The sequence below is a fragment of the Trichocoleus sp. AS-A1 genome (assembly GCF_039962015.1).
GTDB lineage: Bacteria > Cyanobacteriota > Cyanobacteriia > Cyanobacteriales > FACHB-T130 > FACHB-T130.
In genome coordinates this window covers 115,344-173,014 of sequence record NZ_JAMPKG010000007.1, presented here as the reverse complement: position 1 = coordinate 173,014, position 57,671 = coordinate 115,344, and the positions used below count along the sequence as shown (strand labels likewise).

Genomic DNA, 57,671 nt, shown 5'->3' with positions numbered 1-57,671 from the left:
GCAGCACGTGATTGAGTTCTCTGAGCCAAGAATTTCTTTTTCAACATTGCACTCACCCTTCATTTTCAGTATTATTCAGTCTTATTCCAAGTTACAATAAGCACTGGCGATCGCCTTCGTGCAGGTGACTCACCCGATTGGGTGATTTTTAGCGATCGGTCATTAGTCAGTGGTAACGCAATAATGACGATGAACTAACCAGCTTTTTCTGCCTCTGGTGAGGTTGCTAAAGGTAATGTGAACCAGAAAGTTGCTCCAGTTCTGGGGGCGCTAATGGCACCAATTTGTCCCCCATGAGCGGTGATGATTTGCCGACAAAGATATAACCCTAGACCGATGCCAGCAGAACGGGCGCGGTTTCCTCGAACATAACGATCGAAAAGACGATCGCACGCTTCTGGAGTCATCCCGATCCCGTTATCAGCAACGGTGCAATGAATCATCTCTTCTTCTATGGTGGCTTCCAAGGTGATGCGAAGTCCGGGTGGGTTATGGTTCAGAGCATTAGTCAGCAGATTTTCAAAAACTCGTCTTAGCTGCAATGGATCGGCTGTCACGCCCGGTAAATCGTCGGGAACTCGATTTATCAGCGACGCTTGATGTTTTGATAGCAGCGGTTCTAAGTCTTCTGCGATCGCTTGAATCAATGTACTCAGTTCTACAAACTCATATTGGAGGACAACGCCGCGAACTTCGCTGGAATGCGCTTCGAGGAGGGAGTTGATTAAACCCAGTTGGCGATCGCTACTCTGGATCATCCGCTCTAAAATTGAGCGAGGAATGGGAATCGTGTCTCCTGGCTTATTCAACAAGTTATTCACTACCAAGGACATTCCCATAATCGGCGTGCGAAGATCGTGAGAAACTGCATGAAGAAACTCATCTTTGAGTTCGTTCAGCTCTTTGAGTTCCTCCATTTTTTGAATAAGTTGGGCAGTGCGCGTCTCAACTTGACGTTCCAAACTAGCATTGAGATCCTGTACTTGTTGATAGAGTTTTGCTTGCTGAATGGCGATCGTCACTTGAGTTGACAGCGATGAAAGCAAATCAATTTCCAATTGTTTCCAGTCACGCGGGGTTGTACATTGATCGACCATCAAGATTCCCCACGGCTCGTCGTTCAGAAGAATCGGTACAGCCAGATAAGCTTTGATGTGATAATTGGAAAAATCTTGAGAAATGGCTGAAGAAAGCTCTATTTGAGAAGTATCTTTGACAACGTGGATAGTTTTATTCTCAAACATCGCTCTGATTTGTTGCATATGTTCTTCATCTGTGGGACTCCATCCCAAAACAGGTCGCCAAGGGGGAGCGACCGATTCCGCAACCACCTCAAAATTGCTATAAATACGACTGATAAAAACCCGATCTGCTAACAGAAAATTTCGGACTTCTATCACAGTAGTATCTAGAATTTGCTGAATATCGAGTGATTGTCGAATCCGGAGTGCCATCGCGCCCGACAAGCGATCGCGCTCCGCCGAGAGTAACAGCGCCTCTTCTGCACGCTGGCGCTCGGTAATATCAATTCCTAACCCAAAGAAAAAGTCAAGTTCCCCATTTTCTTTCGCAACAGACTTTCCGTGCCATTCTACTAGCAGTTTTTCGCCTTGTTTGGTAAGAACGTAGTTGTGCCTTTGAGGCAGTTGCTGTAGTTGGATGACATGCTCAAAGACTTCAGAAACGATTGCGCGATCGCTTTGGGGAATAAAAGTTGAAAGATAATCAGTTCCTAAAACCTCCTCAAAGGTATAACCCAGAGCGTGAAGCATTGCGTCATTCATCATCCTGACGGTGCCATCCGGATTGATAGCCACAAAAAAAGCTGGAGAAGTTTGGACAATCGTGGTGTTAAAGTCTCTTTCTTGGCGTAGTTTCTCCTCTGCTTGCTTCCAATCGGTAATGTCTTGCGTCATCACCATTGCCGCAAAAATTTCTCCGCCCTCATTTTTGACGGGAAGTGCGTGCAAAAGATAGATCCGGGAAGCAGCGCGATCGCTATCAGACGAATTATTGTAAGGAACTTCAATAACAGTGGCTTTTCCTGCCAGCGCTGCCCGATAAGTCGGCTCTAACAATTCACAAGTTTCACGAGGTAATGTCTCCCAAAGCATCTTTCCTTCTAACAACTCTTTAGAAAGACCAATCGCAGCTAATCCTGCACCTTCAGCAATCGTGTAACGGAGGTCTTGATCGAATAAGAAAACTGCGCCGTTCGGAAAGTTTCTTGCAAGCGTGCGATATAATTCCTCACTTCGCGTCAGAGCCTCTTCCGCTCGTTTTCGTTCGGTGATATCTATCCCAATACTGATAATGTAATTAACTGAGCTATCGGCATCGACGAGAACCGTATTCGACCAAGCAATCGGTCTTCGGCTTCCATCTTTCGTTACCCAGTAGTTTTCATAAGTCTTAGGAAATTCCCCTGATTGAAGAGCTTTAAAGATAGTTTTGACGGGTTCCAATTCTTCCGTAATTATAAATAAATCCCAGAAATACTTGTCCTTGACTTCTTCAAATGAATATTGAGTTGTTTTCTCGCAAGCTCGATTAAAACGGATAATTCGTCCTTGGCAATCGAGAACTACCACTAAAGCCCCAGCCGTATCAAGGATTGCAGAAACAAAATTTCGCTCCTTCCTCAAATCCTTAATTAGTCCCCGTAATTGAGACGTCATTTCATTAAAAGTGGTCGCTAATACCCCCAATTCATTGCCTTGTCTAACTGTGACTTCCGTATCTAGATTTCCCCCACTAATTTGGGCTGCGGCTTTTGTTAAACGCTGCAAAGGTAATACAATTTGTCGGGAGAAGAACCAACCCAGCTCAATTGCCACTAGCATCGCCACGCTCAATGCTATCCCCATCACCAAAAGCATTTTTCGCACCGGAGCGTAGGCTTCAACGGTGGGTAGTTCTACCACCACCTTCCAGCGCCCAGTCCGGATGGTAGAAATGGCTCCCACAACCTCAACACCTCGCAAACCTTGATAAGTAGTCAGCCGTTTTGCACCATTTAATTTAGTTAATTTTTGGATGAATGGGTAGTGTGAGAGGTCTTTCAGATTAAAACTTTCAGGAGATTTTCCTTTTTCGGCAATTAAATAATTGCGATTATCGATCGCATAAGCATAACCCGTCTTACCTACTTTGGTGTGAGAGAGAACATTCCAGAGAAACTTTAAATTGATCCAAGCCATTAAAACGCCATTAATTTCATCTTGTTGATTGCGAATGGGCACAGCTAAGATGACCGTCTGCAAGTGAGTCTTAGGGTCAATTCTAACGGGGCTGACAAAATCTTCCTGTTGTCTAAAAGCTTGTAAAAATGATGTAGAAGCTTCTTCTTGATAGAAAATTGCTTTACCATAAGGCGAAGAGGAAGAAACAATATTACCCTTATCATTAAAAATTGCCACTGTTTCATAAGCACTATTGTGGCGGGTTAACGCTTCCAGAAATCTATCTTGAATCTCAGGCGAAAGATCGGTCAATCCTTGCACTCTCGCTAAATAGCTTAGTTTCCGCTGCAAGTCATCCAAGTAAGCATTGATTTCCCCAGCAGCCGCATGACTACGCTCTTGTTGGGCAATTTCTACTTGTTGCAATTGAGCTTGAAAGCTTAGATAGATTAAAATTCCAGAAGTGAGCAATAGTGTTGAAACGACTAGCAAGACCAGGCCGTATCTCAGCTGATTTGCAATTGAAGAAAGCCAAGATAAAGGTAAATTTATACCTGTATTAGCTTGATGCGAAGCACTGTTGCGATTTCTTTTGTTCATCGTGCCTCCTAGCTCAGAAAGTTGCACCCGCTGATTCGCAATTGTTTAAAACTCTTAGAGAAGCGATGTAAATTGCCTCTAGGGTGAAACATCTATTTTGCCAGTGACGATCTCTTGCTTAACAGAAGCGACGAAAGCTTCTTGCTCTGGAGTTAACGAGCCATAAAAAGGAGCTAAATCTTGGACTTCCTCTAGCAGCCCAAACTTATATTGCTTGCCTTCCCATCGCCCCTGTTGTACCAAGGTTGCTCCCTCCAGCATTAACATAGGCACCTGCTGGATAACGCTGGTAACAATCGTCTTTGGAGCCAGTTTGTGCTGATTTTCAATCTCATTGGTGGCATGTCTCCAGCTGATAACGTAAACACCCTTACTTTGGGCAGCTACTTTAATAACACCTATATTGGCTCTATCGGCATCAACGACTAAAACGTCAGTTCCCGCTGCTACTTGCTCTTGGGCAATTTTTCTAGCTTTGTCCGCATCTGACCAACTGTTAAGCCACTTGATAGAAACTGTACTGTCCAGTTTCGTTGCCCGGACACCCCGTTTAAATAAGATAGCCTCTTCTTCCATCACTGGATATGCTTGACCGCCAATAAAGGCAACTTTTTTAGTTTTGGTTTTGAGTCCGGCAACGACCCCAGTTAGATAACCCACTTCCCCACTCCGAAACGCCAAAGCACCCACGTTTTTATTGTTACCGGCATAACTGCTCATGAGGGCAAATTTAGTGCGGGGAAAATCTTTGGCAACTGTTTCGGCGGCGTCGCGATATTCATCACCATGACTGATGAGGAAATCAAAACTTTTTTGGGCATATTGACGAAAAAGTTTCTCACCATCAGCTTCAGGAACGCTAGCAGTATAAGCCACCTCAGCCCCAAGTTCTTTTTCAATCAATTTCAGCCCTTCGTAACCTGATTGATTCCAACCTTTGTCATTTATAGGGCCAGGAAAAAGCATTGCTACTTTAAAAGTCCCGGCTTTTCCAGCCTCAGGTGTAGGTGTAATCTTGCTTCCGGTTGCACCGCAGGCCACCAGAAACAAAGTTAAAACTAGGCAAATAGTTTTCTTGCTCATGGATAGTGGGTAGTGGGTTATGGGTGGTGGGTAGTTGGTAAGGATGACCACTTATTACCTACTACCTCTTGACTAAGGACTCAGGACTCCTAAGACACTAAAAGAATTTTGCTTCTAGATTCTATCTACTTTTATTTAATTGGTCTAGCTGGGGTCAGCAGGAAATATCCTCTCTAGAAAGCGTTCATTATATTTGCGATTTTTTTTAATTGATAAATATAAAACAAATTATTTTATGGGGAACAAGATGAGTATTATTGCAGCTATTGATAATATTTCCCCACAGGTTGTTGCCCCAATTTTATTTTAAGCTAACTTATACTAATACTATTTAACTTTTGTGATGCTAAACTTCAGATACTTCCAAGCTAAGCTCAAAGAAGTGCAACTCGCTATCAGCCTCTGCTGAACCTAAGAGAATCGATGGAAGTAATGTGGGTGTTGGTGTTTCAGCGGGCATAACGAATGGGTGAGTTTAAGTTTTCAACTTGCACCTAGTGTTACATTTATTCTTTTTTGTAATATTAATATCGATAAAATACCGGCTATATTCCAAGCATCATCTCCTCCTCTATGGTGAGTTCCTTCAAGGGGAAGATTCAGTAATTCTAATGCCATATCCATGCCAATTTCATTTGGCATGGCATGAATAATCCCAAAAAGAGTTTTGATATTTATATGTCGGGTTCCGAAAGGATAACTGATATGGCGAGATTGGCATTGTTTTTCAAATTGTCGTCGGTCGTAGTCGCCGTAGCTTGCCCAAACTCTATCTTTTGATAAATATTTTTTCTTTAAAATTGAACAGGCTGATTCAAAAGAAATTCCTAGATTAACTTGTGCTTGAGTTAATGTGGTTAGATTGGTGCAAAATTGACTAACTTGGGAACGTTCGGGTTTCACGAGGATACTTTCTTTTTCCAAGCGCTCTCCCGTAGCGATATCAATTGGACAAATCCCAATTTCGATGATTTCGTTTTCTTGTCCAGCGGGTGGATTTCCTTGCCAGCAAGTTGATTCAATATCAACCACAAGGATTTGGTCTAATTTCTTAGCCATTTTGGGGTGACTTCTTGTTTGGTGTGGACACCCCGTAGAGGTGCCTCTACGGGGTATTGGGAATTTGAAATAATTAGTCAGTTAATTCGGTGCGAAGTTGATTGACAACTCGGCTTAAGGCTACTGAATGGGAGGCTTTGAAAAGGATGCGATCGCCTTCTTGCACCATTTCTTTCAAACGCTCTACCACAGCCTGATGCGTCGAAAAGCACTCAGCAGGTAAAGGGGCAGCACCCAGAGCGATCGCTTCGGCTTCTTTGTCATCTACCAGCACCAGCAAAGCGTCTAGATTCAACCGCCGCGCCGCTTCTCCAACTGCAAAGTGGAATTGGGGCGATCGCTCTCCCAATTCCTTCATCGTCCCCAGAACCGCAATATGCCTTTTTCCTGGCGTTTGTGCCAACAATTGCAGTGCCGCCAGCATTGACTCTAGCCCAGCATTGTAGGTTTCATCCAAAATGGCAACATCGTTGGGCAAATCGTAGCGCTGCGCCCTCCCAGATGGGAGATTTACCGACAAACCGGCGGTTAACAATTTCCAGTCAACCTGGAGAACTTTAGCTACTGCCAAGGCTGCCAGAAAATTAGATGCATTATGACGCCCCGGTAGCGGTAACGGCAGATGCACCCCTTCGACGCACAATGTCTCGTTATCAATCAATTCCCCGCGTAAATCTCCCCCTTCCAAGCCGTAGGTAATGGTTTGCCCTTGCCAAACTGTTGCCGCAGTTTCCATTAACAAGCGGTTGTCGTGATTCAGAACAGCGATGCTATTGGAAGGCATTTCCGCGAGTAATTCGCATTTCGCTTGGGCGATCGCTTCCTCCGAACCCAACCGCCCGATATGCGCGGTTCCCACATTCGTAATTACCGCTACAGAAGGTTGTGCAATTTGTGTTAATAGGGCAATTTCACCCCTAGCACGCATTGCCATTTCAATAACAGCATAGTTATGCATTGGTGAAAGTTCTAATAGTGTTTTGGGAACACCAATTTCGTTGTTGTAGTTAGCCTGAGTTTTAAGAATGTCGCCCTTTGTTGACAAAACTGCTGCAATTAATTCTTTGGTAGTGGTTTTACCTACCGAGCCGGTTATACCGATTACAGGGATATCGAACTGCAAGCGCCACCAATGAGCGATCGTCTGATATGCTTTCAAGGTGTCTTCTAGGCACAAATGCGGAATAGATCCCGACAATGGGTGGTCAGTAATGGCTGCGATCGCTCCTTTTTCTAGAGCAGTTTCCACAAACTCATGCCCATCAAACTTGTCTCCCCGTAGTGCCACAAAAATTTCCCCCGGCTTCAGGCTACGGGTGTCAGTTGTAATTCCTGCAACATATCCTGCTAATTCGGCGTCAGATAGATTGATTGATTTCGCCCCTATGATTTGGGCTATTTGAGAGAGGAGGACGTGACAAGGCATGAGGCTTATGTTCAAACTTCAAGAAGATTCATCCTTATCATGCACTACGCAAAGCGTTAGAACAAAAGATGCATTTTGAGCAGTGATTTCTATCACATAATCCGCTATCTTGTCCCACTACTTTAGAGGTAGATGCGCGAAGTGAATAATTGATGCTCTGCGGCATCCGTATTTCTACTTCATCGAAACTTCACAATTTTGCCGCATATTTGCGGAACCATTTGAAGAATCAACCAAGATATGCTCTATTTGGGGTAATCTTTCTCCGATTATAGGAGTATAGAAAATAGCCCCCTTATCAGGGTGATATTTAGGGTGCATCGATTCAAGCGTCTACTACACGACAGTTGCAATAGAAATAAACCGAATCAACCGAACTGATATAAACTCAGCCCTAGCGTGCGTACGTAGGGGGGCATTGAAGTGACAACCTGGACAGACTGTTATCACCGACACACTAGCACTGAAGAGCAGCAGCTTTACGATCATTTGCTTTACTGGGTTCAACATGAATCACCCAGTCGGATGATCGAGCGATTTCGCCAGCTGTTCATGGATGGCGTGGGGTATTCAGAGCCAAAAATCTGGATGGCGCTGGAGAGAATTACGACTTCTAAGCAGGCTGAGCAGGAATTCCGGTTTATCCTTAATCGGTGCTGCCATATTCTGATCAATCGCTGGCAGATGCACCCCAATCTCCAAGCGTCCATCCCGGATTTGGTAGAAATATTCCAGACGCCTCCGGTCATGGGAACGGTTCGCTCTCGCGGAGCCAGACGTTTGCGGGAACTGGTAAGGATTTTCAACCAGACGGAGCAATATCTGACCCTGCGACGGCTAGCCCAGGTGATGAGTCAAGCCGCAGAGGCAACTGGCAATGACTCTAAGCCTTTGGGAAGCTTAATTCGCCGGTATCCCTACCTATATGAACATTGCCTATTGAGTGAAGACAGCTCTTACGAGCATCAGCAAACAGTTCGGCAAATTCAATCCCGAATTCAGCGGGGATTTGAAGTCGATTTGTCTCAGTACGTAACTTACCAAGTACGGCGTGCCCAAGTGTCGCGTCAGACTTGCCCCAGTCAACGCGAACGAATTATCCAGCCGGTGACGAATCCAACGTTATTGAGCGATCGCGAACTGGGTGTTGCTCTCAAACAATTTTACGGCAAAGTAGAAGGCTCCCACACCTACCGAGATTTATCACAGCGCTTCCTCACCCACACCAGCCAAACACCTTCCTACAGAGCTTTTAAATGGGATTTATACGAATATCTGACCGCTTCCATTGACCCAGAATTTGGTAAACGTCAGTTTAACGAGCGCTTGTATGCCCAGCTAAAAAACACTCTCCCGAATAGCGATTCCCAAAGACCTAGCGAATTCTTGATTGTCCGAACTTGTAGTCAATTGTTGAACTTTTTAGTGGTAGAAAGTCCGCAGCGACCGAATCACTATGTCTTCGTCGATCTGATTACGAATTTGGGGGCGACATTCACAACCGGCTTGCTTTTGAAAATAGTGCTGCTGTGCCGCAAGGTCAAGCCCTACTTGGAAAAGCGATTTTCAATTCTTTTTAACCACTACGAGTCTTATGCCAGAGATGGTGTGCCGTGGTTAATCAAATCTCTGGAAAATCTGAATGTAGCTTTAAGCCTACACTTTGGGGATGCTGATGTTTCCTGCTTGAGCCAAATATTATGAGCTAAATATTATCAGGAATTGCCGCTGCTTGCCCCAACGAAGGCAAGAGGCATTATTTTTTACTTTTCTAGTTTTTCCAATTACCACTACATTTCATCTGTCTATTGCCCCGAATTCAGCAGGGGTTCAGGAAAGCTGATGTGTAGCCTCACAAAAGTGAAATGGTAACAGTTAGCTCAAATACAATCCCTAACCCCCTAAGCCTCCTTCCCTTAGTGGAGGAATTGAGGGGGTTCGCGGGGGCGCAAGGAGGGTAGACAGACGAAGAAATCCGACTTCTGCTGCTGGTGAAAAACAGTTTTCCCCTGATTTGGTACGCCTGCTTAATGAAAAGTTAGGAACGGTTAGATTCGGAAAATAAATTTTATGCTAGAATCTTGCTCGTGAATCAGAATCGGATGTAAGCTTTGTTACTCGCGCAGCAAGTTTATCTCTACTGTGTGGGCAAATAGCTCTCCGAAACTGGAGCTTGAAAATATTGAATGGTGGAGATATTTCCGTGTCGATATATGTAGGAAACCTATCCTACGAAGTTACGCAAGACGATCTCACATCTGTCTTTACAGAGTACGGAACCGTTAAACGAGTTCAGCTGCCTACAGATCGAGAAACGGGGCGGATGCGTGGCTTTGGATTTGTAGAAATGGGAACGGATGCTGAAGAGGAAGCTGCAATTGAAGCCCTCGATGGAGCAGAGTGGATGGGTCGCACCCTGAAAGTAAATAAAGCCAAACCCCGTGAAGATAGGGGTGGGAGTCGCAGTCCAGGAAGCAGGAGCGGTCAAGGAGGAGGAGGAAATTTCTCTTCCCGGCGCTATTGAGCTAGTGGCTTAATCATGTCAACTTGAGATTGGAATAACAGCAAAGATCGATTGCCTGTAATTCTCTGCTTGATTTCGGTTAGGGACTAGCAGTGTTAGTTGGTCAAAATTGAGTAAAAATGCGCCCAGCATCTTACGACTACACCAGACCAGGTTAGTCGTAAGATGCTGGGTGGCGCATGGTACAATCAATGCTTAGGGTAGCTTAAGTGTGCTGCTCGCCCGTCGTTTGGCTGGAGTCATCTCAGGTACTCAGAGCGACTGAATAAGGTAGGGCTGCTCCTGGAAGTTCGAGACTGAGTACGTTGGTAGGCTAATCGCACTCGTCGGGAAAAACAATAAGCAAAAAGCTTTGTACAGAAGCGATATTGGGTCTGTACAACTCCAGTACGCAAAGGGTCTGGAGGTGAGTAGGGCACTAGAGACTCGGCAGCCAAGTCTTTACCCGAAACACACCGAAAACGGCAGTAGGGACATGGTCATAACCCTTGCCCCTGCTCCAATCGCAGGAGGAATGAACGAAAGCTGCGATCGCTCAAGCGAAGCCATCGATCGTGGATTAAGTTCACACCCGAAAAGCAACTTAATCACCTATACAGAGGAATCATCAAGAATGACCCAAGTGGTTTTAGGCGAAAATGAGGGAATAGAATCAGCTTTGCGCCGCTTCAAACGGCAAGTATCCAAGGCTGGAATCTTAGCAGATTTTAGATATCGGCGGCATTTTGAAACTCCCATAGAAAAGCGCAAGCGCAAGGCAACTGCTGCCCGCCGCAAAAAAAGACGTTTTGGGTAACAAAAGTGAGTTGCCCTGGCGTGCTACCACTACAGCATCAGCTAGGGCGCTTCTTTAGATTCTTTATTTGCCATAACACTACGGCTATTGTAAAGACTCATAGATTTCTCAACTCCTTGTTTGAGGCTCAACTCCACCGCCTCAACCACGAGTTGCATGACATCAGACAAAGCTTTACTTTCATCAGGGGAAAACCGACCCAAGACGTGGGAAACCGTGTCCTGTTCTACTTTGGTTTTGCCGATGCCAATCCGCAATCGAGGGAAATTTTGAGTACCGAGATGAGCGATCGCAGACTTCATCCCATTATGTCCCCCAGCCGAACCAGAAAGACGCAAGCGAATCTTTCCCAGCGGCAAATCCATATCGTCATAAATTACTAGGACAGACTCTGGCGGCAATTTATACCAATCCGTCACCGCGCGAATTGCCTGTCCGGAGAGATTCATATAGGTAAGGGGTTTGAGTAACCGCACCTTGTCTCCGTGTAATCCGCGTCCCTCCCCAAACTCCCCCTGGAACTTGCGATTTTCACTCTTGGAAATTTGCCAGGAACGCGCTAAGGCATCAATCACTTCAAACCCGATATTGTGTCGCGTCTTCTCGTACTTGGGTTCTGGATTCCCCAGACCAACGATTAGCTGGGGAATCACTAGAGTAGAGGTTGCCTTTCCGTTGTCAGTGGTCATTTTTTGATTGTCCATTATCAATTGTCGATGATTAGTAACCACTAACCTGGGTCAAGCGAATTAAGAAGCGATCGCTAACTTCGTCAGATTACTTGTTGAGCCTCTTCTTGGGGAACAGAAGCCATGAGTTTTTCTTGATCTCGCTTGCGCTTTTTCGCATAAAGCTGAATGGTCGCTGCCATCGTCACAATCAGCCCAACAACGAGCCAAGTGGTAATGTCTGTAGGCAGGCTATTCTTAAACACAGCCAACAAAACAATCACCACTAAAAGTAACGTCGGTGCTTCATTCAAAGCGCGTAACTGCTGACTATTCCAGGTGCATCGGTCTTCGGCTAACTGTTTGATGAGACGACCACAGTAATGATGGTAGCCAATCAGAACAGTCACCAGACCGAGTTTGACATGCAACCAACTCTCTCGCAGCACTTCAGTCTCAGTACTTACTAAACCAATTGCCATCGCTACCGTGACAATCATGCCCGGTGTAGTGATGATGTTGTAAAGGCGTTTTTCCATAATCTGATACTGATTCTTCAGAATCGTTTGGGCAGGTTCTGGCTGTTCCGACGCCTCTACGTGATAAATAAATAAACGTACTAGGTAGAACAAGCCTGCAAACCAAACCACAAAGCCGACAATGTGAAAAGCCTTAAACCAGAAATAAGCCATCAATCGTGTCCTCTACAGTCAAACTCTGTAAAATCAACAAGTTTTTGCAAGGGTAGCAGAGCAATTTTTCAAACTGAGTGCTGGAAGAGAGTTTCCAGATAGACCCGTGCTGCTTTGCGATAACTGTGCGAAGCTTCTGGGGTGCTGCCATTACCATTTTGCAGCAAGAACAGCGACAGCGCTGCGGCAAATACCCGGTCTTGATCCCAATCGGGATGAGTTTCCAGGTAATCTTTGAGAGATTCGTGTAGGTCTTCGGGAATTTCTGCCAAGATACTGATATTTGTGTTCATAGAATTCCTTTGCGTTGTCTATGGGTAAGGGCGCAACAGGCCCATGCCCTTACAAGGGTCAGTCTTGCAGTTGCCAATCACACTGACCGTCGCATCATTGTCTGCTGAGAGGGGGTAGGGTTGTCAATGCTGCGAAATATTACAGGCCGGGGTATGTCTAAAAAATATTCACGAGTTAATCAGCTTTGTAGGCGGATTTTTGTTACTTATCTTTACAAAAACTCGGTTGCTCTCGGCTGAGTTACTGTCTTTTAGAAAAATCCCCAATAGAACAGCAAAACCCGATCCGAGTGTTCAACCCTGTGGAAAAGGTCAGAGAACCTGTGGAAAAAGTTGAACGCCTTTGTGGAAAGGCTGGGGAATGGGTGGGGAAAAGTTGGGTGAAAGATAAGAATTGCAAAGTGCTAATCGAAGGACGGCTGATACTCAGTCGAGGGTTGAAATGTTGATACTTTAAAACGTTGGTCGGTTAAAATTTAACGTTTTAATCCGATCCAACATTTCAACCTTAAATGGCTATCCTACGGAATCAGGCGGCTGAAGGAGCTGGAACTGAGAGGGAATGTCCCAAAGCAGCGAAAACTTGGCGTTGCTCAAACAGGGTAACGAGGTCGCTGTTGATTTTGTTTTGGGCGGCTTCTGCTTTGAGGATTTTCAGGGCAGTTTCTACGGGCAAGCGGCGCTTATAGGGGCGATCGCTTGCTGTAAGAGCATCATAAATATCCGCAATTGTCAATATCTGAGACTGAATTGGAATCGCTTCCTGTTTCAAGCCTTGAGGGTAGCCACTCCCATCGAGTTTTTCGTGATGCCCTGCGGCGATCGCGGGAACATCTTTGAGGTGTTTCGTCCAGGGTATCCGGTTGAGAAACTCAAAAGTGTGCGTGACATGCGCTTGGATGATTAAACGCTCTTCGGTTGTCAGGTTGCCTTGGGGCACCATTAGCTGAGCAATCTCTGTCGGTGAGAGGAGAGGCTTGATCTGTCCATCCACATCTTGATAAGTGTAGCCAGACAGCTCTTGGAGGCGTTCTGGAAGCTCTTGGGCGAGAATGTGGGGTTCGTTCGCCTCTAGTAGGAGATGCCAATATTCATTGAGTTGGGCGATCGCATCCTCTAACTGACTATCTAATTGTTGTAGCTGCTGACAGTGGGAACAGACAGTTTCCGAATCTTTATGTTGATGGCTGGGATGCTCCACTAAATACTTAAATTTAGTCTGAGCGCATTCCATTTCCAGCGTTCGCTGCGCCACCGCAAAGCGGTTACGAATCACCTCTATCTGGGATGGGTAGAGTTTTTTCTGCTTCCCCAGAATGGCTTCGGGTGTACTGACTTTGCCAAAGTCATGTAAGAGTGCGGCGTAGCGAATTTCTTGGATTTGGCGTTCGTTAAAATAAATTGACCGCAGCGATCCCGTAGTAATTGTACTGGCTTCTTGCGAGAGACGCACCACTAAGTCGGCAACTCGTTCGGAATGCCCGGATGTTGTGGGATCTCGTGTTTCAATAATTTGGACAGAAGCTCTAACAAAGCCTTCAAATAGATTTTCAATACTTTCTTGCAGCTGATTGCGTTCGATCGAGATCGCCGCCTGAGAAGCAAGCGATCGCACAACGCGCTCTTCCCAAGCAGAATAAGGTTGGGTAACATTCAGCACATTTTCAGGCGTGACAATCGCATCACGATTAACCTTGCGATTAATTAGCTGAAGCACCCCAATAATTTCCCCTTCACCGTCTTGCATGGGTAGCACTAAGACGGAGCGAGTATGGTAAGGAATCGAGCTGTCAAAACTGCGATCCAACTGATAGGGAACTTCCAGGGGTAAATTATAAGCATCCGGCAAATTTAAGCTTTCACCTGTCAGCGCCACATACCCTGCCAGACTTTTCGGAGTCAATGGCATCAAAAACTCTTGAAAGGAATCGCTGCATTGAGAATCATTTTGCGCGACCTTAAACACTAACTTGGGAGTGTCACTACTTCGCTCTACTAAATAAACACTCCCCGCATCACTACAAGTAATTTCCCGACTCTTCGATAAAATCAGATTCAGTAATTCTTTTAAATTATGACTGCTCGAAAGCGCTGTCCCGATTGCCAAAAGTTGCTCAATGAGTTCTGCTGGCTCTTTGATTTCCGGAAGCCACACTTGGTTCTTCGCTGTGATTATCTGGCAAGGGGAGACAGTCATAAGTATGCACCGTTTGATTACACGTAAGCTTGATGGTAGCTGCTTGAATATAGGTTTCTAAAAAAGCAACTCAGGCACCGCAGAGCAGGAATACCGGGTTTATCTTTGCAGCCGGTAATGCTCCTCGCTCAACCAGGAGTATTTTAATCCTAGTTTTTGGAGCGAACCTCTCTATGACTATCATCTGCTATTTCTACGCACCTCTAAACAGAGATTTTAAAGAAAAGATAAAGTTAGCAAGATTTGCGACGAAATCAGAAGCATAGTTTGTCTTGAAAGTTACTGTCGAGTCTGTTGAAAAGGCTAAAAACCGTCTTTTTAGAGTGATTACTTATTTGCATACTTCATCTATTCTTCATAATTCTTCTTGAAAAATTTACACTGGTTGCTGAGTCCTAAATTCTAATTTCCAGGTAATTTGGCGTACCAGTCATCGGCATTTTTACTGATTCTTTTTAATGACTTTCGGGAGATGCGAGCTAAGTTAGCTAGAATCAAGCTCATCTTGCCTTAAAATAGGAGTTTGTGGCGGTGATGGGCAAGAAAGCCGCATCAGAAAAAATTGCCAAGACAAGTCTTTTTGACAGTGCAAAATTGTAATACTCATTACAATTTCCCTAGTAGTTGCTCATCTGATTAGGCATAGCAGTTCTAAATAACTCGGAAAGGTGAGATCCCAGACTTCTCTCCCGAAGTCTGGGATCTGATGGGCTGGCTCACCGCTCAAATCGGATTGCTCTAGTTCGCTAACGGCGCGGAAAATTGGGAAGCTAGCACCTACCATCGGCAAGCTTCCCCGATTCATTCCATTTGTCTCAAGATAAAAATGCCCACCCGACTTTTGGGATGCTAAAGCTCTCGACGGGTATCTCGCTTTGCCCTGAAAGTAATTAGATAAGAATTCTAATTTTGACTGGGTGGAGGCGTCCGATTCGTCAAGCGTTGAAAGGCGATTTGGATCGCTAAGGCAACTAGACCAACAGCCACTAAGGCAAAGATAGAGGTTGCCAGCGTGCTGACGCCCACCACGAGGGTGCGAACAGCGATCGCAATATTGATGGTCGTTACATTATCCGAGTGGATGGGCTTGGCAGCAAAGCTTTGAGCAATTGAATTGGTGAGGAAATAACAACCTGTTGCCATTGCTCCTGCGATCGACGCACCACTCAAACAGCGTAGAGGACTCGTGGGCGTTTGGACTGGGGCTGGTGGGTTATCTGTAGTGTTTGGATTATTCATAGGTTCATTGAGCGATTCGCAATTAGGGATCGGTGATGAATATTTAGCGCAATCAATGGGCAACAACCCGAATCCCAGCGGTGGTAAACGGTGCTACCCACAAATCTAAATTGGGTTCGGGGATTGACTTTCTTACGTGCTGCTGTACTTGTTGTGCTTTGGCTTCTGATTCCGAAAGAGCAAACACGGTTGGCCCCGATCCCGACATCATTGCCCCCAAGACCCCCGCTTCATAGAACGCTTCCCGCAGTCGCAGCACTTGGGGATACTCCGGCAATACGACTTTTTCTAAGTCATTGTGCAGTAATTGACCGATTTTCACCTGATCTTTCTTGAAGATGGCGTTAACCATCGATCCAGAATGTACCCGTTGTCTGCGAGCCTCTAAACTATCAGCGTCAGAAACGTAGGTACTGATATACTTCTGCCGGTAAGTTTGATAAGCCCAGGGTGTAGATACCGCAAGGTTGCGGTATTTGCCCAATACCACCCAGGGATGCTCCAAATTAGGGAGGGGAGAGAGTTGTTCGCCTCGCCCAGTTGCCAGCGCTGTCCCCCCCGCGATGCAAAACGGGACATCTGAGCCAATTTTTGCTGCCAGTTCTTGCAATTCCGACTGAGTGAGTCCTAGATGCCACAGCAAATCGATTCCCATTAAAACAGCAGCAGCATTGCTAGATCCCCCTGCTAACCCTGCCCCCACGGGGATTCGTTTGTTGATGTTAATCTCGACACCGCCGTACTGGGCAAAAGCTTGGGGAAATTCTGCCGCCATCAATTCTGCTGCGCGGTAGGCAAGGTTGGTTTTGTCTGACGGTACTAGGGGATGATCGCAGTGAACTTGGATGGATTCAGTGCTAAGCGATCGCAAATCAATTTGGTCGGTCAGACCAACACTTTGCAGCACCATCGCCAGTTCGTGATAACCATCCGGGCGATCGCTGATAATTTCCAGATACAGATTAATTTTGGCTGGGGAAATCAGGGTATAGGAACGCATTAGGGTTTTGTAGATATATGCCCACAGGCTCTCATACTGGGGCTACATAAACCAAGTTTGACGAGAGCAGGCTTAGTCAAACAAGCGATCTTTTCAGTCCGCGCACCATCCTGACAAGAGTTTGTGTAGCCGCAACTTTAGTCGTTAGGCTTGAGCAAATTACTCAAAGCAACCCACTGGGTAAGGCCCAAGTCTTCGGCGCGGGCTTGAGGGTTTACTTCTAATTGTTCCAGTATTTGGGTGAGGCGATCGCGCTCAACCACACTTTTCAAATTATTTCGCAACATTTTGCGCTTTTCGGCGAAGCCGAGTTTAACTAAATTCTCTAGGTGCTTAGGGTTCTGGGCGGGCGGTTCTATCAATCGCGGACGCAGCCGCACTACCGCTGAATCTACTTTGGGCGGCGGATAAAATGCTCCCGCTGGCACAATACAGATTAACTCGCACTCTGCTAAATACTGCACCCGCACGGTTAATGCCCCAAAATGTTTCGTGCCTGGTTTGGCATAAAGCCTTTGTGCGACTTCTTTTTGTACCAGCAGCACGATGGAATCAAACGGCTTAGCGGCTGGCTGGGCAATGGTACCTAACAACTTTTCCAGAATTGGGCCGGTAATGTTGTAAGGAATATTGGCAACAACTTTATTGGGATGTTGGAACGCTGGAAAAGGAGCAAGTTGAGCGTCTAAGTCGAATGAAAGGAAATCGCCTTGCAAAAGTAAAAAATGATCGACTTTACCTAATTGTTTAGCCAGCAGTTGACATAAATCGCGGTCAATTTCAACCGCAACAACAGATTGAGCTAAAGGTAATAAGCGACGAGTCAGGATGCCGGTGCCGGGGCCAATTTCTAAGACCCGTGAAGCGGAGCGATCGCCCTCAGGCGACTCGCTGCTGGATAACTCCGCTGCGGCGACAATTTGATTGAGCGCCTTGTCACTCCGCAGCCAGTGTTGAGCAAATTGTTTTCGAGGTTGAGGCGATCGCATGGAGGAAAGGATGCTGTTACAGTCTTCCTTCCAACCTACCACGCGGTCAAGTTGCTGCTTCCCCAAAGCTAAATAATGCCCTAAATCCAGAGCCAAGCCGCCTCAGTCGCCCCGGATCGACTTATTGCTTTTTCTTAAAAAAATCTGGATACCGGAAAAACTTCTGCCAGACTTGTATAGGTTTGCATCCTCCACAAGCAGGAGATTTGTCGGTGAAGTACGAAATTCGCTATAAACCAGCCTTTGCCTCTATTTTTGTCATCCTGAATCCAGGTGATAGCCTCACTGCTGAGGCGGGAGCTATGACCAGTATGGATGCCAAATTGTCGATAAAGACGGAATTTTCAGGGGGTTTAATCTCTGGATTGCTAAAGAAATTCTTTGGTGGGGAATCCCTTTTTGTGAATGTTTTTACCAACAATACACAGCAACCTCTGAATTTAGTCTTGACTCAATCCACCATTGGCGATATTGCTTGTATTGACTTGCGGGGCGGACGAGAAATTTGCTTTCAACCAGGTGCTTATATTGCCCATACTCCAGGCGTGAATATGGGAGTTCAGTGGGCAGGTTTTAAGAGCTGGATATCAGGAGAAGGGCTGTTTAAGCTGAAGTTAAGCGGTCAAGGTCAGGTATTTTTCGGTGCTTATGGCGGCATCATTCAAAAACGGATAACCGGGGAATTTGTGGTTGATAGCGGTCACTTAGTTGCCTACGAACCTGGCATCAAAATGAATGTTGGACTCGCAGGTGGCTTGCTTGGTTCTGTCACGTCGGGGGAAGGGTTAGTCAACCGGCTGACGGGGCAAGGAGAAATTTATTTACAATCTCGCAGTATTGGGGGTTTGGTCGGATATTTACGTCCTAAATTTCGTTAAGAAAAAGCCGATTGTAATAGCTTTTTCGCTTAATTGCTGAGTGCATAAATCAAGAGGATTTGAAGCGATGGATGTGGAAATTTTACATCAGCCGGATAGCGCGATCGCTCGCGTTACTCTCGGTGCCGGTGAAGAATTAGTCGCAGAAGCTGGCAGGATGATTGCCATGAGCGGTTATATCAATGCCAGTACGACTTTAAGGCAAGGAAAAGGCGGCGGAATTTTGGGCGGGCTGAAACGCATGGTTGCCGGTGAGTCGCTGTTTTTGAGCGTTTTTCGCTCTCCCACGGCTGGCGGTGAAGTATTTTTAGCTCCCAAATTGATGGGCGATATTTTACTTTATCAAATGACTGGATCTGGGCTGGTCGTCCAATCTGCTTCTTACCTTGCTAGCGAGTCAGATGTTGATATTGAATTAGGATTTCAAGGCTTGAAATCTTTGTTTTCTGGGGAATCAATTTTTTGGTTAAATGTCAGCGGTCATGGCTCTGTTCTGCTTTCTTCCTTTGGGGCAATTTATGAAATTCCTGTGAATGGCGAATATATCGTTGACACGGGACATATTGTGGCATTTGAGAAAAGCCTGAAGTTTGAAATTAGAAAAGCAACTTCCAGTTTAATTGGTTCGTTTTTGGGCGGAGAAGGATTCGTTTGTCGGTTTCAAGGACAAGGTCGAGTATTTTGCCAAACTCACAATCCAGGTGCCTTCGGGGTGCTAGTGGGTTCTCAGCTTCCGCCGCGATAAAGAGTGGGAATTTGTCATTGATAAATAGATTTTGAACGATTACCCATCCTTCAATTAGGAATTAGCAAAGGATAATTATGAATGAGATTGCCTACGAAATCGAGCATTCCCCAGCCTATGCTTCCCTACGCCTCGACTTACAAGCAAATCAAACTGTCTTGGTAGAATCGGGCGCAATGGCAGCAATGGATACTTGCATTAAAATGAAGTCCAAAGTCAAAGGTGGCTTAATGCAAGGTATCGGTCGGATGCTGGGCGGTGAATCTTTATTTTTGAGTGAATTTACCGCTGAAGGAAGGGCAGGACAACTCTATGTTTCGCCTGGAGTCCCTGGAGACATTCAGCATTACTACCTGAGTGGTAATGGATTGATGGTGCAATCTTCGGGTTTTGTTGCAGCTAACCCTAGTGTCGAAATTGATACTAAGTTTCAAGGTTTTAAGGGCTTCTTTAGTGGGGAGTCGTTATTTTTACTGAGAGCAACAGGTCAAGGAGATATCTGGTTTAGTTCTTATGGGGCAATTGTAGAAATTCCAGTTGCCGGTGATTATGTAGTAGATACTGGCTACATTGTGGCGTTTGAAGACTCGTTACAATACAATGTCGAAATGTTGGGAGGCTTGTCATTTAAAGGGCTGAGAACTGGAATTTTGGGCGGGGAAGGATTGGTTTGCCGCTTCCGGGGTAAAGGACGTTTATGGATTCAGTCGCGTGAGCTTTATGCACTGGTAAATTTCTTGAATCCGTTCCGTCCAGTGAAGAATAGTAACTAAGCTGAATCTTGCTGTAACTGCACGAAATAGAACTTTTAGACGGTCGCGTTATGTCGGTTCTTACTTAAGGGCAATATAGAGAGGAACCTCACCCCCAATCCCTCTCCGCGAACGGAGAGGGGAGAATATTGAACCCCTGTGGGTAAATGGGGTGGGGGTGAACTGTAAGGCATCTAAATAGAGAATTGCGATCGCGTGCAGGTAACTCACGATGCAATAGAAAGAAGGTCAATGCATTGCTATATCGGATGCAACTAGGCAATACAGTAACAATAGCGTTTTTGGAGCAAGCCTGAAGTGTCTGGAACTGCAACATCGAGCGATCGCAACCCACCTCCCAATAACCGCCAGTTACTGATTGTCTTAGGGCTATTTATTGGATTTATCGTCGGCGTTATTTGGCTGCTGGGGTTGTTTATTAATAGCTTGGTGTGGGTAATTCCTCCCAGCGTGGAGCGACAGTTGGGTGCCGTCATTGTCCCGGCTTATGAGCGCTTGGCGAAGCCCTCACCGGCTCAAGATACGCTAAATCAGCTGCTCGATAGGCTGGAGACAAAGTTACCTTCCGAGCAGCGCCAAGAGCGAGATTATCGGGTGCTATATGTTCCCGATAATACGGTGAATGCGCTGGCGCTACCGGGCGATCGCATTATCATCTACGCCGGTTTGCTGAAACAGACGGAATCGGAAAATGAGCTGATGATGGTGTTGGGGCATGAATTGGGGCATTTCGCCCACCGCGATCATTTACGGGCGTTGGTGCGACAACTACTGTTACCCATTGCGATCGCTACTGTCTTTGGGGATGCTGCTGGGTTATCATCGGCAGCGGCGACGGGTGTTCAAGCTGTTAGCAGTTCCCGATTCTCTCAATCTCAGGAATCTGAGGCGGATGAGTTTGGCTTAACATTGTTGCAACAAACTTACGGTCATGTTGCGGGTGCAACCGACTTTTTTGCTCGAATGAGTCGCAAAAGGGGTGCAGACTTTGATTTCTTGACCTCCCATCCTGCCCCTGGTAGGCGCGTTAAAGAATTGCAGCGCTTAATTGAGCAGCGGAATTATCCTGTACAAAAGCGATTGGCTTTACCGGAAACACTGGCGAACCTGGAAAAATAGCCAGCGCTCCCAGACCTAACCGTCCACCCCTTCCTACCTTTCTAAGGGGCGCAAGCTATCTTCAAAGCCCCTCTCCGAATCGGAGAGGGGTTAAGAGAGATGTTTTTCCCGTTCACACGACTTGATTCGTAATCATCCACACAGTGCTATCCGAGCGGACGTAGGGAACCGAAATTTTGCTGAATCCAGTAATGAAAGGTCTGTTGTATAACTGCCAATAACTGGGACTAATCTCATCAGCGATCGCCTTGAGCGCTTGCACTTCCTGCTTCAGTTCCTCCGCCAGTTCGTTAATTCGTTCAGCGCGATCCTGAGCGCGTTGTTTTCCTTCCTCTACCTGCTCTGCGAGAGGATGTTGTGTCCGCCCCTGCAATAACTCTTGCAATCCTTGCGATCGCCCGATCTCCTTCAATTTAGCTTCCAAGGCAGCGATCGCATCATCGATTCCCTTGACTTCAGCAGAGATTTGTGCTGTCTCTCTAGCATGACGACGATAAGCCTCAACAATCGCTTCTGGCGTGTTATAGCTTGGCAATACTGGATCGACTTTCAGGATGGCGCGTTCTTCTTTGAGCGCCTCAATCTGAGTGCGAATCGCTTCAATTTCTACTTGAATTGGCTCCATAATTACTTTCCTAACTTAGGTGAATAGTTCCGTAAAACTTCTGGCATTTTGTGAATCAATTTACAGGGTTACGATTACTCGACATTAATTCACCCGTTTGTTGACCTAACTTATGTTGAACCGAATTAGTCTTAAAAAGACAGCAAATTCGTTTTTAGCCATTGCCACAATTTTAAGTATGGAAACGGGATTGCTAAATGAGTCAATGCCTGCTTTAGCGGATATGACTACAAGTAACTGGAGCGAATGGATTGAAATCAATGAAACCAACAGTGTCAGCCGAGTGACGAATCGGAGAGACGATACCAGCCAGAACAACTGTCTGGATAATGCGCTTGAATTCCTGAAAAGTAGTAATGCCCAAGAGACAGGAGTTATCACAGAAGCAGCTTACGGACGATTTGGGAATCTGTCAGCTTATTTAATTTGTGCGCCTGAAGGGGATAAAGTTCTCGTTTTTGTTTCAGGACCTAGAAATCAATCTCGACAAATTCAGCAGTTACGCAAAAATCTGAGTGACCAATTTAGGAAATATTAGAGGTTTTCGCCCCGTGGGTGTCAATCGAGAGCGATCGCACTTGTGCCATAATTCCCTCATCCTTCCAAGCCGCCGCCATTGCCTCCACAACTGTCGGTGCCAACGCCGCCTCTGCTAAAGCTAATAAAGTGGGTCCCGCACCACTAATTACCATCCCAAAAGCACCAGAAGCCATTGCTGCCGAGCGTACAGCATCATATCCTCGAATCAACGCTGTCCGATAAGGCTGATGGATTCGGTCTTGCATCGCAACTCGCAACCAGTCACCCCTGCCGGTTTCCAACCCTCGCAACAATAAACCCAGATGAGCTGTATTAAAAATTGCATCGGCACGACTGTACTGAGTTGGTAAAACTCGCCGCGCTTCTTCAGTTGAAAGTTCAAAATCCGGAATCGCGACTACTGGCACAATCTCAGAATGCCAAGGAATCTCACAAATTGCCCATTCTTCTTTGCTTTCTCCGTGTCTGTGCGGTTCGTCACTCAAACCCGTCGCTGCTAGACGACACCCCCCCAACAGTGCTGGAACCACATTATCAGGATGTCCTTCCAGAGCGATCGCGATTCTTCCCACCTCATTTTCATCTAGAGGTGCCCCAGCCAGACAGTTCGCACCCACCAAACCTCCCACAATTGCCGTCGCCGAACTCCCCAGTCCTCTTGCCAGGGGCACACCCAGCTCGATCTCAATCTGCACAGGCGGTGGCGTTTTCCCGATATGCTCGTACAATTTCACAAATGACTGGTAAACCAGATTATCAGCACCCGTGTTGACTCGTGCAGCTTCTGTTCCCTCGACCGTAATGCTGAGTCGTGTTACAGCATCCGCTTCCAGGCGTGTGAACTTGAACTGGTTGTACAGCGTTAAAGCTGCGCCTATGCAATCAAAACCCGGCCCCAAGTTAGCAGTTGTGGCTGGAACGCTGACGGTAACGGTAGAAACAGGATGCATCTCAACGAATTGCGAAATAGACTATTATAGACTCTACCGTTTAACAGCCTGCTATCTATGAAGGAACATTTTTTTCCGGCATTACGCAGATGTTCAATGGCAGCATGACTGTAAAAGTAGTCCCCACTCCAACTTCACTATTTACAGCAATCTCTCCACTCTGTAAGTCTAAACATTTTTTGACAATCGTTAGCCCTAGCCCATGACCGGGAATATTACTCACATTTGCCGCTCGATGAAATGATTCAAACAATAGTTCTCGATCGGCTGGAGGAATGCCAATTCCGTTGTCTTTTACCTGAAAAACTGCCTCTCCATTCTCACACAAAAGTTCAAAGTAGATATTGCTGCCTTGGGGTGAATATTTGATAGCATTTACCAACAAATTGCTAAATATATGCCGTAGTAGTTTTTCATCCAAACAAGCATCATCACAGTCACCTTCATTGGTGAAAATAATTCTATGCTTTGAACCAGAGCTGAATTGCACATGTTCTACCAAATCTCGGCAAAAACATACTAAATCCAGGGGTTTTGGCTTGCATTCTAGTTTTCCTTCGTCTGCTTTTCCAAACTCTAAAACTTCATTTAACAAATTGTTCAGCGAATGAACTGATGTTTGAATAAGATAGAAATACTCACGCCTTCTAAGTTCTGTTAATTCGTGACTATAAGATTCCAGTAATTCAGCAGAAGATAAAATTGCGGTTAGCGGGTTACGGAATTCGTGGGCAACCATGAACCAAAAGCGAGATTTGAGTTCGCTTAATTGTTTTTCTTTTTCAAGAGCCACGCGAGTTGCTGCTTCGGCTAAATGTCTGCGAAGTGCGATTTCAATCGTAGTATGTAAATCTCTTTCATCAAAGGGTTTAATTATATAGCCAAATGGATCTGTGACTTTGGCTCTTTCCAGTGTTTGTTTGTCAGCGTAAGCAGTTAAATAAATTACTGGAATATCAAAGTTTTTATGAATTTCTTCAGTGGTCTCTATTCCATCCATTTGCCCTTTCAACATAATATCCATTAATACTAAATCGGGCTGAATTTCTGATACTTTTTGAATTGCCTCCTCTCCCGAAGCCACAGAAGCAACAACGTTATATCCTAAGCGTTGCAAGCTTTTTACGATATCCTTGGCAACAATTCTTTCATCTTCAACTACTAAGATTTTTGCCTTTGCCATTTTTTTTATTTATGTCTTCCTAATGTTGCCGATTTCTGAAAATGTGATAAAAAAGCTTGTCCCTCTACGACTATCAAGTTCGATAGTCCCGTCTAATTGTTCAGTGAGGGTGCAGACTAACTCCAACCCCAAGGATTCAGTATTCCGGAAGTCCAAGTCTTTCGGGAAACCGATTCCGTTGTCACTGACGTTCAAAATAAATTGATAATTGCCGTTTGAGTAAATATTAATACAAATTTCCTTATCGATACTGGGCGTTGGAAAAGCGTGTTTTAAGGAATTGGACATTAATTCATTGATAATTAGACCACAAGGAATCGCTGTATCAATGTTTAGGTTAATGTCATTAACGTTTGTTTTCAGCGTAATTGCCTGAGAGCTTGCTTTGTAGGAACGAAGTAAATTTCCTGCCAGGTCGCGAATATACTCAGCAAAGTCTATCCTAGATAGGTCTTTGGACTGATACAATTTTTCGTGAATCAGAGCCATCGAGCGAATGCGATTCTGACTGTCCTTGAACATTCCCAGAACCTGTTCCTCTTTGGTATAGGCAGATTGCAGCTTTAACAGACTAGAAATAATCTGTAAATTGTTTTTGACGCGGTGGTGAATTTCCTTCAGCAGCACCTCTTTTTCTTTAAGCGAAGCCTTGAGTTGCTCTTCTGCTCGTTTGCGTTCGGCGAGTTCAGCTTGTACTTGCTGATAAAGTTCAGACTGCTGAATTGCGATCGCTACTTGCGTTGACAATTGTTTGAGCAAATCAATCTCAAACTCCCGCCACCGCCTGGGTCCCGAACAGTGATAGGCGCACAGCAGACCCCACAAATGTTCTCCTTGCAGAATCGGAACCACGAGACTCGCTCGGATATCATACAAAGCCAGGATATCTATGTGACATTGGGTTAACCCGGTGGTATAAATATCTGCTGTGACTTGAATACGCCCTTGTTTGTAGGCTTGGGCATAATTCTTCCCAAAGCAATTGTCGTGAATTGTGCTACTTAGAGCAGGTTGCCAGCCCTCAGCAACCGATTCGACAACGACAGTGCCACTCATATCTGGATTAAAACGGTAGATAATCACGCGGTCAGTTTGGAGAAATTGCCGCACTTCAGCGACGGCGGTGTTCAGAATTTCGTCCAAATTGAGTGATTGATGAATGCGAAGGGCAATTGTGGTTAACAGGCGATTGCGCTCAAGCTGTTCCAAGAGTTCCGCTGGGCTTTCCTGTCCTTGAGGTTCTAGGGTTTCATTGGGCGGGGGGAGAGAGGATTCGGCTTCAAACTGCTCGATCGATTGCTGCAATTGCTCTACTGCTGTAGATATTTGTGTGAGATCGAGCGTTTGCAAAAAACTGGTTTGGGTAACAATACCTAACAGCTCCCTGGGATTCTCCGACACCACAACTCGCTGCACCTGGTGCTGCTGCATTTCCCAAAGGGCAACTAACACTGAATCTGAGGGGCTTAAAGACAACACGGATGCCCTCATTACCCTAAACGCCTGTATCTGCGATAAATCCAGGCTGAGAGCCTGAAGATCGATGATGTCCCGTTCGGTGACAATCCCTACTGGCTTCAGGAGGGTTGTTAGCGTAGCGGTAGGTCGCACGTTTTGAGTTTTGTTAGTGTAGCGATGCGTAGGAAGTTTTGAGTGTTGAACCTTTGCTTCGCTCAAGGGATCGGGTTGAAGTTTTGAGTTTTCAATAGAACTCGACTCGGAACTTTCTTCTGTAAGCACAACACAATTGACCTGGTGTTCTGCCATTAATTGAGCTAAGCTCAGCGCCGAAGCCGTCGCCGGTGCTTGAATAACTGGGGCAGTCATCACTTCTGTCAAAGGCTGCGATTTGATTAGCTCATCGAGGGGCAGTGCTTGGCGAATACTTTCTAGGGTGATAGTGCCCACCACTTGCCTTTGCGCGTCTATAACAGGTAGGTGGCGAATTTGATGCTGGCGCAGGATTGACAATGCTGTGAAAATATTCTCGCTGTCAGATTCAGTCAGAGCGATGCTCGGCTGCGTCATCACCGAGGCAATATTGACTTCTGCTAAATTGATTCCTGAGGCAATTACCTGGATAGCATCTGTGTGGGTAAACACTCCGATTAACTGCAACCCTTCTACTACAAAGACAGCGCTAGCTCGTGCTTCGCTCATTAGCACTGCTTCTGGGGGTATCTTCAAACTAGGAAGTACACAACTGCTTTTCGCTTTGCCCATCATGGCGATCGCGTCCATCAGTGGGGTGTCAGCCGATACAGTCAGAGGACGACGATCGATGACAGATTCTAAGCTAAGCAATCCCTTTGTTGGCATGGGTCAACCTGTGTATTATTGCGGTGTATTGCAGTGGGCGATCGCATACTTGCATTTGCAATTCCTCTATTGCCAAATAGATTTTGCGAAAAGCAGTTGCTCCTTTACTTAGGATTCCCGCCAGAACTGTATTAGGTATCACATTGCCGCCTCGCAACCGTATCTATTTGACACAAATTGCCTTCACACAAGTTGCCGCGCCTTGTGCGTTACAGTCAAAATTCACCAATCGCTACTACCGGCACCCTATTTGCGTGCAGAAAGGTAAATCTTTGATTCGTCTCTAGGCTTCGCGTGCTTTTGCCCTCATTCATCAAATTCATGACAGCAAGAAAACATCCCCGCAACCGTGAAATCCCATATGATTCGGATGTTTTACCAGGGCGATCGCTTTTTTACCACCTCCACCTTAGCTAGATCCTACCTAGCCAGAGAGTTAAGACAAAACCCTTCTTAGCATACCTTTTGTCAACCTCTTAAATCCTCTTGCTAAAGGAATATTTAAATGGATATTGATTTAACTAATATCTGCGCTGGCAGCATCTGACAAAAGGGTGAAATCCTAATAATTGGGAAGATATATAGTGTTTAGCTGGATTGGGGCTTAAAATCAGTTCTGCTACATCAAATCAATAAAACAAAGTAAAAAATGAACTTAATTAAGCGCATTCCAAATATCCTGTTGCACCCCAAAAGTGAGTGGCGAGCGATCGCAAAAGAAACAACCTCTAGCGCTAGATTGTATAACACCTATATTGCTCCTCTGGCAGCGATCGCTCCAATCGCCGCAGCTGTTGGTTGGGCAGTTATCGGCATCAATACCTCTAGTATCGTTACGTCTCGGTTGCCCTTAGTGCCAGCTATTTTATATGCAGGTGTTAGCTTTTTACTAACACTATTAAGCGTATTTTTCTTGTCGTTGATTATTAATGCTTTCGCTCCTCAATTTTCAGCCGAGAAAAATCAGCTACAAGCTCTTAAAGTTGCTGCTTATGCCAACACACCTGCCTGGTTAGCCGGTATCCTCCGTATCATCCCAAGTTTCACGATTTTCGCATTTCTTGCTGGGTTGTATAGCGTATATCTGCTATATCTGGGATTGCCGATTGTGATGAAATGCCCGAAAAATAAAGCAACTGCCTACACTGCGGTAACGCTTGCGGGTGCGGTTGTACTGTATGTATTTGTTATCGGGATTAGCAATCTATTTGTTAGATTTCCCAAACCAGCACTCTAAAAAATGTTGGAATCGGCAGGCACTGGGAAGCTGAAAAATATCAATATTAAACGGATTTATAGCGTGCAATATAAAGGCGGAACCTCACCCCCAGCCCCTCTCCGTGGACGGAGAGGGGGAAAGATTTAACCCCTCTTTGCAAGCAAAGAGAGACTGGGCTGGGGTAGCATTTTTGCTGTTATTGAGATGCACCCAATTGAAAAAGGGCACTCTTTTGGAGTGCCCCTATTATGAACTATGAACTGGCAACTTCTTAAAAATTGTCGAAGTTAGCGATCGCGTTTTTCATCTTCTCCAACACTTCTTCTACAGGAATGACCCCCACATCGCCAGCCGCGCGGGTGCGAATACTCAGGCTATTTGATTCCAGCTCTTTCGCCCCTACCACCGCCATGACAGGGATCTTGTCCTTTTCGGCATTGCGAATCATTTTGCCCATGCGATCGCCGCTGGTATCGACTTCCACGCGAATACCGAGCGATCGCATCTTCTGTGCCACTTCCTGAGCGAAAGGCAACTGGGCATCGCTCACCGTCAGCAATCGCGCTTGGACTGGCGCTAACCACAGCGGGAAATCCCCCGCATACTCTTCAATCAAGATCCCGATCAGCCGTTCCAAGGAGCCAAAAGGAGCGCGGTGAATCATCACCGGACGCTTCCGGGAACCATCCTCCGCCACATATTCCAAATCAAACCGTTCTGGCAGGTTGTAATCCACTTGGACAGTACCCAACTGCCACTCGCGATCTAGGGCATCGCTGAAGATAAAATCCAGTTTCGGGCCATAAAATGCGGCTTCGCCAATGCCTTCAAAGTAGTTCATGCCCAAGGTTTCCACGGCCCGGCGAATCGCACCTTGAGACTTCTCCCAAGCTTCATCGGAACCGATGTACTTATCTGAAGCCGGATCGCGAAAACTGAGTCGCGCTTTGAAGTTTTTCAGTTGCAGACTCTTGAACACCGACAGAATCAAATCCACCACTTTCAGGAATTCGCTGTCTAGCTGTTCTGGCGTCACAAATAAGTGAGAATCATCCACCGTGAAACCGCGCACCCGCGTTAAGCCGCCCAGTTCCCCAGATTGCTCGTAACGGTAGACGGTGCCAAATTCCGCCAGACGCATCGGCAGTTCCCGATAGGAACGCAACTCGCTCTTATAGATTTGGATGTGGAAGGGGCAATTCATCGGCTTCAGGACGAATCCCTGTTCTATCGCCGCCGCCTGCTCATCTTCCGCCATCAGCGGGAACATATCCTCTTTGTATTTCTGCCAATGTCCGGAAGTTTTGAATAAATCGACTCTGGCAATGTGAGGCGTCACCACCTGCTGGTATCCGCGTTTCAGCTGTTCCTGCTTCAGGAAGTCTTCTAAAACACTTCGCAACACCGTTCCTTTCGGCGTCCACAGAGGTAATCCCGGCCCCACCGGATCTGAGAAAATAAAGAGTCCCAGTTCTTTGCCGAGTTTGCGGTGATCTCGGCGTAGCGCTTCTTCCTTGCGGCGCTTATATTCAGCCAGCTGTTCTGGCGTTTCCCAAGCGGTGGCATAAATGCGCTGGAGTTGAGCTTTCGTTTCATCCCCCCGCCAATAAGCACCGGCAACACTTTCGAGTTCGATTGCCTTCGGATTTAACTCACTGGTATTTTCCAAATGAGGGCCAGCACACAAATCCCACCATTGATCCCCCAAGTGGTAGATGGTAATTGGTTCCTCAATGTCTTCTAATATTTCTAGCTTGTAAGGCTCATTAATTGTCTTGATCCGACCTTCAGCTTCCTCGCGACTGACTTCTTCCCGAATCACCGGCAATTTCCGATTGATGATTTTGACCATCTCTTTCTGGATGGACTTCAAATCTTTTTCGGTAAATGGCTCTGGATTATCAAAGTCATAGTAAAAGCCGTTCTCAATCCAAGGGCCGATAGTCACCTGCGCTTTGGGAAACAGCTTTTGCACCGCCATTGCCATAACGTGGGAAGCGGTGTGACGGATTTTCTTCAACGATTCAGATTCGCTGGTACGGGGCAAATACATTTTTTCTGGCTGTTCTTGAGACGCTGGAGATTCTGAGACGCTCATCGGCGGTTCCATAAGGACGAAGAAACGGGCAATTAATCGGGTGTTACTGCCTCTATCATACCGAGGTTGTTTTTCCCTGGCGATGTGGTTGTTGTTTAAGAGAATCTAAAAATATTATTACGAATTGTAAACTACGTTAAGATTAAATTTAGATAGTATTCGGTTTTTGATTCATGGCTGCTTCCAACTTGCCTGAAAATGAATTGCTGAAAACGGTATTACAACCGCTCTTAGAAGATTTTCAGTATTGGTTTGCGCGATCGCGCGCTCTCTTAGAAACTGAAGAAATTACTTTTTTAAGTGCCCAACAGCAATCCGACTTACTGGATCGAGTCAAGCTTGCTCACGCGGAAGTCAGCACCGCTCAGATGCTCTTTCAAGCGACTGATGCTCAAGTTGGCATTGAAACGTCAGTTCTGATGCCTTGGCACCAGTTGGTTACTGAGTGTTGGCAGGTGTCGATGCGCTTCCACGCTGAGCAATCCACTTCCACGAACAAGTAAATCTAAGGGCGAAACATTTTTACGGAAAATCCGGGGGCAAGCATTACCGTTTCGCCACGAATGCGAAAGCCCCTATTGACGAACATCCCATTAGACTGTGCGGCTTGGAGGAAAATCGTATGTTACACCTGCTTTATTTAATTGCCTTTACTGTTCTGGCGTTTCTTGCTATAGGGAATATGCTCCGCAACTTGTTAACCATCAGTAGTATGGATTCTCAACGGCGCTACCCACCAGGGATGCAGTCCCAATTTAGAGATTCTCGCTCTCCTTATGGGTCAATCCCACACCCGGAACTATTAGATGATGCCGGGAACCCGATTAATGAACCGCTTTTGGTGATGCGTTCCATGACCGTAGAAGACGCCCGCGAACAATTGGACGCCCTCTACAAATCTTCTCCCGGTATCAATGGGGAAACCTCTGAGGAAGCATGAAGTAGCGGGATTTTAAAAGGAAAATCAGATAATTTACTCAAAAAATTAGCAAGATTTTTTAGAGACTGGCAATCAGCTTGATAGAGCTGGGTGGGCATTCCCCACCCAGCTTCTAAATCAAGCTTCAATCACAACCCGCAAATTACCGCGTTTTTTGGCAACCCGACAGGCAGTGGTATTGCCGGAACGCTCAAATTCCAAATCCAGCAAAGTCTGCCCCACTCTCAAGTTCTGTAGCGCTAGACGATTAATCGACTCCGGCAAAGCAGGATCGATAATCCGCAAGCAGTTATTGGGAGCATCGGGGACTAAATTTACCATCATTTGAAGCAACTGGAAGATACTGCCGGTTGCCCAAGCTTGAGGAGAACAAGCGACGGGATATTTGACCGTAGTGTTATCTTCTGTGCGTTCGTAACCGCAGAAAAGTTCTGGCGGTCGTTGATAAGGTTGCTGTAAAGTCATATCCATTAAAGCTTTGGCAAGTTCCAGCGCTTGATCGATTAGACCGAGCGATCGCACCCCCATCGCAATCATGGCATTGTCGTGAGGCCACACAGAACCGACATGATAGCCCATCGGATTATAAGCCGGTGACAAACTACTGAGGGTGCGAATTCCCCAGCCGTTGAACATATCCGGTGCCCGTAGCCGTTCCGCCACGCTATAAGCTTTTTCTGGTGTCAAGATGCCCAAATACAGACAGTGACCGGGGTTAGAAGTAATACTATCAACCTGATTGCCGTCGCCATCCAAAGCCAAGGCGCAGAAATCTTCCTCTGGCATCCAAAAATCCCGATTGAAGCGATTCTTCAAATCTCTCGCCTCATCTTGCCACCTGTCGGCTAAATCAAGGCGCTTCTTCATGCGGGCAATTTCTGCCAGACGGATTTTGGCAGCATAGACATAAGCTTGCACTTCACAAAGAGCGATCGCGCCCATCGCCATCTGCCCCTTGCGATTCACAATACAGTCGCCAGAGTCTTTCCACCCCTGATTCGCCAGACCCCGCTTCGATTGGCGTTGGTAGATGAGATAACCCGTTTCCTTGCTGTTGCGGTCAATCCAATCCATTGCCGCCAAGGCATTCGGCCACAGTAGCTCTAGGGTTTCCCGATCGGCTGTCCAGGCAAAGTGTTCCGCATACAGCATTAACCACAGCGGTGTCGCATCTACGGTGCCGTAATAAGGTGTATGGGGAATTTCTTCACAACGCGCCATTTCACCCAAACGCAGCTCGTGCAAAATCTTCCCAGGCTGCTCATCGCGCCACTCATTATCCGTCTTCCCTTGGTATTCAGCCAAGATCGTAAGAGTTTCGCGGGCAATTGTAGGATCGAGCATCAGCGTTTGCGACGCCGCAATAATCGAGTCGCGCCCAAACAACGTCGAAAACCAAGGCACCCCAGCCGAGAGTACCTTCCCTTTGCCGAAAGACTGGCGCAGTAAATAAGTATCCTGCTCGGCTCGCTCGATCGCTCGATTAAACGTGTTTTTGTCTGAGCGAATCCCGGTTACGTGTTGACGCCACTCTTGCTGCTCCGATAACTCTGCGGCTCTAGCCTGTACCAGCGTGACTGGGGCAGATACCCTAGAAGTGGGACGGTTATTGGTACGCATTTGCAGCCGATAGCCCAGTTTTTGGGTTTCGTGAGGCTCCATCTCTAGCTGCCAAACTGCCGTATAACCACTGAGAGTGTCTGGCTGGCGATGAACAAACTCGATGTGCGATTCCATTACAGAGCCATCCAACCCTTGATAAGCGAGCGTCATTTCTTGCTTTTCGGGTTCTGCGGCTTGACTTTTAGGCACGGCTCGTAACAGCTGCCCCTTGTTTTTTCGACCGTACCCCCGGACTACAAATAAGTCCACAAAATCCGCATCAAAGCTGAGACTCAGTTGAAAGCGAATGGAACTGGTGCTGTAGTTGGAAACAGTTAATTCTTCAAACAGCGCTCCATTTAGGACAATTTCTCGGTTAATTCCGATGGTGTCGGCTCGAAGAGGTGCAAAGTCAAAAATTGCCCCGCCGTCAATTTGCTCATTTGGCTCTAATTTATCCCCTCCCTCTAATCGCTCTCCTCCGTCCATGCTGGGATTGGTACACAGAACTGAAAGGGCAAATCCTTTGTCAGCTGTGCTACTGAGCAAGACGGGGGAGCGTCCGTTAATTTGCAGTTCCAGGCGACTAAGGAACCGCGTATCGGCGCAGAAAAGCCCCATGCTGGCATTCATGTCATCGCCTAAACACCCGGCAATGTTGCCCAGGGTATCGGTGACTAAAAACAGGTCATTGTCTTTAATAGTAAGAGTCGGTTGGGGGCGATCGCCAAGAACGCAAGGCCACTCTGGAATGGGCAGCTCTTGTGCGGGAACAAAGGTTTTTCCGTCCAGTTCAAGAATATCCGGTGCCATGAATCAGGTTTCTGCTCAAGAATACAGGGTCTTTGTGAGGCTTTAATCAGGGTCACACGATCTAATTTAAAACCTTACCCATCGCTACTGATATTCAGTAGAGGAGCGAGGTTTCGACAAATGTGCCCTTTTTATACTTCTACAAATCTAATCAACGATCCGCTCTATCGTTCGGAGAGAACAAAATTTCCAATTTTTTTCCAACTCTCTTACTGCGGACGGATTTTTTCTTCGCTCAACCTGGTCAATCATGCCCTTTGCGGGGATGACGGCGTTAAATGGAAATTCAACAATACACCACACCCTGCATTCTATAGTACGCTCTATTTAAGGGATTATGTTGCACAATTCTCTGGCTTAAAAGTGTCTGTGATGAAGCAGCATCTCGTATAATAGATTGCTCTAGAAATTAAGGAGGTTCGCATCTGATGGGAGTAGAGGCACTGGAAATAGAAGCATTACAAATACTGGTGGATTCGCTTATCTCTTATAAAGGACGGCTGGTTGGAACTCCAGCCGCTCATACTTATAAAAAAGATAAAAATGAAATAAATATCCCCAAAAAAGTTAGTAGAGATACGCTGAATTATGACCAAGTTTTTATTCGTGATTTTGTTCCAGTAGCACTTTTATTTTTAGTTAAAGGTGAATTTTCCGTTCAACTTGATAACAAAAAAGAGGTTACAGTCAACGGCAAGGAAATTGTCAAAAATTTTCTAGAAGTAACGTTAGAACTACACCAACAAGAAAGATCCGAAACTTTTTTGAATACGGGTCGAGTTTTAATGCCAGCTAGCTTCAAAATTATTAAGAATAAGAAGGGCAAAGAACACTTAGACCCCGATTTTGGTCAGCACGCGATCGCTAGAGTCACGCCAGTTGATTCTAGCCTCTGGTGGATTATCCTGTTGCGGGCTTATTGGAAAGCGACGGGCGACACCTCTTTAGTCCATCAAGCCGACTTCCAAGAAGGAATCAGATTAATTCTGGAACTTTGTTTTAGCGATCGCTTCGATCGAGAACCTACTCTCTTAGTTCCCGATGGAGCTTTTATGATTGACCGTCGAATGGGCATCTATGGATACCCACTAGAAATCCAAGTCCTATTCTACGCTGCCTTGCGTGCTGCTGATGAGCTACTCGACCGCAAAAATCACAACAATAAAGATATTCTCTCAGCGATAGAGAAACGATTGGGTTCTCTGGCTAACCATATTCGGACTGAGTATTGGATGGATATGGATCGTTTAAATCAAACCTATCAGTACAATGTTGAGGAATATGGGGCAACCGCTATCAACAAATACAATATCTATGCCGCATCTATTCCTTATGCTAATTTAGACGAATGGCTGCCAGAAGACGGGGGTTATTTAGTTGGAAATATTGGCCCATCGCAGATGGATTTTCGATTCTTTTCGGTTGGTAACTTGATGGCAATCGTTTGTTCCTTAGTTACCAACGATCAGTCCGAAAAAATCATGAATCTCATCGAAAAACGAGATAAAGAGCTAATTGGACAAATGCCTTTCAAAATCTGTTATCCAGCCATAGAAGACGAAGATTGGAGAATTTTGACGGGTTGCGATCCTAAAAATAGTCCTTGGTCGTATCACAATGGGGGAAGTTGGCCTGTTTTGATGTGGATGTGGGCAGCCGCCGCTCGAAAATTGGGTCAAGATTCAAAAGAAGAAGAATATATGCAGTTTGCAAAAGCAGCAATTGAAAAAGCTGGAAAACGTTTGCAAAAAGAAGATTGGCCTGAATATTATGACGGGAAAAGCGGTCACTTAATTGGTCGAGAAGCCAGAAGGCATCAAACCTGGACTTGTGCCGGGTATTTATTAGCAAAAGAATTGATGACGCCCTCTGGTTTAGATCCCTTAGAATTAATCAAATTCAAGGAAAAAACTTATGCCAAAAATTAGTAATTTGCTAGTGTTTTACTCCTTCCGGATTCCCCATTAGCGTCATTTGATAAGCTCGTTCATACTCATCCACCATCGTCTTGACGCTAAAGCGATTCAAAACGTAGTCTCGGCACGTCTGGCGGTTTAAGGTTATCGCTTGTGGAATTGCGTCAATCATTTCTTGCAGAGAGTGACAAACAAATCCACTCTTGCCATGCGCGATGACTTCTGGCACCGAACCCATCGCCATTCCAATCACAGGCGTCCCCGTTGCCATCGATTCAATCATTACCAAGCCAAATGGTTCCCGCCAGGTAATCGGGAATAGCGTCACGGTGGCACCTCCTAGTAACTGCGCCTTTTCTTCGTGAGAAACTTCACCGAGATATTGGATTTGTTCGCCATCAATCAGCGGTTTTATCTGTTCATGAAAATAAACTTTGTCTACCGGGTCAACCTTACCTGCCATTTTTAAAGGATAGCCGCTGGCACGAGCAATTTTTATTGCTCCTTCCGGACCTTTTTCTGGGGAAATACGCCCCACAAAGGCTAGATAGGGCGGTTCAATTGGTTTTTCCTGAAAGGGATATACTGCTGGGTCGATGCCGTTGTAGACCGTATGGATGTAATTTAAACCGAGTCGGGGTTCTCTCTGAGCTTCACTGATACTGATATAAGGCTCCCATGCAAATTGCCGGAATATTTTCTCATTATCTGGCGTGAAAATGCCGTGTGTTGTGTGTACGGTCGGCGTCTTCACAAAAGGCGTATAGGGCAGAGCTGCATAGCCGACATGGGAGTGAATAATATCAAAGTGATGCGCCTGTTGATAGACCTGAGAGAGCATCATTAGCTCATAAACTCCAGGCTCTTTAATCTTTGAATCTAAGCGCAGCGCTTGGTTATGCACTGACTTCATCTGAGCTTTTGTAATCGAGTCTCCAGAGGCGAATAATGTTACCTGATGACCGCGCCGAACTAATTCATCAGTTAGTAAACTGACAATGAGTTCAATCCCGCCGTAGCGAAAAGGTGGCACTCGTTCCCATAGCGGTGCAATTTGGGCAATTCTCATAAGAAAAACTGGAAGATGACAATCTTCAAAATCTTAGCTTAGTTTGCTCTGTTTAGAAACTAGATGTTTTCACCGTTAGCGATATTTGTTGCGAATCACATTGCGGATACTCCAGTAAAAGTTACTCCACTCTTCTACGAAGGTTTTAAGCATGAGAAAAGCGAAACATATAATTCCTACTGTAATCGCAGCGGCTTTTAAAAGGCTTATCTGGGCACCCGCTATTTTAAATATTCCAGCACAGACTAGAGCAATGATTCCTCCAATTATTATGGATTTTACAGTTTTAAAAACAATAACGATAATCACCATAAATATAGATTCTAATCCTGAAAACAAGACATTTATCGCTTTAACTAACTCATTTCCATAACTTAAAAGTAACCAACTACTAATCCCTAAACCTGCACAAATTAGAATAATGTTAAGTATTATCATTATTTTGCCCTGATTAGTTCTTAACTAAAGATACTATGCTTCAACAAATCTGAGAATGAAGAAAACACTTAAAAGTTCCAGATTTTAACCAGCCTTTAGCTAAAAATACATAGAAATTGAGCATTTACTTCACCATATTTACAAAATCGTTGTTTTTCTCAATCTTAAACCAGAGGCATCGCTATCTTGGTAGCGATCGCCTCTAGGCGTCCTGACTTGAAAAATTGCTGCATCCTGTAGAGGCGGGGCCTTCCCGCCGCTGCTGAGGATTGCAAGAGGACATGGGAAAAAAGATTTGGCACCAAGATTTGCATATTTTAAGCCCATGACCTTTTCATTAGAAGATAGGACTGAAGGCAGAAGGAATCAATAAAAGTCAGAAGTGTGCAAATTTACTAGAGATTCTCACAAGCCATTTTTGCAGTGTATAGAGTCTTTTGAGATATCTTCAGTCGTACCTGTTAGTTTTCCAAGCGTTTCTTGTAAATTCTGATTGGACTGGCTAAAGCTCAAACTCAATGACAATTGAGCGAGCAGTCATTTATGCAGAAGTAGAAAGGGGCTGATGTGTTTGAGTATTCTGGGGACGCTGACTGGTGATAAGCATCTGCATCGTTGCCGGGGGTGCTAAGGTAACGCCACGACGGACAGGTTTAACCGGACGTTGATCGGTGAGAGCTAGTTGATAACGCGAAAGCATCTTTGCCAGTACCAGCTTCATTTCAAACAAGGCAAATGCCATCCCGATACAACGACGATTGCTACCACCAAAGGGCAAATATTCATAGGGAGAAAATTGCCGTTCCAAAAAGCGCTCAGGCTTGAAAGAATTTGCTTGGGGGTAAATATCCTCACGGTGATGAACCAGATAAATACAGGCAGCAAGCGGTGTACCGGCATCAAATTGATAGCCCATCAGTTGCACTGGCGATCGCGTAATTCGACCAAAAGTAAATATCGCCACTGGATAAATTCGCAACGTTTCCGAGCAAACAGCGTTGAGGTAGGGAAGTTTAGAAATGGCGCTGACATCTGAAACATCCCCAACACTATTCAGTTCCTGGAGAAGCTTGTCATGTACCTCTGGCTGACGGTGTATCCAATACAATGCCCAAGCGATCGCTGAAGCAGTGGTTTCGTGACCCGCCAACAGGAAGGTCATTAACTCATCGCGCAATTCTTCATCCGTCATTGGTTGCCCGTCCGTATCCCGCGCAGACATCAACAGCGTAAGAATATCTGTGCGATCTGGATCGAATTGCTCCCGGCGTTGCTGAATCTCATCGTAAATGAGTCGGTCAATTTGCTGCCGTCGGCGAAGAAATTTTCCCCAAGGACTCCAAGAACCCAAATCTCGTTGGAGTGATGGAAAAAAGAGGACGGCGGATGAGAGGGGAGAACTCACAGCATCCAGCATCGAAGTAAGGAGTCCCTTGAGTTCCTGGAAACGCTGACCCTCATTGATGCCAAAGACAGCGCCTAAGATGGTTTCCAGAGAAATCTCTTGCGCGGCGGCACGAATTAGGAAGGGTTTGCCAATCGTCAGCCGATTCATGACTTCCTCGGTAATGTCACAAATCAACTTGCCGTAAGCTCGCATTCGTTCCCCATGAAAGGGGGGAGTCAATAGCTGTCGCTGGCGCTGGTGGCGATCGCCATCTAGTAATATCAGAGATTGGTCGCCCAGCAAAGGTTGTAAAATCTTATTCCCACTACCGCTGTTAAATTGTCTGGGATCTGCCGTTAACAGCTCCTGAATTCCTTGCGGATTGCTAATGAGTACATACGGGGGAAAGCCACCCCAGCGAGCTGTGAAGCAGTCACCATAAGCTTTAACAGACGTTTCTAGGTACTGCACGGGCTGGGAAATCCATTGGAGTAGTTGCAGGAATTGCGGCGTCTGCGGCCCATCAGGCAGTGTCATAGCGTTTTTCCTTTTATTTTTTCCTTTTATCGATCGCAAAACTAAGCTAGCAGAGGCAGCGATGCGATCGCTGTAATCTGGAGCGAAAACCTTCCACTAGAAAACCTTCCACTACAGGATAATTTGGCGTCAGGGTTTAGAGGCTTTTCAGGAGTGCGATCCTCAGCCTTCAGTCGTAAAAGTGGATCGATCGCATTTTGTCTAAAATCTAGCCCGGTGATGATTTGGGGTCTTCGGCAAGTCAGTAGAGTTCAGAGGGTACTGTTTTCAACTATGCGATCGCTAAATGTATGCTCCAAGTCCTATTCCCTCCTGTATCTATCTATATTCTTGACCTGTTGGTGATTGGTCTACTCCTGCTGATGGTTACTTTGGGATCGGGCTGGATTAAACGATTACCCCTCTCCTATGCCATCATTTACCTGCTCGTGGGTATCGGATTAGGGCAATACGGGCTTAAGTTAATTCAGATACGACCAGACGCCGAATTTCTGGAACGACTAACGGAATTTGTGGTGATTGTCTCCGTCTTTAACTGCGGTCTAAAGATGAATCGCCCACTCAGATTAAGGTCGTGGAACACAACAGTGCGGTTGATTGGATTTCTGATGCCGATTTCAATTTTTGCGATCGCTGCGGTTGGTCATTGGTTTTTAAAAATGGATTGGGGACCAGCGATTTTACTCGGTGCCATTCTCGCGCCAACCGATCCAGTCTTGGCTTCAGAAGTTCAGATGGGAGATCTAAAAGATAAAGATGAGCTGCGCTTTGGTTTAACTTCGGAAGGGGGTTTAAACGATGCGCTAGCTTTTCCGTTTGTTTATTTCGGGATTCACTCCTTAAAAGATAGCAACTGGGACAACTGGTTTAAACAATGGGTAGCGGTTGATTTACTTTGGGCGATCGCAGCGGGCATCGTCATGGGAATTATCGCGGCAAAAATGGTTGTTTTGGTTGACCAGCAACTGCAACGTTTCCGCCAGGTCGATGAGTTGATGGAGGATTTTGTTGCTCTCAGTACGATTTTAATTACCTATGCTTTGACAGAAATTGTTAACGGCTACGGCTTTTTGGCAGTTTTTGTGGCTGGAGTTGTCGTTCAGCGGAGTTACCACGATCCCGAAAAGAAAATTTCGCAATTTGAATTCACCGAACAAGTTGAGAAACTACTGGAAGTCGCAACAATTTTGATCTTAGGAACGCTATTGCGGTATGAGCCGATTCGCCAGTTTGGTGGTCAGGGTCTCTTGGTAGCAGTCTTGTTGATTTTTTTGATTCGACCTCTTGGAGTTTGGATTAGCTTTCTCGGTCGTCGCTACCCCTCTGAAACCCGCTTTTTGTTTGGCTGGTTTGGCATTCGTGGCGTTGGTTCTTTATATTATCTTTCCTATGCTTTTGGCGAAGGTTTAAAAGATACTTTGGGCGAACAAATTGCCTGGATTACTTACATCGTCATCGTGATTTCTGTATTTTTGCATGGGATTAGTGCTACTCCTTTGATGAATTGGTACGAACACAATATCAAGAGAGAAGGGAGGAAAAAGAAACAAAAGGTTACTGCTGATTCTTGATAATTGAGTAAGGACACGGCAATTCCGTGTCCTTACTCAATTATTTCTAAATCCCATGACTTTTGCCAATTACCCAATGACGGCGAAAGAAACGCGAAAGCGTTGATTCTTCTAAGGACAAATAAATTGGACGACCGTGGGGACAGGTGCGAGGATGACGAGTTCGCTGCCATTGTTCTAAGAGAGTTTGCATCTGGAGCAAGCCGAGAGGAGTCCCGTTGCGGATGGCGGTGCGGCAGGCGATCGCTACTTGAGCGGTTTGCAAATCTCCACCCAAGCTGAGTTCCACTAGGGCGTCTGCACAATCTTCTCGTTCTCGTAAGGGTGCGGGTGCCGTGCGAATCGCCCAGAGTTGTTCGCCAAAAGGTTCTATATCTAGGTTGATCTGTTCGAGTTGCTGGATCTGAGCAGGAGAAAGATGATTCAAGATGACGGGGGGTTCTAGGGGGACGAGTTGCCAAGCTTGGCACAACTGCTCGTACAAAACCCGTTCGTGGGCAATGTGCTGCTCCACCAACCACACCCCAGCCGGATGCTCTGCCAGAATGTAGGTGTTGTGAACCTGGGCAACGGCTCGGAGTTCCATCAATCCGATCTCATCCGTTTTCTTTGCCTGACTATCGGTTGGGTGCGATTGCAGGGAACGATTGACGCTGTAGGCACTTTTCGCTTCTGCTGCTTTGATGAGGCGGCTGACTCGCTCTGGGGTTTTTTCCAAAATCGTCCCCACATTCAGACGCAAGGCTTGCTCAATCGCTGATGTCACCTGTTCTTGCCAGTAATTGAGCTGGTTTAAGTAAATTTCGGCTTTGGCGGGATGGCGGTTCCAGTCTATTTGACTGGCACAGATGAAAAGATGGAGAAAACAAATCGGGTAGCGATCGCGCGGGAGAGTCCGCATTAAAGCGCCCAGGATCGTTTGCTCTAGTTCCGGCGACTTTACGTGCCGTCCATTCATCGCCACTCGTACCCAATCGGGACGGCGGCGATGGCATCTGTCTGGCAAGCCGAGTACCACCGTCAGGGTTGAGTTTTGAGTGGAGTTGGATTCTCCGCCGCTTCCAGGCGCGTCTGTTCCTGCTTTTTCTGGAAGGGTTGGCACTTTCACTGTCAGATGCTGCAAATCACTCGGTCGGATTTCCCGGAGAATTTGAGGCAAAATCTGTTGCGCTGTCTTCCCAGGACTAATGGTGAACCATTGGCGGTCATTTTGCTGAACCTGCCAGGTGACATGAGGATGACAAAGGGCGATTTGCTGAATCGTCGCTTGCACTCCTCTGAGTTGTTGGGCGACGGAAGGCATTCCCTGACGCCGTGCCAACCAGTTGCCAAACAGATTAGAGACGGTGACAACCGTACCGGGAGCGATCGCTACAGTTTCCACCTGCACGAATTCCCCGACTGAGTTATAAACCACGCGCCAACCCTCACAACTTCCCGCAGAACGACTAAAAATTTCCAATTCTGCTAAAGCTGCCAAACTGTGCAACGCCTCTCCCCGAAATCCCAGACTGCTAATTTTCCACAAGTCTTCTAAGTCGCGGATTTTGCTAGTGCTGTGGGCAGTTGCAGCTTGTTTCAGGTCTACCAAATCCATGCCGCAGCCATTGTCTGCGACTCGTACCCGCCACTGTTCCGGCGATAGGCAAATGCTGATGCGCGTTGCACCAGCGTCAAGGGCATTTTCCGCTAATTCCCGCACCACAGCCGCCAAAGAGTCAATAACCTCTCCAGCTGCGATTAAATTTACTACCTCTGTCGGTAGAGTTTGAATACTAGACACCATGAGATCCAGTTTAGTTTAGGCGAGAGTTGCTGTTTATTTGCCGCAATTTTGCCGAAAATATTTGTCAATTGGGATAGGAATTCTAACACTTTACTCTGCCTAAAGAAGGATTATTTAAATGTTCTTTCTCCAGAAAGAGAAGTTAAATATCAAATTTTGATTAAATTTCCATTGAAGAGATCAATTACTTAGAGTTTTTTTATGAGTGACATTCAAAACAACATTGAAGGCGCTAAAGACAAAGCCGTAAGTGGCGTTGAAAGCGCTAGTGCCAAGGTTCAAGACACCATTTCTAAGGCAAAAGAAGCCCTTCCAGATATTACTCCCACCCCACCGGGAATGAAAACGCAGTCCAGCGTGAATGACCTGAAATCCCGTCTGGAATGGGGCGAGCCAGCTTTAACAATTCTCGATGTGCGCGAGCGCGGTGCCTTCAACGAAGGCCACATCATGGGAGCCATGTCCATGCCGATGGATGAATTAGTAGAGCGTGCGAAAACTAGCCTTCGTCCCGCCCGCGATATCTACGTCTATGGCGACAGCGACACCGAAACCTCTCGCGCAGCTTCCGAACTTCGCTCGGCTGGATTCCAGTCCGTGGCTGAACTCAAAGGCGGTTTTCCTGCATGGAAAGCGATCGCGGGTCCTACAGAAGGGGCTGCTGAATCCCAAAATCCTCCAGGAGCACCGGGATACAATCCTGTCTCTGCAACCAAGAGTCAGGTACAAAAGTAGATTTAGCGATTTGTCAGTCGTCAGTTCTCAGTAGTGGGTTGCAATCAACCATGACGATTGACGCTTATCCAATAGTGAGCCGCGTCCCACGGGTTAAACCTCACTAGCTCGATATCACCCAAATTTATCGGCTGTTGTGGCATGGGTGGTCTGATCCCTAAGGCAGCAATAACTTGATACCCGACGGCTCTTGCCAGTTTTGGCGGCACGGCGTTTCCAATTTGTCGAAACCCGTGCCATTTTGTTGTGTGGAAGCGGAACCAGTCCGGAAAAGAGTGCAGTCGCGCCGCCTCGCGGACTGAAATCACTCTGGGATAAGTTGGATGAATCGGACGGGGAGAGGTGTAGCGACCGCCTCCAGAACCCGTACCGGCGCGTAAGGTATGAGACAGCGTATCCCAATTCAACCGTCGAAAGCGACTCACCGATTCTAGCTGTCCGGGCACTGTTTTCTCGAACCGTTCAATCGAAGCTACCGTGTGTTGGGTTCGCAGAGAGCTAGTCAACAGATGAGGATTGACTAGCCGGGGATAGGCGAAATTATTCGGTTCGGGTGCAATCCCCATTAAGTGCTGTGCATAGATGCTGGCTAATGTCTCCATCTGCTCTAGTTGTCGCTGCTGTAGCAAGACTTCATCAGTTGTCAGGAGTTCGGGAAAATCATCTAGGTTGGGGAGATCGGCGATCGCATCCTTCACGGTCACTCGAAAGGATAAAGAGTGCAGGCTCAAAGGATTCTTCTTTTTGCCTCTTTTCTTTGGCAAGGAAGTCTTTGGCAAGGAAATATCGGGGAATAAAGTATCGGAGAATGAAGTATCGGGGAAGGTTGTCTTAACGCCTTTACCTGCGACAAAACCTGCGACAACAGGATAAGACAAAGGCACCTCCCCGGCACGAGTTCCTAATAAAAATAGCCTTTTCCGATTCTGCGGCACCCCAAAATCCGCCGCATTTAATACCTGCACGGGTTCGGTGATGTGGTACTCAACGGATTTAAACGCGCTCTTGAGCTGTTCGAGATAAATCGCGTGTTCTTTCTGAGCAATACCGGGTACGTTCTCCATCAGAAAGTAACGGGGTTGCAGTTCAATGACTAATCGACAGAAATGCAACACCAAATCGTTGCGCTCATCGTCGAGACGCCGCTTGCCCATTAAAGAGAACCCTTGGCAAGGGGGTCCCCCAATTGCTAAATCGATTTCACCATTCCAAGCGGGTGCGGGTGGGGAAACCCCGCTGCTACCCTTGTGCAATGCCCATCTCTGTAACGCTTTTCTAATCGCTTCAGCGGATAGCGTCCTGGCATCGGCACACAAAACCTGGGTATGGGGAAAGTTAAAGGCGTGAACGGCTGCGTGAACGGGGTCAACTTCAACTGCCACCGCTACATCAAACCCAGCCTGCTCAATCCCTAAAGAAAATCCACCCGCACCCGCAAATAAATCGACCGCAACCGGACGGCGATAGAAATGAACCATCCCCATACAGGTGTTCTGACTTGGTAGAGAATTTGTATTCTATCGTCAGTCTCTAAAGCGCAAAAATTTTTTTCCAGTCTCTTGACGGTATTGTATTACTTTTGTAGTATATAGAAGTATCTGATTTTGAAGCCATCTGCCAGTAGCCGTGGAAGCGAAACCGACGCTTTTAAGCGACGGGATTTTATCTCAAAGAGCAGACGGCACTTATATTTTTCTGCTCCGCGCCCAGATGAGTGAAGCATACACACCTAGGGTTCTGGTTGTCGTGGGTTCAAATCCCATTCTCTCCAATTGGAGATGTAGCTCAGTGGTAGAGCACCAGAAAAAGTGAAACGGCTTTGCCGACTTGCGCGGAGCTTATAATTTCCAATTCTTCAAGCGTTCGCCCCGTATCCAAACCGAGAAAGCTTACATACTTATTTCCAAAGTAACCAAGAGCTTTCTCAACTTGTACGGGGTGACTTATATCGAGGTGATTCCTGTGGAAACAGCCGAGCGCGACTTGCGTTTAGATATGTTAAATAGTCTGCTAACCACGCCTCACCGGGAGCTAGAGAAGGTGAGTGAAGTTCACAGGACGATGGTGGAAAGCGACCCCATCTTCTACGGACATTTAGCAGTCTGGTATCAGCGCAACGGGGATGTCCGCGACCACAAAGAGGTATTTGTGGGGAGTCTGCTAAGCAGTAGCTTAGGGGAACACCGCGATGCTGGTTATGTGCTTTTGCAAGAGTTTCCGCCATATCAAGTTGCGCGGATTGTAGACTTCTTGAAGCAACACCGGGGTAAGTTGCCGCGTTCTACTCGGACTGCGGTGCGGCGCTATCTGAAGGAACGGGAGAAAAATCCTGTATTCTTCGATCGGGCAGCGCTCCGGGCACGGAGTGCGATGAAGCACCTGTATGCTAGCTTGCATATTAAACCGAGCGATCGCGCGGATGCAGTGTTATTCAAGGACAACCCGCCAGAAGATAGTTTAGCCTTTGCGCTAAAGCTGATGGCGATCGCATCTTCACCCTTAGAGCAAGCGCAACTGATTGTAGAACACAAAATTCCCTACACAGTTGCCGTGGGAGCCATCAAACAAATGACCCCCACCGTGCTAGTCGCGCTGATTAACTCCATGACACCACAAGAGGTAATTAACAACCTCCAGTCGCTCCAAACGCGCGGTGCGATGGGAAACCCCCAGGTAAAAGCACTCATCGACGAGAAATTGGAGAAAGCGCAAGGAGATATCCGAGTAGCAGCTTTAAAAGCGCGTGTAGCAGCAGATGCGGCAGAATTAGACGCCGATACCGCTGCACGGTTAGAGCGGGTCATGGACGAACAGGTAAAAAAGCGTGGCAAAATTGCTAAACCGACTGCCTTATTAGTTGATAAATCTAGCTCGATGGAAAGCGCCATCGAAGTCGGAAAGCGCATCGCCGCTCTAATTTCCGGCATGGCGGCGGCAGATTTATTCGTCTACGCTTTCGACACCATGCCTTACCCCGTCAAAGCGACTGGGAACCAGTTGAGTGACTGGGAACGGGCATTCCAGCACATCAAAGCAAACGGTGCTACCAGCATCGGTTGCGGGTTGGAAGCAATGCGCCTGAGAAAGCAACTGGTTGAGCAAATCATCCTGGTGACGGACGGAGGAGAAAATAAAGCTCCCTACTTTGTGGAAACTTTCGACGCCTACAAGCGCGATCTCAAAGTAGAGCCAAGCGTCCTCATCGTCAAAGTAGGTTATTCCTACGATTGGTTAGAGCGCAAGTTACAGGAAAAACAGGCGCAGATAGATACTTTCACCTTTGCGGGTGATTACTACTCGTTGCCGAACTTGATGCCACTTTTATCTCGTCCTTCGCGTCTAGAGTTGCTGATGGAAATTCTGGAGACACCTTTGCCAGTCCGGGATGACAAGTAGGGGTAGGTTTTAAAAAACTTACCCTGACAAAAAAAAGTAGGGTGGGCAGTGCCCACCCTACGCTGGACTGCATAGGTTTCGCTATCGGTGAAATATATCAACGATAAATGTAGATTTGCCGCTAGTGGCAAATCCTTGCCAAAAATATATTCATCCCAAAAAGATGCCATGAGCGAAATACAGACAGCGTACAAAGTGGTAGCCCTTGCCGTATGGCAAATTGCTGGCGAAGAGCATCCCGATGATTTAGCAATATTAAAACGAATTTTTCGCGTTAAAGCAAAGGGAAAAAGAATTCAGACTTATTTCAAATTTTAATAAATTTGTCATGAGCATTTTTAAAGTAGAAATAGTCAAAATTAATAGCGCCAATCCTCACCCAAATGCAGACAGATTAGACATTTGCACGTTTGAAGGGATGGCGTATCAGGTTATTACCGCCAAGGGTAATTTCAAATATGGGGATTTGGCGTTCTACTTTCCGATTGATAGTATTATTTCCGAAAAGTTTGTAGATGAATTGAGGATTCGTCCTTATTACTCTAAAAAACTACGGGCAGTTACGGCTATACCAAGCAAACCCTACAACTCAGGTTAGCAAGGGTTGAGCTTGAATTGGGCGGAACCCTTCTTCCCAAGGCCAGCGGTATTCTTTGTCTTGCCAAATCATCTGGATAACAGGATAGTGGAGACCTCCGTTAAACCAAGAAGCCCAGCAGGTGTATTCTGTTTTTGCCTTGTTACTACAAAGTTTAAATTGGAGCTGATAACCGTCGGCAAGTACGCCATCCAAAGGAGTATCCAGAGGTGGGGCATTCCCCTCGGCAATTTCCTGAGCGTATTCGTTAATCAGTCCCCCTGAAACGCGATTAGGAAGCCCTACACATAAGATTTCTGGGTGTTGAAAGTTATACCAAAGTCCAATTGAGTATGTGAACTCTGGTTCGTCATCTTCTTCATTTGGATAAACGCCCATCAAGTGGCAATTATGTGGACTGTACAAAACATTATCGATTACAGATCCTTCGGGGGTATCTTCAATTGTTGTTATTGCCGACATCCAAACATCAGGGGCAATTTCTTTCCCTTGAGCATCGTTAAACAAGGCAGCGGCTTGAACAAATCCGTTATTAATCAAGGCATCCGCCAGGAATGATGTGGCTTTGACCCGTTCTCCAGCGACCAGATATGTTTGTAGGGTTTCTAGCGCTTTCTCTCTACTGAGTGTCATAGTGTCTATTTTTGAAATGGAGTCACGCTGACTTAGGATGGAGGATTGCAGATTGTAGAAGTGTCAGCTCAGGTATAAGTTTAGCTGACTTGTTTTTAGCTATTTCATCGCGGATGACAAATCTAACTTCTACGAGCAGATGCAGCTATCTTACAGAGAAATTGCTTGGTGGATACGCCTTTGCGCGATCGCTAGAGCCAAAACTGGATTGGTACAGAAGAGCGATCGCGTCTTGTCTCTGTTCAAAACTGCGATCGCTACCTCCTCGGCAAAGACGGTACTGAGTTGCATTAGCCAAATATCAAACTCATTGCACGGTAATGCAGTAGGGGCACACGCCTGTGCGCCCCTATGATTGGGAAAATAGAAACGATCGGGAATCTGCCACAACCATCCTGTAGTACCTTATAATACAAATATTCAATTTCCCTTTCTTCTTTCCCACTCAGGACTCAAGAGGCGATTCATCGCGTCTCTACACATTTAGCCCTCAATGCCGCTTTTTGTAAAAAGTCGCCGCACATCCCTAGATACTTTGCGTAAACGCTATGATGCAGCAACGATTCTCGACGTAACTTCTCGCAGTACCGAACCTTGGGTTCGCTTTAGCCCTTTTTATCCGCATGGTGGAATTCCCGTTCCTTTTTCCCCAGGACACTTCAGCTATACCGTTGAAGGAATTTGGCAAGGATTAAAAGTTTTTGAGTCTGCGGATGTAGATCCGGGCAAACTAGCGATCGCTAATATGAAAGGGATCAAGCGCACGACACAAACTTTCGGCAAGGTTCTAGGGCATCGTGCAGGCTTAACCGGAGACAAATTATTGTCCTATGTAGAAGCGCGTCGTGCCATCTACCTACCATCGTATAAATGGGTACTAGAGAACCGCCTTCAGAACCTACTTGCGGAACTCAAACAGCTAAGTGCAGACCAAACAGTATTGTTATTAGATTATGAAACAAACTGCGATTTAGACGATTTATCGAGTCCTTTATCCCACGCAGGATTGGTCAAGCGATATTTAGAAGATGACTGGTATTGTTAAGCTAAAAAGAGCGACTTAATGAATAATTCTCGCTTAGTTAAAATTAGCAAATATCTCAGCAAGCATCTTCGGCATACTCCTGAAGCCATTGGTCTTGAACTTGCACCTGGTGGCTGGGTTGCTGTCGATGAACTTCTAAAAGCGTGTGCAGATCGTTCTTTTATGCTTACTCGTGCTGAACTTGATGAAGTTGTTGCTAAAAATGACAAAAAACGCTTTTCTTTTGACTCAACAGGTACCTTAATTCGGGCGAATCAAGGACATAGTACAGAAGTTGATTTGCAGCTAGAAGCCGTTGTTCCTCCAGATGTATTATACCACGGTACAGGACAGGGTACAGTCGAATCAATTTTGAGTACAGGACTGTGTAAAATGTTGCGGCACCACGTTCATCTATCGAAGGATATTTCCACCGCAAAAACTGTCGGCGCACGACATGGTCGTCCAGTAGTTTTTGCTGTAGATGCGGCGGCGATGCACAAAGCAGGATATGAATTTTACTGTTCTGAAAATGGGGTTTGGTTGGTGGATCGCGTTCCAGCCGAATACTTGCAACAAATTTAATGGCAGCTTGGAAAAATAACTGAGCGCATTACTTTCTCATCATTCCATCACAAAGCAAGAAGAACTGAAACTATGGGATCGGGATATTTCGGAAACGACGAAAGCAATCCAGGCAACAAAAACCCGCAAGCTAAAGGCTTATTAGGTGCAGGTTGGCGACCCTTAACTCGGCAGATAGACTGGGGATTTCTTTGGCATTTAGTATTTAACGATTCCAAAGAGCTAAGCCAGAAAACTTTGGGTTTAGCCAGCGATATTGCTGATGCAATGGGTCGCAACGAATATACTTGGTGGGCAAATATTTTAAATGTATTTTCTGAAAGTACGCGATATGAAGTTGATGAATTCTGGAATTATATTACCCCAGATCCTCCAACTCCAGATTATCGCTTCCAAGACGTTTTAAGTGTTGATTCGCCTGTGATTCAATTTGTCAGTCGTAACAGCATTCCCATTGAACACGTCCTCAACCGGCTACAGGAAATAACGATTTTCAAAATTCTGGAATTATTGGGTCGTCCAGATATGATTACCCAGTATTATCTAGATCGATATTTTTATTTTCCGGTAGATCGATTTGTTAACTGGGAACGTCTCGATATTATTAACACGGTTTATGCCTATTGGCCTCAACAGCAAGCTTGGCTAGAAATTGAAAATTTAGATCGGGGACGGCGACGCTATACCCTAATGGCGAAGGAACTAGCGCCACTGATTAATAAAGCAACTTTTAATCTTGCAGTGATGCTGAGTGGCTACCAAAGTCGTGTAGGAAAAATTCACGGCGAATTTCCAATTCGGTCGTTTCCCGCTGACATTCAAAGTTTTACCGATACGGTACAGCAGGCAATTCTCGACCAAAGTCAGTTGGCGGTTCTCGTCCACGGAGATCCGGGTACGGGGAAAACTGCTTGGACGCAAGCTGTAGCACAAGAAATTCTCGCGCCTCTCGGATATGTGATTTTTATTCTGGATCACGATGCGGTTGAGAATTTTGTGCCGCCAAGTTACTTAGAGCGAATTTGTCTAATTATCAACGAAGCGGATAATTTAGCCAAAAATCGCGCTTCTGAAGCTGCTCAAAATAATAATAAGACGGAGCATATTTTGAGCTTACTGGATGGAACATTGTATCAAAGCGTAATTGATGATTCGGGAATTCATACGAAGCAAAAGTTAGTGGTTTTGATGACTTGCAATACAACTGAAAGATTAGATCCAGCCGTTTTACGCAAAGGAAGAGTTGATTTCACTTATGAATTTGCTCACCGATTTGTGTAAGGTTAGATAAATGAAGATACAAGGTTGTTATTTAACCACAAATAAACAAAGAAAGAAGAAGAGACATATATGTATTCTATTTAACTGGCGGCATAAGCTTTGCTGAACAACGGCAGACGGAAAAGGCAATAGTGTTATGTTAATTTAAACACCCATTTTGTAGGCTGGATTGAGGTAACGAAACTCAGCATCATCCTGGGAATATCGGTTTTCGCCGCTCAATCAAACCTACAGTTGCCCGCAGTCAGCCTTATCACTATTTACAAAAAAAATTAACTAAGCCAAACATCTTAATCAAGGCAATATCATGACAGATATTCGCAACCTCCTTAACCAAATTGCTGCACAGGAAGTGCAATTGCGCGATACTCAGTTTCTCGCACCATGCGTAGGTGGGGGGAAAGTACGCGCTTCTGTAGCGGGGATGGTTTATACCTTTAAACCGCAGCCACAAGACTTTGAAGGATGGGGCATTTTTCAGCCGATAAATGAGAAAAAGGCTGAAATGGTGGATGAAGCAAACTTGCCGCAGGTGGCGGAATATCTGCGACTGTTGAAGCCGTTGCGCCTGCGTCTGGCTTATGTGTTGCAAGGACAAACGTGGCTGGCGTACCCTGTCAACGAATCTGATATGCAGCAGCGCTTAGGTATTGCTAAGCCAGTGCCGGTGTATTTAGTGACCGAGGGGGCAGCATTTGAGCCGGCGATCGCGCGTTGGGATGGCAGCGCTTGGTGGTTTGATGAACTGGATCGACGTGCCGATCCTCTGGTGGCGGAACAACTCAGAGAACAATTGAGGAATGGGACGGAAACGGAAAACCTTCGCTTTGCGGGGATGACGCCAGAGATGCGTACCGTCTATGACTTGGCGTTACAGCAGACAGAAGAATATCAACGCCGAAGGCAGCAACAACTTGAAGAAGAACGCTTGCGCCAGCAGCGACGGGATACAAGACGCCAGCAGCAAGCACAGCGCCCATACAGACACTACCAAGAGGTACGGCAAGATCCGTATCGGCGGGCGATGTCAGGTGATGAAAGCCGCGTGCGCGATGCCTTGGGGATGGGTGGTGGCGAACTCGAAGATGTGCGCGATCGCGGTGATTTTTGGCAAGTCGAGTGGATGACTCGCAGCGGTGAACGTCACATCTCTGCAATTGACAAGCGCGATCTGACAGTAATAAGTTCTGGGATTTGCCTAAGCGGACGCGATCGCGATTTCGACTTGCAATCCCTCGTTGGCGTTATCGAAGCGCGAGATAACTGGGACTTTTGAATTAGTCATTAGTCATTAGCAATTAGCAAAAATGTCTATCTTCTTTCACGAACAACTCCACAGAACATCCGCACTGATGGCGAAGCTGAAAGACTTCCCGGTGACGGTGTGCGGTGCGGGAGCGCTGGGGGCGAATATTACCGAAAATCTGGCACGTTCTGGCTTCGGTAAGCTGGTGGTTATCGATCGCGATCGCATTGAGGAACGCAACCTCTCCACTCAGCCTTATTACCGCTCAGATGTTGGCGCTTACAAAGCTAAAATTCTCACCAATACCCTCTATCGTGCCTTGGGTGTTGCCGTTGATGGGCGTCCGAAAGAATTAACATCAGCAAACGCTGCCCAATTGCTCAGCGGTAGTACGCTTGTTATTGATACTTTTGATAACAGCATCAGCCGTCAAATTGTTAAAGATTGTTGCACAGCAGCAAATATTCCTTGTCTGCACGTTGGCTTAGCTTCCGATTATGCTGAAATTATCTGGAACGAAGTTTACCGCGTTCCTTCACCAGCAAACGATGATGTTTGCGAATACCCGCTAGCGCGGAATTTAGTAATGTTAGCTGTTGCTGTAGCGAGTGAAGTAATTATTAATTTTGTCGCCACTGGTAATCGGGAAAGTTTTACAGTGACGCTAGGAGATTTTGCCGTCAAAGCATTTGATAAGTTTTGAATTTTGAATTTTACAGTGCAGATATTTTACCGATGGTTAAGAAGTGAGAAAATAAGCCTGAAAAATAGCGTTAGTTAACCTCTATTAACCAGAGAAAGCGCAGCTTTTCTGATTCGGTGCGTTACTAATTTTTCAGCTCCTAGAGCAATCAGGAAACCCCCTCCAAGGCAAGCAGCTTTTGAGAGATTTCCACTCTCAAGAACGAATCCAGAAATTGCTGCTACCACTCCTAAAACAACATATAACTGGAGTAGCCAAAGGGGTTGAAGCTTAAGATCCTTCAGTAACAACTCATCATGCTTGTTGAGCATAGGACTTAGAAATATCTGAAGTTAGGAAAATACCTAACTATCTATTCAACCACCATAAAGCCTATTTTTGCTACTACCTCTGCATTAAAAATTGACTATCTGCTAGCAAAATGGCGGTATCGAGCTTCTACAAAATTATAAATACCGTAAGCGATTAAACCAAGCGCCACAGTTCCTAACAACCAAGGGCCAAAAGGTTGTTGTGCCAGTGTTGCTAGCGCCCCACCTAGTCCCTGAACTTGGTTAGCGTCAGACAGACGCCCCGCTTGAAGCAGAAATAAGCCAGTAATGGAAAAGACAACACCACGGGCAGCAATCCCAAATCTGCCCGCAAAGGTCGCCCATTTCTCCTCTTTTTCGCTCATCTGGTTGACTTTCCACTTTTTGCGGAATTTCGCTTTATAGGCTCTGTAAAATTGATAGAAGCCCATGCCGATGACAGCGGCTCCCACAATTCCAACTAGAAATTGACCGAAGGGCTGCGCTAACAAGCGTGCTGTCCAGTCCTGGGAGGAATTACTATTACCGCCGCCTCCCGAACCCATGATCAGCTTAATCGCACTCCAGGCTAAACCAGCATAGATTAAGCCGCTGCCAACCGCTCCCAGGCGCGATGCAAGACCTTTGGCATCGGTGCCTTTGTTTTCCGGATCGGCGATCGCTTCCACGAAACGCCACAACACGTAACCAAGCAAACCCAAAGCAACGATTGCCAGCAAGAATTTCCCAAAAGGCTGTGTCACAATCGTCACCAGCGCACCCTCTGTATCGGTGGTTCTGCCGCCTGCACCAAACGCTGCCTGCGCCGCTAGCACTCCCACCGTAGCGTAAACTACCCCTCTCGCCCCAAAGCCCAAACGTGCCAGTCTTTCCACCCATGTAGATGCATTATCTGGTGTCATCGGTTGGTTTGGTCTAGTCTGCATTTTTTTTTCTGCGTGGGAGCAGGTAAATTGTGGTTTGCTACCAATTTTGTAGCAATATTTACTCTTATCTACATCTACCAAAGTGCTTAAAATACTGCTGTAGAGGCGCAATTTCTTTGCCCCTACAGAGTGCTACCTTGCTGATGTGTAGCAAATCGAAGAAAAAAGGGGATTATGCGGGTTCTCCTAGTTGAAGATGAGCCAGATTTAGGGGCGGCAATTAAGCGAACTCTCAGTCAAGAAGCGTATGTGGTTGATTGGGTTTTGGATGGCACGCAAGCATGGGAATTTTTAGAAACCCAGTGGACGCAATATACGCTAGCTATTTTTGACTGGTTACTGCCAGGATTATCAGGGATTGAGTTATGTCAGCGACTGCGGGGGAAAAACAATCCTCTGCCGGTTTTGATGTTAACTGCTAAAGATCGCATGGAAGATAAGGTGGCTGGATTAGATGCTGGTGCAGATGACTATTTGGTGAAGCCGTTTGGGATGGCGGAACTGTTGGCACGATTACGCGCATTACAAAGGCGATCGCCTCAGCTTCATCCCCAACACCTACAAGTAGGAAACCTGACTTTAGATTATGGCACTCATACGGTTTGGTATCAGAATACTTTGGATGATAAACAAATCATTCCTCTGACTAGCAAGGAATTTCAATTGCTGGAATATTTGATGAAGCATCCTAACCAAATTCTTACCCGCGATCAGTTGCTAAATCAGCTTTGGGAATTTAGTGCAGAACCGATGAGTAATGTGGTAGCCGCGCAGATGCGATTGCTGCGGCGTAAATTAGCGGCTTTTGGATGCGATCGCTTTATCGAAACTGTTTACGGTATCGGCTATCGTTTGAATAGCTATTAGTCATGGTTCATTGGTTTTTAGCAAATAGATAATAACTAATAAGATTTCCCAATTACCAATTACCAATTACCAATTAACGTGAATGAAAACAAACTATTTCAACTAACTCGTTGGCGGCTGGCAGGTTGGTATGCAGGCGTCATGGGAGTGATTTTAAGCTTGTGTGGCGTTGCGGTTTATGAAGCGATCGCGCGTGCGAATTGGGTTGCCCTCGACCGAGAATTAGAATCTGTTGCCGGTACGCTTCACGACAGTATTGAGCCGATTTTGCAGCAACCGGGACGCCTGGAACCTGCTATCCAACAACTGTTGCCGGATATTTGTTTGCTTGGGGAAAAATGCGTTAGTCAGATAGAAAATCCGACTCGGCACACTTTGGGGGCAATTCACCAAGGCGACTACTACGTGCGGCTGCTAGAGAATTCGGGACGCCCAGTTGCCTTGGCAGGACTTCAGCCAGTGGGATTGCTAGCGGCAGATAAAGGCGATCGCGTTTCTACACCCCAATTGTGGCAAATCCTCCAGAATCGCCAAGGCACCCGCTTTCATCAAATTTCTCTATCGCTGCATACCGAAGACAATCGCCCTTGGGGATACCTTCAGGTGGGGCGAAGTCTCAAAGAACTGGACGATCATCTGACTGCCCTAAAATTTATTCTCTTACTGGGGTTGCCGATGGCAATGATTGTCGTTGCCGGTTCCAGTTGGTGGTTGGCTGGGCTAGCGATGCAACCGATTTATCAATCCTATGGGCAAATTCAACAATTCACAGCCGATGCTGCCCATGAGTTACGGACGCCCTTAGCGGCAATTCAAGCAACCGTTGAATCAACGCTGAGAATGAATCAACTAAGCGAACTAGAAGCGCGAGACACTCTAAAAACCATTGAACGGCAAAATTATCGCCTATCTGAATTGGTTCGGGATTTATTGCTACTCTCCCGTATGGATCGGCAAGCTTTGTCAATTAAATATCGTCCCGCCTGCCTCAACGATCTCGTCAGCGACGTTGCAGAAGAATTGTCAGCACTAACGCTCGCTGCCGATTTGACGCTTTCTATAGATATTCGCACGCCGGAACCTTTGCACGTCAACGGTGACGAAGAACAGCTGTATCGCCTAATTTTTAACTTGGTGGTGAATGCCATCCAATACACGCCCGCTGGGGGTCAGGTGGCGGTGATTTTAGAGAGCAGCACCCAAGCACTAATTTTTATAAAAGATACTGGCGTTGGCATTGCACTCCCAGAGCAGACGCGGATTTTTGACCGCTTTTATCGGATAAATAGCGATCGCGCTCGACACACTGGCGGTTCTGGATTGGGGTTATCAATCGCCAAAGCGATCGCCACTGCCCACAACGGTAGCATCGACGTTCAGAGCGAATTGGGCAAAGGCAGCACGTTTACAATCAGACTGCCCTTGCATCATTAAATACACTGCTGCATTTCTTGGCTAATTCGATTTTGACTTAAGTTAACCGTCATTGGACGTACTTTTGTTGGCGTTAACTTTAAGAATGAGGAAGGCGCGATCGCGTCTATCTAATTAAATGCTTTAAATTTCTTCCTAACGACCTATCAGGATTTCATCCTAATTTCATTTTTTTGTAAAACACTGAGAAATACCTACTGCTTTCTTGAACTAACTTACAGAGCAGGAGCGAGGATAGTCAAATAAATTGATGCCCCTATCTATGCAAATTAATTCTTTTAAAAATGGTTTTTTGGCTGTCACCCTGGTAGCGATCGCCTCCATGACTGGCGGATTTCTGACAGCTTGTTCTAGTGGCTCTCAAAACCAAGCCCAAGCCCCAACCGCCTCCCCATCAGATGCTGGCGGCATGGAACACATGGAACACAGGGGACACGGAAGCGGCATGAATCATAGCATGGCAATGGATTTAGGGCCAGCCGATGCTAACTACGAGCTGCGGTTTCTCGACGGGATGACCGTGCATCATCAAGGTGCAGTGATGATGGCAAAAGAAGCCCAACAAAAATCGAAACGTCCTGAAATTAAACAGCTAGCAGACAAGATTATCCAAGATCAAAACAAAGAAATTAATCAAATGAAACAGTGGCGGCAGGCATGGTATCCCCAAGCCAGCAAACAGCCGGTTGCTTACGGAGGTGTAGACAAATCCGTAGTTCCCATGTCAGAAAATCAACGCCAAAGCATGATGATGTCTGGGGATATGGGCGCTGCTGATGCTGAGTTCGATCTGCGCTTTCTTAATGGGATGATTGCTCACCATGAAGGTGCTTTAACAATGGCTGAAGATGCACTGAATAAGTCGAAGCGTCCCGAAATTAAACAATTGTCCCAACAAATTATCACTTCTCAAAAAGCAGAAATTGAGAAAATGCAGCAGTGGCGACAAGCTTGGTACAAAAAGTAATTGAGATTAATTGAAAGTAGGAACCGCCTACAAAATAGTACCGATAGACAGGACAGGGAAAACTAAAAACTCATATTGGGCAGGATTTTATTGGGCAGAATTTTACCCTTCCTGCGAACGGGGCTACCGCGATCGCGCAAGTCGGCAGATCTCCCCTCCCCAAACCCTTCTCCGATGCGGAGACGGGCTTTTTCCCTGACAGGGGAGGGGTTGGGGAGAAGTTAACAATCATAAGTATTGCGCGGTAAGTGAACGGGGAGGGTTGGGGAGAGGTTCCTGATTTCATCCTAATTTCATTCTTTTGTGCAAACTTAATATCTAGATGGTGGTTTAACGCTGTTGCGGTCAGTATTGCTGGCTATTTCGGCAGTAGGTAAGTGCCCTTGCTAGAGGGCTGGAATAAAACCTCGCTATCCCATCCAAACGCAAGGAACCCCTTAGTTATGCTTTTTTTTGCTTCCAAGCCATCTAAGGCACGCGATCGCTTATTTGGGACACTCCTGAGCCTAGTCCTACTGGCTGCACCAACCTCGGTTCTCGCCCATGCTGGACATGGGGACGAGTTTCATGGAGAAACCGAAGCCAGTCAGGGAACTCCACAGGGAATTCAAGTGGATGCCCAAACAGCAAAACGGATGGGAATCGAGGTAAAATCAGTCTCTCAACAACGGCTGGGTTTTGGCATTAAAACCACGGGTCAAATTGAAAC

The 57,671-nt window shown here is 46.2% G+C and carries 53 protein-coding genes (1 of these 53 only partly in view); 27 read left to right on the top strand and 26 right to left on the bottom strand.

Annotated features, from left to right (window positions below):
* Positions 1 to 194: 194 nt before the first annotated feature.
* The 4 genes from NC994_RS07845 to murF form a co-directional block, all read right to left on the bottom strand.
* Positions 195 to 3,782 carry a PAS domain S-box protein gene (locus tag NC994_RS07845; RefSeq protein ID WP_190432543.1) on the bottom strand — a complete coding sequence of 1,196 codons (3,588 nt, stop codon included), beginning with the start codon at positions 3,780 to 3,782 and terminating at the stop codon, positions 195 to 197.
* 78 nt (positions 3,783 to 3,860) lie between these two features.
* Complete coding sequence (locus NC994_RS07840; RefSeq protein ID WP_190411589.1) at positions 3,861 to 4,865, bottom strand: BMP family protein; 1,005 nt, start codon at positions 4,863 to 4,865, stop codon at positions 3,861 to 3,863.
* A 483-nt stretch (positions 4,866 to 5,348) separates the two neighbouring features.
* Positions 5,349 to 5,924, bottom strand: a complete 576-nt coding sequence (locus tag NC994_RS07835) for a 3'-5' exonuclease (protein ID WP_190432541.1) — start codon at positions 5,922 to 5,924, stop codon at positions 5,349 to 5,351.
* Positions 5,925 to 5,997: 73 nt separating this feature from the next.
* Positions 5,998 to 7,350: a UDP-N-acetylmuramoyl-tripeptide--D-alanyl-D-alanine ligase gene (gene murF, locus NC994_RS07830; protein WP_190432538.1), complete on the bottom strand. Its 1,353-nt coding sequence runs from the start codon at positions 7,348 to 7,350 to the stop codon at positions 5,998 to 6,000.
* Positions 7,351 to 7,773: 423 nt separating this feature from the next.
* On the opposite strand from murF, the gene NC994_RS07825 reads away from it, so the two are divergent.
* The 3 genes from NC994_RS07825 to rpsU all read left to right on the top strand — a co-directional run bounded on the left by NC994_RS07825 (position 7,774) and on the right by rpsU (position 10,670).
* Positions 7,774 to 9,054, top strand: coding sequence for a hypothetical protein (locus tag NC994_RS07825; protein ID WP_190429145.1), 1,281 nt, complete (start codon positions 7,774 to 7,776; stop codon positions 9,052 to 9,054).
* A gap of 499 nt (positions 9,055 to 9,553) precedes the next feature.
* Positions 9,554 to 9,874: an RNA-binding protein gene (locus NC994_RS07820; protein WP_190411592.1), complete on the top strand. Its 321-nt coding sequence runs from the start codon at positions 9,554 to 9,556 to the stop codon at positions 9,872 to 9,874.
* Positions 9,875 to 10,487: 613 nt separating this feature from the next.
* A complete protein-coding gene (rpsU, locus tag NC994_RS07815; protein ID WP_190411722.1) occupies positions 10,488 to 10,670 on the top strand; it encodes a 30S ribosomal protein S21 in 183 nt (60 codons plus the stop codon).
* Between the two features lie 41 nt (positions 10,671 to 10,711).
* Here the strand turns inward: rpsU and pth are convergent, their stop codons facing one another.
* The 8 genes from pth to rsmA all read right to left on the bottom strand — a co-directional run bounded on the left by pth (position 10,712) and on the right by rsmA (position 17,748).
* Positions 10,712 to 11,359 (bottom strand): aminoacyl-tRNA hydrolase, encoded by a 648-nt coding sequence (pth, locus tag NC994_RS07810; RefSeq protein WP_190411593.1) that lies wholly within the window; start codon positions 11,357 to 11,359, stop codon positions 10,712 to 10,714.
* Positions 11,360 to 11,442: 83 nt separating this feature from the next.
* Positions 11,443 to 12,030, bottom strand: a complete 588-nt coding sequence (hemJ, locus tag NC994_RS07805) for a protoporphyrinogen oxidase HemJ (protein ID WP_190432535.1) — start codon at positions 12,028 to 12,030, stop codon at positions 11,443 to 11,445.
* Between the two features lie 68 nt (positions 12,031 to 12,098).
* On the bottom strand, positions 12,099 to 12,323 hold the full coding sequence (locus tag NC994_RS07800) for a DUF2811 domain-containing protein (protein WP_190411595.1): 225 nt from the start codon (positions 12,321 to 12,323) through the stop codon (positions 12,099 to 12,101).
* A 529-nt stretch (positions 12,324 to 12,852) separates the two neighbouring features.
* Positions 12,853 to 14,520: an HD family phosphohydrolase gene (locus tag NC994_RS07795; RefSeq protein WP_190432533.1), complete on the bottom strand. Its 1,668-nt coding sequence runs from the start codon at positions 14,518 to 14,520 to the stop codon at positions 12,853 to 12,855.
* 628 nt (positions 14,521 to 15,148) lie between these two features.
* Entirely contained in the window at positions 15,149 to 15,325 is a 177-nt protein-coding gene (locus tag NC994_RS07790; RefSeq protein WP_190432525.1) for a hypothetical protein, read from the bottom strand.
* Positions 15,326 to 15,423: 98 nt separating this feature from the next.
* Positions 15,424 to 15,759 carry a DUF3082 domain-containing protein gene (locus NC994_RS07785; RefSeq protein ID WP_190411597.1) on the bottom strand — a complete coding sequence of 112 codons (336 nt, stop codon included), beginning with the start codon at positions 15,757 to 15,759 and terminating at the stop codon, positions 15,424 to 15,426.
* A gap of 52 nt (positions 15,760 to 15,811) precedes the next feature.
* Positions 15,812 to 16,759: a 4-(cytidine 5'-diphospho)-2-C-methyl-D-erythritol kinase gene (ispE, locus tag NC994_RS07780; RefSeq protein ID WP_190432523.1), complete on the bottom strand. Its 948-nt coding sequence runs from the start codon at positions 16,757 to 16,759 to the stop codon at positions 15,812 to 15,814.
* A gap of 137 nt (positions 16,760 to 16,896) precedes the next feature.
* Positions 16,897 to 17,748 carry a 16S rRNA (adenine(1518)-N(6)/adenine(1519)-N(6))-dimethyltransferase RsmA gene (gene rsmA, locus NC994_RS07775; RefSeq protein WP_190429159.1) on the bottom strand — a complete coding sequence of 284 codons (852 nt, stop codon included), beginning with the start codon at positions 17,746 to 17,748 and terminating at the stop codon, positions 16,897 to 16,899.
* 212 nt (positions 17,749 to 17,960) lie between these two features.
* Between rsmA and NC994_RS07770 the strand changes: the two genes are divergently transcribed.
* The 4 genes from NC994_RS07770 (at position 17,961) to NC994_RS07755 (ending at position 21,263) form a co-directional block, all read left to right on the top strand.
* The gene (locus NC994_RS07770; RefSeq protein ID WP_190432521.1) at positions 17,961 to 18,626 is read left to right on the top strand and encodes a TIGR00266 family protein; all 666 of its coding nucleotides are present in this window, start codon (positions 17,961 to 17,963) and stop codon (positions 18,624 to 18,626) included.
* Between the two features lie 67 nt (positions 18,627 to 18,693).
* Positions 18,694 to 19,371 (top strand): TIGR00266 family protein, encoded by a 678-nt coding sequence (locus NC994_RS07765; protein WP_190411600.1) that lies wholly within the window; start codon positions 18,694 to 18,696, stop codon positions 19,369 to 19,371.
* Between the two features lie 77 nt (positions 19,372 to 19,448).
* Positions 19,449 to 20,144 (top strand): TIGR00266 family protein, encoded by a 696-nt coding sequence (locus tag NC994_RS07760; RefSeq protein WP_190432519.1) that lies wholly within the window; start codon positions 19,449 to 19,451, stop codon positions 20,142 to 20,144.
* A gap of 297 nt (positions 20,145 to 20,441) precedes the next feature.
* The gene (locus NC994_RS07755; protein ID WP_190432516.1) at positions 20,442 to 21,263 is read left to right on the top strand and encodes a M48 family metalloprotease; all 822 of its coding nucleotides are present in this window, start codon (positions 20,442 to 20,444) and stop codon (positions 21,261 to 21,263) included.
* A gap of 112 nt (positions 21,264 to 21,375) precedes the next feature.
* On the opposite strand, the gene NC994_RS07750 is transcribed toward NC994_RS07755, so the two are convergent.
* Positions 21,376 to 21,888 carry a hypothetical protein gene (locus tag NC994_RS07750; RefSeq protein WP_190411603.1) on the bottom strand — a complete coding sequence of 171 codons (513 nt, stop codon included), beginning with the start codon at positions 21,886 to 21,888 and terminating at the stop codon, positions 21,376 to 21,378.
* 112 nt (positions 21,889 to 22,000) lie between these two features.
* On the opposite strand from NC994_RS07750, the gene NC994_RS07745 reads away from it, so the two are divergent.
* Positions 22,001 to 22,426 (top strand): hypothetical protein, encoded by a 426-nt coding sequence (locus NC994_RS07745; protein WP_190432513.1) that lies wholly within the window; start codon positions 22,001 to 22,003, stop codon positions 22,424 to 22,426.
* Here the strand turns inward: NC994_RS07745 and thrB are convergent.
* Genes thrB through NC994_RS07730 form a run of 3 tightly spaced genes read right to left on the bottom strand, consistent with a single transcriptional unit; the run spans position 22,413 to position 26,880 of the window.
* Positions 22,413 to 23,378 carry a homoserine kinase gene (thrB, locus tag NC994_RS07740; protein WP_190432511.1) on the bottom strand — a complete coding sequence of 322 codons (966 nt, stop codon included), beginning with the start codon at positions 23,376 to 23,378 and terminating at the stop codon, positions 22,413 to 22,415. The two genes, NC994_RS07745 and thrB, sit on opposite strands and share 14 nt — an antisense overlap.
* Positions 23,379 to 23,433: 55 nt before the next feature.
* A complete protein-coding gene (locus tag NC994_RS07735) occupies positions 23,434 to 24,561 on the bottom strand; it encodes an ATP-binding protein (RefSeq protein ID WP_190432509.1) in 1,128 nt (375 codons plus the stop codon).
* Between the two features lie 9 nt (positions 24,562 to 24,570).
* Positions 24,571 to 26,880: a CBS domain-containing protein gene (locus NC994_RS07730; RefSeq protein WP_190432507.1), complete on the bottom strand. Its 2,310-nt coding sequence runs from the start codon at positions 26,878 to 26,880 to the stop codon at positions 24,571 to 24,573.
* Between the two features lie 649 nt (positions 26,881 to 27,529).
* Between NC994_RS07730 and NC994_RS07725 the strand changes: the two genes are divergently transcribed.
* Positions 27,530 to 28,117, top strand: coding sequence for a Yip1 family protein (locus NC994_RS07725; protein ID WP_190411608.1), 588 nt, complete (start codon positions 27,530 to 27,532; stop codon positions 28,115 to 28,117).
* A 253-nt stretch (positions 28,118 to 28,370) separates the two neighbouring features.
* Here the strand turns inward: NC994_RS07725 and thrS are convergent, their stop codons facing one another.
* A complete protein-coding gene (gene thrS, locus NC994_RS07720) occupies positions 28,371 to 30,197 on the bottom strand; it encodes a threonine--tRNA ligase (RefSeq protein ID WP_190411609.1) in 1,827 nt (608 codons plus the stop codon).
* A 173-nt stretch (positions 30,198 to 30,370) separates the two neighbouring features.
* On the opposite strand from thrS, the gene NC994_RS07715 reads away from it, so the two are divergent.
* Together NC994_RS07715 and NC994_RS07710 are read left to right on the top strand one after the other, a co-directional pair.
* On the top strand, positions 30,371 to 30,700 hold the full coding sequence (locus NC994_RS07715) for a DUF2605 domain-containing protein (RefSeq protein ID WP_190411610.1): 330 nt from the start codon (positions 30,371 to 30,373) through the stop codon (positions 30,698 to 30,700).
* 119 nt (positions 30,701 to 30,819) lie between these two features.
* Positions 30,820 to 31,137: a DUF2973 domain-containing protein gene (locus NC994_RS07710; RefSeq protein ID WP_190432497.1), complete on the top strand. Its 318-nt coding sequence runs from the start codon at positions 30,820 to 30,822 to the stop codon at positions 31,135 to 31,137.
* A 117-nt stretch (positions 31,138 to 31,254) separates the two neighbouring features.
* Here the strand turns inward: NC994_RS07710 and NC994_RS07705 are convergent, their stop codons facing one another.
* Positions 31,255 to 33,552, bottom strand: coding sequence for an amylo-alpha-1,6-glucosidase (locus NC994_RS07705; RefSeq protein WP_190411612.1), 2,298 nt, complete (start codon positions 33,550 to 33,552; stop codon positions 31,255 to 31,257).
* Between the two features lie 428 nt (positions 33,553 to 33,980).
* Here NC994_RS07705 and NC994_RS07700 point away from each other — a divergent pair, with 428 nt between their 5' ends.
* Positions 33,981 to 35,480, top strand: coding sequence for a glycoside hydrolase 100 family protein (locus NC994_RS07700; protein WP_190432495.1), 1,500 nt, complete (start codon positions 33,981 to 33,983; stop codon positions 35,478 to 35,480).
* A gap of 7 nt (positions 35,481 to 35,487) precedes the next feature.
* Here the strand turns inward: NC994_RS07700 and NC994_RS07695 are convergent, their stop codons facing one another.
* From NC994_RS07695 to NC994_RS07680, 4 genes are all read right to left on the bottom strand, one after another.
* Positions 35,488 to 36,537 carry a glycosyltransferase family 4 protein gene (locus tag NC994_RS07695; RefSeq protein ID WP_190432493.1) on the bottom strand — a complete coding sequence of 350 codons (1,050 nt, stop codon included), beginning with the start codon at positions 36,535 to 36,537 and terminating at the stop codon, positions 35,488 to 35,490.
* A 75-nt stretch (positions 36,538 to 36,612) separates the two neighbouring features.
* Positions 36,613 to 36,975 (bottom strand): hypothetical protein, encoded by a 363-nt coding sequence (locus tag NC994_RS07690; RefSeq protein ID WP_190411615.1) that lies wholly within the window; start codon positions 36,973 to 36,975, stop codon positions 36,613 to 36,615.
* A gap of 164 nt (positions 36,976 to 37,139) precedes the next feature.
* Positions 37,140 to 37,277, bottom strand: coding sequence for a hypothetical protein (locus NC994_RS07685; RefSeq protein ID WP_190432491.1), 138 nt, complete (start codon positions 37,275 to 37,277; stop codon positions 37,140 to 37,142).
* A gap of 239 nt (positions 37,278 to 37,516) precedes the next feature.
* Positions 37,517 to 38,899 carry a cytochrome P450 gene (locus NC994_RS07680; RefSeq protein WP_190432482.1) on the bottom strand — a complete coding sequence of 461 codons (1,383 nt, stop codon included), beginning with the start codon at positions 38,897 to 38,899 and terminating at the stop codon, positions 37,517 to 37,519.
* 290 nt (positions 38,900 to 39,189) lie between these two features.
* Between NC994_RS07680 and NC994_RS07675 the strand changes: the two genes are divergently transcribed.
* Positions 39,190 to 40,470 carry a sodium:proton antiporter gene (locus tag NC994_RS07675; RefSeq protein ID WP_190427775.1) on the top strand — a complete coding sequence of 427 codons (1,281 nt, stop codon included), beginning with the start codon at positions 39,190 to 39,192 and terminating at the stop codon, positions 40,468 to 40,470.
* 46 nt (positions 40,471 to 40,516) lie between these two features.
* Here the strand turns inward: NC994_RS07675 and mutL are convergent, their stop codons facing one another.
* The gene (gene mutL / locus NC994_RS07670; RefSeq protein ID WP_190432480.1) at positions 40,517 to 42,256 is read right to left on the bottom strand and encodes a DNA mismatch repair endonuclease MutL; all 1,740 of its coding nucleotides are present in this window, start codon (positions 42,254 to 42,256) and stop codon (positions 40,517 to 40,519) included.
* Positions 42,257 to 42,457: 201 nt separating this feature from the next.
* On the opposite strand from mutL, the gene NC994_RS07665 reads away from it, so the two are divergent.
* Entirely contained in the window at positions 42,458 to 42,991 is a 534-nt protein-coding gene (locus NC994_RS07665; protein WP_190411620.1) for a rhodanese-like domain-containing protein, read from the top strand.
* A 44-nt stretch (positions 42,992 to 43,035) separates the two neighbouring features.
* Here NC994_RS07665 and NC994_RS07660 read toward each other — a convergent pair whose 3' ends face one another.
* On the bottom strand, positions 43,036 to 44,469 hold the full coding sequence (locus NC994_RS07660) for a DNA cytosine methyltransferase (protein ID WP_199299443.1): 1,434 nt from the start codon (positions 44,467 to 44,469) through the stop codon (positions 43,036 to 43,038).
* Between the two features lie 484 nt (positions 44,470 to 44,953).
* On the opposite strand from NC994_RS07660, the gene NC994_RS07655 reads away from it, so the two are divergent.
* The 3 genes from NC994_RS07655 to NC994_RS07645 all read left to right on the top strand — a co-directional run bounded on the left by NC994_RS07655 (position 44,954) and on the right by NC994_RS07645 (position 46,985).
* Positions 44,954 to 46,387, top strand: coding sequence for a hypothetical protein (locus NC994_RS07655; RefSeq protein ID WP_190432608.1), 1,434 nt, complete (start codon positions 44,954 to 44,956; stop codon positions 46,385 to 46,387).
* 87 nt (positions 46,388 to 46,474) lie between these two features.
* Positions 46,475 to 46,705, top strand: a complete 231-nt coding sequence (locus NC994_RS07650; protein ID WP_190429772.1) for a hypothetical protein — start codon at positions 46,475 to 46,477, stop codon at positions 46,703 to 46,705.
* 10 nt (positions 46,706 to 46,715) lie between these two features.
* Positions 46,716 to 46,985: a hypothetical protein gene (locus NC994_RS07645; RefSeq protein ID WP_199299434.1), complete on the top strand. Its 270-nt coding sequence runs from the start codon at positions 46,716 to 46,718 to the stop codon at positions 46,983 to 46,985.
* Here the strand turns inward: NC994_RS07645 and NC994_RS07640 are convergent.
* On the bottom strand, positions 46,977 to 47,618 hold the full coding sequence (locus NC994_RS07640; protein ID WP_190432476.1) for a DUF4262 domain-containing protein: 642 nt from the start codon (positions 47,616 to 47,618) through the stop codon (positions 46,977 to 46,979). The genes NC994_RS07645 and NC994_RS07640 overlap by 9 nt on opposite strands.
* A gap of 139 nt (positions 47,619 to 47,757) precedes the next feature.
* Here NC994_RS07640 and NC994_RS07635 point away from each other — a divergent pair, with 139 nt between their 5' ends.
* From NC994_RS07635 to NC994_RS07610, 6 genes are all read left to right on the top strand, one after another.
* Positions 47,758 to 47,973 (top strand): hypothetical protein, encoded by a 216-nt coding sequence (locus tag NC994_RS07635; RefSeq protein WP_190432474.1) that lies wholly within the window; start codon positions 47,758 to 47,760, stop codon positions 47,971 to 47,973.
* A 138-nt stretch (positions 47,974 to 48,111) separates the two neighbouring features.
* Positions 48,112 to 48,663: a hypothetical protein gene (locus NC994_RS07630; RefSeq protein WP_190411623.1), complete on the top strand. Its 552-nt coding sequence runs from the start codon at positions 48,112 to 48,114 to the stop codon at positions 48,661 to 48,663.
* A gap of 18 nt (positions 48,664 to 48,681) precedes the next feature.
* Positions 48,682 to 49,227, top strand: a complete 546-nt coding sequence (locus NC994_RS07625) for an RNA 2'-phosphotransferase (protein ID WP_190432472.1) — start codon at positions 48,682 to 48,684, stop codon at positions 49,225 to 49,227.
* A 72-nt stretch (positions 49,228 to 49,299) separates the two neighbouring features.
* Complete coding sequence (locus NC994_RS07620) at positions 49,300 to 50,508, top strand: AAA family ATPase (protein WP_190432469.1); 1,209 nt, start codon at positions 49,300 to 49,302, stop codon at positions 50,506 to 50,508.
* Between the two features lie 307 nt (positions 50,509 to 50,815).
* Entirely contained in the window at positions 50,816 to 51,784 is a 969-nt protein-coding gene (locus tag NC994_RS07615; protein ID WP_190432467.1) for a hypothetical protein, read from the top strand.
* 31 nt (positions 51,785 to 51,815) lie between these two features.
* Complete coding sequence (locus NC994_RS07610; protein ID WP_190432465.1) at positions 51,816 to 52,457, top strand: ThiF family adenylyltransferase; 642 nt, start codon at positions 51,816 to 51,818, stop codon at positions 52,455 to 52,457.
* A gap of 406 nt (positions 52,458 to 52,863) precedes the next feature.
* On the opposite strand, the gene NC994_RS07605 is transcribed toward NC994_RS07610, so the two are convergent.
* Positions 52,864 to 53,694 (bottom strand): DUF1206 domain-containing protein, encoded by an 831-nt coding sequence (locus NC994_RS07605; protein ID WP_242030498.1) that lies wholly within the window; start codon positions 53,692 to 53,694, stop codon positions 52,864 to 52,866.
* Positions 53,695 to 53,868: 174 nt separating this feature from the next.
* Between NC994_RS07605 and rppA the strand changes: the two genes are divergently transcribed.
* From rppA to NC994_RS07585, 4 genes are all read left to right on the top strand, one after another.
* The gene (gene rppA, locus NC994_RS07600; RefSeq protein ID WP_190432463.1) at positions 53,869 to 54,561 is read left to right on the top strand and encodes a two-component system response regulator RppA; all 693 of its coding nucleotides are present in this window, start codon (positions 53,869 to 53,871) and stop codon (positions 54,559 to 54,561) included.
* A gap of 78 nt (positions 54,562 to 54,639) precedes the next feature.
* Positions 54,640 to 55,995 (top strand): two-component system sensor histidine kinase RppB, encoded by a 1,356-nt coding sequence (rppB, locus tag NC994_RS07595; RefSeq protein ID WP_190432462.1) that lies wholly within the window; start codon positions 54,640 to 54,642, stop codon positions 55,993 to 55,995.
* Between the two features lie 250 nt (positions 55,996 to 56,245).
* On the top strand, positions 56,246 to 56,962 hold the full coding sequence (locus NC994_RS07590; RefSeq protein ID WP_242030497.1) for a DUF305 domain-containing protein: 717 nt from the start codon (positions 56,246 to 56,248) through the stop codon (positions 56,960 to 56,962).
* Positions 56,963 to 57,405: 443 nt separating this feature from the next.
* Positions 57,406 to 57,671 carry the beginning of an efflux RND transporter periplasmic adaptor subunit gene (locus NC994_RS07585; RefSeq protein WP_190432460.1) on the top strand. Its footprint extends 1,381 nt past the window's final position, so only the first 266 of its 1,647 coding nucleotides appear in the window; the start codon lies at positions 57,406 to 57,408; the stop codon falls past the right edge of the window.

Coding starts and splice junctions, on each gene's coding strand:
- NC994_RS07845 (WP_190432543.1), bottom strand. CDS start 3,782: ATGAACAAAAGAAATCGCAACAGTGCTTCGCATCAAGCTAATACAGGT.
- NC994_RS07840 (WP_190411589.1), bottom strand. CDS start 4,865: ATGAGCAAGAAAACTATTTGCCTAGTTTTAACTTTGTTTCTGGTGGCC.
- NC994_RS07835 (WP_190432541.1), bottom strand. CDS start 5,924: ATGGCTAAGAAATTAGACCAAATCCTTGTGGTTGATATTGAATCAACT.
- murF (WP_190432538.1), bottom strand. CDS start 7,350: ATGCCTTGTCACGTCCTCCTCTCTCAAATAGCCCAAATCATAGGGGCG.
- rpsU (WP_190411722.1), top strand. CDS start 10,488: ATGACCCAAGTGGTTTTAGGCGAAAATGAGGGAATAGAATCAGCTTTG.
- pth (WP_190411593.1), bottom strand. CDS start 11,359: ATGACCACTGACAACGGAAAGGCAACCTCTACTCTAGTGATTCCCCAG.
- hemJ (WP_190432535.1), bottom strand. CDS start 12,030: ATGGCTTATTTCTGGTTTAAGGCTTTTCACATTGTCGGCTTTGTGGTT.
- NC994_RS07800 (WP_190411595.1), bottom strand. CDS start 12,323: ATGAACACAAATATCAGTATCTTGGCAGAAATTCCCGAAGACCTACAC.
- NC994_RS07795 (WP_190432533.1), bottom strand. CDS start 14,520: ATGACTGTCTCCCCTTGCCAGATAATCACAGCGAAGAACCAAGTGTGG.
- NC994_RS07790 (WP_190432525.1), bottom strand. CDS start 15,325: ATGAATCGGGGAAGCTTGCCGATGGTAGGTGCTAGCTTCCCAATTTTC.
- NC994_RS07785 (WP_190411597.1), bottom strand. CDS start 15,759: ATGAATAATCCAAACACTACAGATAACCCACCAGCCCCAGTCCAAACG.
- ispE (WP_190432523.1), bottom strand. CDS start 16,759: ATGCGTTCCTATACCCTGATTTCCCCAGCCAAAATTAATCTGTATCTG.
- rsmA (WP_190429159.1), bottom strand. CDS start 17,748: ATGCGATCGCCTCAACCTCGAAAACAATTTGCTCAACACTGGCTGCGG.
- NC994_RS07765 (WP_190411600.1), top strand. CDS start 18,694: ATGGATGTGGAAATTTTACATCAGCCGGATAGCGCGATCGCTCGCGTT.
- NC994_RS07760 (WP_190432519.1), top strand. CDS start 19,449: ATGAATGAGATTGCCTACGAAATCGAGCATTCCCCAGCCTATGCTTCC.
- NC994_RS07750 (WP_190411603.1), bottom strand. CDS start 21,888: ATGGAGCCAATTCAAGTAGAAATTGAAGCGATTCGCACTCAGATTGAG.
- NC994_RS07745 (WP_190432513.1), top strand. CDS start 22,001: ATGTTGAACCGAATTAGTCTTAAAAAGACAGCAAATTCGTTTTTAGCC.
- thrB (WP_190432511.1), bottom strand. CDS start 23,378: ATGCATCCTGTTTCTACCGTTACCGTCAGCGTTCCAGCCACAACTGCT.
- NC994_RS07735 (WP_190432509.1), bottom strand. CDS start 24,561: ATGGCAAAGGCAAAAATCTTAGTAGTTGAAGATGAAAGAATTGTTGCC.
- NC994_RS07730 (WP_190432507.1), bottom strand. CDS start 26,880: ATGCCAACAAAGGGATTGCTTAGCTTAGAATCTGTCATCGATCGTCGT.
- NC994_RS07725 (WP_190411608.1), top strand. CDS start 27,530: ATGAACTTAATTAAGCGCATTCCAAATATCCTGTTGCACCCCAAAAGT.
- thrS (WP_190411609.1), bottom strand. CDS start 30,197: ATGAGCGTCTCAGAATCTCCAGCGTCTCAAGAACAGCCAGAAAAAATG.
- NC994_RS07715 (WP_190411610.1), top strand. CDS start 30,371: ATGGCTGCTTCCAACTTGCCTGAAAATGAATTGCTGAAAACGGTATTA.
- NC994_RS07710 (WP_190432497.1), top strand. CDS start 30,820: ATGTTACACCTGCTTTATTTAATTGCCTTTACTGTTCTGGCGTTTCTT.
- NC994_RS07705 (WP_190411612.1), bottom strand. CDS start 33,552: ATGGCACCGGATATTCTTGAACTGGACGGAAAAACCTTTGTTCCCGCA.
- NC994_RS07700 (WP_190432495.1), top strand. CDS start 33,981: ATGGGAGTAGAGGCACTGGAAATAGAAGCATTACAAATACTGGTGGAT.
- NC994_RS07695 (WP_190432493.1), bottom strand. CDS start 36,537: ATGAGAATTGCCCAAATTGCACCGCTATGGGAACGAGTGCCACCTTTT.
- NC994_RS07690 (WP_190411615.1), bottom strand. CDS start 36,975: ATGATAATACTTAACATTATTCTAATTTGTGCAGGTTTAGGGATTAGT.
- NC994_RS07680 (WP_190432482.1), bottom strand. CDS start 38,899: ATGACACTGCCTGATGGGCCGCAGACGCCGCAATTCCTGCAACTACTC.
- NC994_RS07675 (WP_190427775.1), top strand. CDS start 39,190: ATGCTCCAAGTCCTATTCCCTCCTGTATCTATCTATATTCTTGACCTG.
- mutL (WP_190432480.1), bottom strand. CDS start 42,256: ATGGTGTCTAGTATTCAAACTCTACCGACAGAGGTAGTAAATTTAATC.
- NC994_RS07665 (WP_190411620.1), top strand. CDS start 42,458: ATGAGTGACATTCAAAACAACATTGAAGGCGCTAAAGACAAAGCCGTA.
- NC994_RS07660 (WP_199299443.1), bottom strand. CDS start 44,469: ATGGTTCATTTCTATCGCCGTCCGGTTGCGGTCGATTTATTTGCGGGT.
- NC994_RS07645 (WP_199299434.1), top strand. CDS start 46,716: ATGAGCATTTTTAAAGTAGAAATAGTCAAAATTAATAGCGCCAATCCT.
- NC994_RS07640 (WP_190432476.1), bottom strand. CDS start 47,618: ATGACACTCAGTAGAGAGAAAGCGCTAGAAACCCTACAAACATATCTG.
- NC994_RS07635 (WP_190432474.1), top strand. CDS start 47,758: ATGCAGCTATCTTACAGAGAAATTGCTTGGTGGATACGCCTTTGCGCG.
- NC994_RS07630 (WP_190411623.1), top strand. CDS start 48,112: ATGCCGCTTTTTGTAAAAAGTCGCCGCACATCCCTAGATACTTTGCGT.
- NC994_RS07625 (WP_190432472.1), top strand. CDS start 48,682: ATGAATAATTCTCGCTTAGTTAAAATTAGCAAATATCTCAGCAAGCAT.
- NC994_RS07620 (WP_190432469.1), top strand. CDS start 49,300: ATGGGATCGGGATATTTCGGAAACGACGAAAGCAATCCAGGCAACAAA.
- NC994_RS07615 (WP_190432467.1), top strand. CDS start 50,816: ATGACAGATATTCGCAACCTCCTTAACCAAATTGCTGCACAGGAAGTG.
- NC994_RS07610 (WP_190432465.1), top strand. CDS start 51,816: ATGTCTATCTTCTTTCACGAACAACTCCACAGAACATCCGCACTGATG.
- NC994_RS07605 (WP_242030498.1), bottom strand. CDS start 53,694: ATGCAGACTAGACCAAACCAACCGATGACACCAGATAATGCATCTACA.
- rppA (WP_190432463.1), top strand. CDS start 53,869: ATGCGGGTTCTCCTAGTTGAAGATGAGCCAGATTTAGGGGCGGCAATT.
- NC994_RS07590 (WP_242030497.1), top strand. CDS start 56,246: ATGCCCCTATCTATGCAAATTAATTCTTTTAAAAATGGTTTTTTGGCT.